The sequence below is a fragment of the Amycolatopsis azurea DSM 43854 genome, assembly GCF_001995215.1.
Taxonomy (GTDB): Bacteria; Actinomycetota; Actinomycetes; order Mycobacteriales; family Pseudonocardiaceae; genus Amycolatopsis; species Amycolatopsis azurea.
Map to the genome: position 1 here is coordinate 442,157 of NZ_MUXN01000024.1, position 54,595 is coordinate 496,751.

At 69.2% G+C, this 54,595-nt stretch carries 60 protein-coding genes (1 of these 60 only partly in view); 19 read left to right on the forward strand and 41 right to left on the reverse strand.

Annotated features, from left to right (window positions below; translation table 11 throughout):
* Positions 1 to 548, reverse strand: partial view of a ribosomal protection-like ABC-F family protein gene (gene abc-f, locus B0293_RS32300; protein ID WP_005150968.1) — the start only. 1,075 nt of this gene lie to the left of the window's left edge; the window shows 548 of its 1,623 coding nt (coding positions 1-548); its start codon is at positions 546 to 548; its stop codon lies off the left edge, out of view.
* Between the two features lie 281 nt (positions 549 to 829).
* On the opposite strand from abc-f, the gene B0293_RS32305 reads away from it, so the two are divergent.
* The 5 genes from B0293_RS32305 (at position 830) to B0293_RS32325 (ending at position 4,904) form a co-directional block, all read left to right on the forward strand.
* Positions 830 to 1,426, forward strand: a complete 597-nt coding sequence (locus B0293_RS32305) for an Rv1733c family protein (protein ID WP_005150964.1) — start codon at positions 830 to 832, stop codon at positions 1,424 to 1,426.
* A gap of 42 nt (positions 1,427 to 1,468) precedes the next feature.
* Complete coding sequence (locus B0293_RS32310; RefSeq protein WP_005150961.1) at positions 1,469 to 2,296, forward strand: M55 family metallopeptidase; 828 nt, start codon at positions 1,469 to 1,471, stop codon at positions 2,294 to 2,296.
* Positions 2,289 to 3,584: a M20/M25/M40 family metallo-hydrolase gene (locus B0293_RS32315; RefSeq protein WP_005150960.1), complete on the forward strand. Its 1,296-nt coding sequence runs from the start codon at positions 2,289 to 2,291 to the stop codon at positions 3,582 to 3,584. The genes B0293_RS32310 and B0293_RS32315 overlap by 8 nt, the downstream gene beginning before the upstream one ends.
* A gap of 152 nt (positions 3,585 to 3,736) precedes the next feature.
* Positions 3,737 to 4,261: a hypothetical protein gene (locus tag B0293_RS32320; RefSeq protein ID WP_245191822.1), complete on the forward strand. Its 525-nt coding sequence runs from the start codon at positions 3,737 to 3,739 to the stop codon at positions 4,259 to 4,261.
* Between the two features lie 16 nt (positions 4,262 to 4,277).
* Positions 4,278 to 4,904, forward strand: coding sequence for a maleylpyruvate isomerase family mycothiol-dependent enzyme (locus tag B0293_RS32325; RefSeq protein ID WP_005150956.1), 627 nt, complete (start codon positions 4,278 to 4,280; stop codon positions 4,902 to 4,904).
* Between the two features lie 7 nt (positions 4,905 to 4,911).
* On the opposite strand, the gene B0293_RS32330 is transcribed toward B0293_RS32325, so the two are convergent.
* Positions 4,912 to 6,126, reverse strand: a complete 1,215-nt coding sequence (locus B0293_RS32330; protein ID WP_005150954.1) for an MDR family MFS transporter — start codon at positions 6,124 to 6,126, stop codon at positions 4,912 to 4,914.
* Positions 6,123 to 7,400 (reverse strand): ATP-grasp domain-containing protein, encoded by a 1,278-nt coding sequence (locus B0293_RS32335; protein WP_039915535.1) that lies wholly within the window; start codon positions 7,398 to 7,400, stop codon positions 6,123 to 6,125. Before B0293_RS32335 ends, B0293_RS32330 begins: the two co-directional genes overlap by 4 nt.
* 198 nt (positions 7,401 to 7,598) lie before the next feature.
* On the opposite strand from B0293_RS32335, the gene ovoA reads away from it, so the two are divergent.
* A complete protein-coding gene (gene ovoA, locus B0293_RS32340; RefSeq protein ID WP_005150949.1) occupies positions 7,599 to 9,869 on the forward strand; it encodes a 5-histidylcysteine sulfoxide synthase in 2,271 nt (756 codons plus the stop codon).
* Positions 9,870 to 9,964: 95 nt separating this feature from the next.
* Here the strand turns inward: ovoA and B0293_RS32345 are convergent, their stop codons facing one another.
* Positions 9,965 to 10,804, reverse strand: a complete 840-nt coding sequence (locus B0293_RS32345; protein ID WP_005150948.1) for an oxidoreductase — start codon at positions 10,802 to 10,804, stop codon at positions 9,965 to 9,967.
* Between the two features lie 96 nt (positions 10,805 to 10,900).
* On the opposite strand from B0293_RS32345, the gene B0293_RS32350 reads away from it, so the two are divergent.
* A complete protein-coding gene (locus B0293_RS32350) occupies positions 10,901 to 11,803 on the forward strand; it encodes a LysR substrate-binding domain-containing protein (RefSeq protein ID WP_039915532.1) in 903 nt (300 codons plus the stop codon).
* Between the two features lie 70 nt (positions 11,804 to 11,873).
* A complete protein-coding gene (locus B0293_RS32355) occupies positions 11,874 to 12,947 on the forward strand; it encodes a GDSL-type esterase/lipase family protein (protein ID WP_005150944.1) in 1,074 nt (357 codons plus the stop codon).
* Here B0293_RS32355 and B0293_RS32360 read toward each other — a convergent pair.
* From B0293_RS32360 to B0293_RS32385, 6 genes are read right to left on the reverse strand one after another with little or no spacing between them, the layout of a single operon-like run.
* Positions 12,944 to 13,243, reverse strand: coding sequence for a hypothetical protein (locus B0293_RS32360; protein WP_005150941.1), 300 nt, complete (start codon positions 13,241 to 13,243; stop codon positions 12,944 to 12,946). The genes B0293_RS32355 and B0293_RS32360 overlap by 4 nt on opposite strands.
* The gene (locus B0293_RS32365; protein WP_005150938.1) at positions 13,230 to 13,457 is read right to left on the reverse strand and encodes a hypothetical protein; all 228 of its coding nucleotides are present in this window, start codon (positions 13,455 to 13,457) and stop codon (positions 13,230 to 13,232) included. Before B0293_RS32365 ends, B0293_RS32360 begins: the two co-directional genes overlap by 14 nt.
* A 46-nt stretch (positions 13,458 to 13,503) precedes the next feature.
* Complete coding sequence (locus tag B0293_RS32370) at positions 13,504 to 13,956, reverse strand: Lrp/AsnC family transcriptional regulator (RefSeq protein WP_005150936.1); 453 nt, start codon at positions 13,954 to 13,956, stop codon at positions 13,504 to 13,506.
* Positions 13,953 to 15,095, reverse strand: coding sequence for a M24 family metallopeptidase (locus B0293_RS32375; protein ID WP_005150934.1), 1,143 nt, complete (start codon positions 15,093 to 15,095; stop codon positions 13,953 to 13,955). Before B0293_RS32375 ends, B0293_RS32370 begins: the two co-directional genes overlap by 4 nt.
* 10 nt (positions 15,096 to 15,105) lie before the next feature.
* Entirely contained in the window at positions 15,106 to 16,356 is a 1,251-nt protein-coding gene (locus tag B0293_RS32380; RefSeq protein WP_005150931.1) for an MFS transporter, read from the reverse strand.
* Positions 16,353 to 16,931, reverse strand: a complete 579-nt coding sequence (locus B0293_RS32385; RefSeq protein WP_005150929.1) for an ArsR/SmtB family transcription factor — start codon at positions 16,929 to 16,931, stop codon at positions 16,353 to 16,355. Before B0293_RS32385 ends, B0293_RS32380 begins: the two co-directional genes overlap by 4 nt.
* 104 nt (positions 16,932 to 17,035) lie before the next feature.
* Here B0293_RS32385 and B0293_RS32390 point away from each other — a divergent pair, with 104 nt between their 5' ends.
* From B0293_RS32390 to B0293_RS32400, 3 genes are all read left to right on the forward strand, one after another.
* Positions 17,036 to 17,572 carry an NADPH-dependent FMN reductase gene (locus tag B0293_RS32390; protein ID WP_039915406.1) on the forward strand — a complete coding sequence of 179 codons (537 nt, stop codon included), beginning with the start codon at positions 17,036 to 17,038 and terminating at the stop codon, positions 17,570 to 17,572.
* Between the two features lie 76 nt (positions 17,573 to 17,648).
* The gene (locus tag B0293_RS32395) at positions 17,649 to 18,593 is read left to right on the forward strand and encodes a 5'-3' exonuclease (RefSeq protein ID WP_005150927.1); all 945 of its coding nucleotides are present in this window, start codon (positions 17,649 to 17,651) and stop codon (positions 18,591 to 18,593) included.
* The gene (locus tag B0293_RS32400) at positions 18,590 to 19,558 is read left to right on the forward strand and encodes a pirin family protein (RefSeq protein WP_005150924.1); all 969 of its coding nucleotides are present in this window, start codon (positions 18,590 to 18,592) and stop codon (positions 19,556 to 19,558) included. The genes B0293_RS32395 and B0293_RS32400 overlap by 4 nt, the downstream gene beginning before the upstream one ends.
* Here B0293_RS32400 and B0293_RS32405 read toward each other — a convergent pair.
* The 12 genes from B0293_RS32405 to B0293_RS32460 all read right to left on the reverse strand — a co-directional run bounded on the left by B0293_RS32405 (position 19,555) and on the right by B0293_RS32460 (position 31,595).
* On the reverse strand, positions 19,555 to 20,775 hold the full coding sequence (locus B0293_RS32405) for a GNAT family N-acetyltransferase (protein WP_005150923.1): 1,221 nt from the start codon (positions 20,773 to 20,775) through the stop codon (positions 19,555 to 19,557). The two genes, B0293_RS32400 and B0293_RS32405, sit on opposite strands and share 4 nt — an antisense overlap.
* Before the next feature lie 44 nt (positions 20,776 to 20,819).
* Positions 20,820 to 21,215 carry a DUF4333 domain-containing protein gene (locus B0293_RS32410; protein ID WP_077241438.1) on the reverse strand — a complete coding sequence of 132 codons (396 nt, stop codon included), beginning with the start codon at positions 21,213 to 21,215 and terminating at the stop codon, positions 20,820 to 20,822.
* Between the two features lie 35 nt (positions 21,216 to 21,250).
* A complete protein-coding gene (locus B0293_RS32415) occupies positions 21,251 to 22,450 on the reverse strand; it encodes a GNAT family N-acetyltransferase (protein ID WP_005150920.1) in 1,200 nt (399 codons plus the stop codon).
* A 41-nt stretch (positions 22,451 to 22,491) separates the two neighbouring features.
* On the reverse strand, positions 22,492 to 23,283 hold the full coding sequence (locus B0293_RS32420) for a DUF4333 domain-containing protein (protein WP_005150919.1): 792 nt from the start codon (positions 23,281 to 23,283) through the stop codon (positions 22,492 to 22,494).
* Between the two features lie 368 nt (positions 23,284 to 23,651).
* Complete coding sequence (locus tag B0293_RS32425; RefSeq protein ID WP_005150917.1) at positions 23,652 to 26,429, reverse strand: DEAD/DEAH box helicase; 2,778 nt, start codon at positions 26,427 to 26,429, stop codon at positions 23,652 to 23,654.
* 210 nt (positions 26,430 to 26,639) lie between these two features.
* The gene (locus B0293_RS32430; protein ID WP_005150913.1) at positions 26,640 to 27,515 is read right to left on the reverse strand and encodes a diacylglycerol/lipid kinase family protein; all 876 of its coding nucleotides are present in this window, start codon (positions 27,513 to 27,515) and stop codon (positions 26,640 to 26,642) included.
* 7 nt (positions 27,516 to 27,522) lie between these two features.
* Positions 27,523 to 28,491 carry a twin-arginine translocase subunit TatC gene (gene tatC / locus B0293_RS32435; RefSeq protein WP_005150911.1) on the reverse strand — a complete coding sequence of 323 codons (969 nt, stop codon included), beginning with the start codon at positions 28,489 to 28,491 and terminating at the stop codon, positions 27,523 to 27,525.
* A 110-nt stretch (positions 28,492 to 28,601) separates the two neighbouring features.
* Positions 28,602 to 28,943 carry a Sec-independent protein translocase subunit TatA gene (gene tatA, locus B0293_RS32440; protein ID WP_005150908.1) on the reverse strand — a complete coding sequence of 114 codons (342 nt, stop codon included), beginning with the start codon at positions 28,941 to 28,943 and terminating at the stop codon, positions 28,602 to 28,604.
* Between the two features lie 37 nt (positions 28,944 to 28,980).
* Positions 28,981 to 29,190 carry a bacteriophage holin gene (locus B0293_RS32445; RefSeq protein WP_005150907.1) on the reverse strand — a complete coding sequence of 70 codons (210 nt, stop codon included), beginning with the start codon at positions 29,188 to 29,190 and terminating at the stop codon, positions 28,981 to 28,983.
* Between the two features lie 9 nt (positions 29,191 to 29,199).
* Complete coding sequence (locus B0293_RS32450) at positions 29,200 to 30,177, reverse strand: helix-turn-helix transcriptional regulator (RefSeq protein ID WP_005150905.1); 978 nt, start codon at positions 30,175 to 30,177, stop codon at positions 29,200 to 29,202.
* On the reverse strand, positions 30,174 to 31,154 hold the full coding sequence (locus tag B0293_RS32455) for a helix-turn-helix transcriptional regulator (RefSeq protein WP_005150903.1): 981 nt from the start codon (positions 31,152 to 31,154) through the stop codon (positions 30,174 to 30,176). The genes B0293_RS32450 and B0293_RS32455 overlap by 4 nt, the downstream gene beginning before the upstream one ends.
* Before the next feature lie 9 nt (positions 31,155 to 31,163).
* Positions 31,164 to 31,595, reverse strand: a complete 432-nt coding sequence (locus B0293_RS32460; protein ID WP_005150901.1) for a winged helix-turn-helix transcriptional regulator — start codon at positions 31,593 to 31,595, stop codon at positions 31,164 to 31,166.
* Positions 31,596 to 31,699: 104 nt separating this feature from the next.
* On the opposite strand from B0293_RS32460, the gene B0293_RS32465 reads away from it, so the two are divergent.
* The 3 genes from B0293_RS32465 to B0293_RS32475 are packed head-to-tail and all read left to right on the forward strand — an operon-like array spanning position 31,700 to position 33,823.
* A complete protein-coding gene (locus B0293_RS32465; RefSeq protein ID WP_039915401.1) occupies positions 31,700 to 32,638 on the forward strand; it encodes an NADP-dependent oxidoreductase in 939 nt (312 codons plus the stop codon).
* Positions 32,639 to 32,675: 37 nt separating this feature from the next.
* Positions 32,676 to 33,128 carry an SRPBCC family protein gene (locus tag B0293_RS32470; protein ID WP_005150899.1) on the forward strand — a complete coding sequence of 151 codons (453 nt, stop codon included), beginning with the start codon at positions 32,676 to 32,678 and terminating at the stop codon, positions 33,126 to 33,128.
* On the forward strand, positions 33,125 to 33,823 hold the full coding sequence (locus B0293_RS32475; protein ID WP_005150898.1) for an SDR family oxidoreductase: 699 nt from the start codon (positions 33,125 to 33,127) through the stop codon (positions 33,821 to 33,823). The genes B0293_RS32470 and B0293_RS32475 overlap by 4 nt, the downstream gene beginning before the upstream one ends.
* On the opposite strand, the gene B0293_RS32480 is transcribed toward B0293_RS32475, so the two are convergent.
* The 9 genes from B0293_RS32480 to pafA all read right to left on the reverse strand — a co-directional run bounded on the left by B0293_RS32480 (position 33,820) and on the right by pafA (position 40,001).
* The gene (locus B0293_RS32480) at positions 33,820 to 34,683 is read right to left on the reverse strand and encodes a TIGR03620 family F420-dependent LLM class oxidoreductase (RefSeq protein ID WP_005150895.1); all 864 of its coding nucleotides are present in this window, start codon (positions 34,681 to 34,683) and stop codon (positions 33,820 to 33,822) included. The two genes, B0293_RS32475 and B0293_RS32480, sit on opposite strands and share 4 nt — an antisense overlap.
* A gap of 71 nt (positions 34,684 to 34,754) precedes the next feature.
* Positions 34,755 to 35,096, reverse strand: a complete 342-nt coding sequence (locus B0293_RS32485; protein WP_005150893.1) for an ArsR/SmtB family transcription factor — start codon at positions 35,094 to 35,096, stop codon at positions 34,755 to 34,757.
* Between the two features lie 12 nt (positions 35,097 to 35,108).
* A complete protein-coding gene (locus tag B0293_RS44920) occupies positions 35,109 to 35,435 on the reverse strand; it encodes a beta propeller repeat protein (RefSeq protein ID WP_005150892.1) in 327 nt (108 codons plus the stop codon).
* Positions 35,436 to 35,549: 114 nt separating this feature from the next.
* Complete coding sequence (locus B0293_RS44925; protein WP_005150891.1) at positions 35,550 to 36,152, reverse strand: WD40/YVTN/BNR-like repeat-containing protein; 603 nt, start codon at positions 36,150 to 36,152, stop codon at positions 35,550 to 35,552.
* Between the two features lie 76 nt (positions 36,153 to 36,228).
* Positions 36,229 to 36,789 (reverse strand): hypothetical protein, encoded by a 561-nt coding sequence (locus B0293_RS32495; RefSeq protein ID WP_245191821.1) that lies wholly within the window; start codon positions 36,787 to 36,789, stop codon positions 36,229 to 36,231.
* Positions 36,786 to 37,544, reverse strand: coding sequence for a hypothetical protein (locus B0293_RS32500; RefSeq protein ID WP_039915399.1), 759 nt, complete (start codon positions 37,542 to 37,544; stop codon positions 36,786 to 36,788). The genes B0293_RS32495 and B0293_RS32500 overlap by 4 nt, the downstream gene beginning before the upstream one ends.
* Before the next feature lie 24 nt (positions 37,545 to 37,568).
* Entirely contained in the window at positions 37,569 to 37,892 is a 324-nt protein-coding gene (locus tag B0293_RS32505) for a hypothetical protein (RefSeq protein WP_005150881.1), read from the reverse strand.
* A complete protein-coding gene (locus B0293_RS32510) occupies positions 37,892 to 38,485 on the reverse strand; it encodes a hypothetical protein (RefSeq protein WP_052014261.1) in 594 nt (197 codons plus the stop codon). The genes B0293_RS32505 and B0293_RS32510 overlap by 1 nt, the downstream gene beginning before the upstream one ends.
* A 157-nt stretch (positions 38,486 to 38,642) precedes the next feature.
* A complete protein-coding gene (gene pafA / locus B0293_RS32515; RefSeq protein ID WP_005150872.1) occupies positions 38,643 to 40,001 on the reverse strand; it encodes a Pup--protein ligase in 1,359 nt (452 codons plus the stop codon).
* Between the two features lie 147 nt (positions 40,002 to 40,148).
* On the opposite strand from pafA, the gene B0293_RS32520 reads away from it, so the two are divergent.
* Complete coding sequence (locus B0293_RS32520; RefSeq protein ID WP_005150871.1) at positions 40,149 to 41,627, forward strand: bifunctional phosphatase PAP2/diacylglycerol kinase family protein; 1,479 nt, start codon at positions 40,149 to 40,151, stop codon at positions 41,625 to 41,627.
* Here B0293_RS32520 and B0293_RS32525 read toward each other — a convergent pair.
* From B0293_RS32525 to dop, 5 genes are all read right to left on the reverse strand, one after another.
* The gene (locus B0293_RS32525) at positions 41,624 to 42,598 is read right to left on the reverse strand and encodes an ArsR/SmtB family transcription factor (RefSeq protein WP_005150870.1); all 975 of its coding nucleotides are present in this window, start codon (positions 42,596 to 42,598) and stop codon (positions 41,624 to 41,626) included. The two genes, B0293_RS32520 and B0293_RS32525, sit on opposite strands and share 4 nt — an antisense overlap.
* A 184-nt stretch (positions 42,599 to 42,782) precedes the next feature.
* Positions 42,783 to 43,544: a proteasome subunit alpha gene (gene prcA / locus B0293_RS32530; protein ID WP_005150868.1), complete on the reverse strand. Its 762-nt coding sequence runs from the start codon at positions 43,542 to 43,544 to the stop codon at positions 42,783 to 42,785.
* Positions 43,545 to 43,596: 52 nt separating this feature from the next.
* Positions 43,597 to 44,433 carry a proteasome subunit beta gene (gene prcB, locus B0293_RS32535; RefSeq protein ID WP_005150865.1) on the reverse strand — a complete coding sequence of 279 codons (837 nt, stop codon included), beginning with the start codon at positions 44,431 to 44,433 and terminating at the stop codon, positions 43,597 to 43,599.
* A gap of 72 nt (positions 44,434 to 44,505) precedes the next feature.
* Positions 44,506 to 44,700 (reverse strand): ubiquitin-like protein Pup, encoded by a 195-nt coding sequence (locus B0293_RS32540; protein ID WP_005150863.1) that lies wholly within the window; start codon positions 44,698 to 44,700, stop codon positions 44,506 to 44,508.
* A 97-nt stretch (positions 44,701 to 44,797) separates the two neighbouring features.
* Positions 44,798 to 46,300, reverse strand: coding sequence for a depupylase/deamidase Dop (gene dop / locus B0293_RS32545; RefSeq protein ID WP_005150861.1), 1,503 nt, complete (start codon positions 46,298 to 46,300; stop codon positions 44,798 to 44,800).
* A gap of 43 nt (positions 46,301 to 46,343) precedes the next feature.
* Between dop and B0293_RS32550 the strand changes: the two genes are divergently transcribed.
* Positions 46,344 to 46,874, forward strand: a complete 531-nt coding sequence (locus tag B0293_RS32550) for an NUDIX hydrolase (RefSeq protein ID WP_005150859.1) — start codon at positions 46,344 to 46,346, stop codon at positions 46,872 to 46,874.
* Here B0293_RS32550 and B0293_RS32555 read toward each other — a convergent pair.
* From B0293_RS32555 to B0293_RS32570, 4 genes are read right to left on the reverse strand one after another with little or no spacing between them, the layout of a single operon-like run.
* Positions 46,871 to 47,476, reverse strand: a complete 606-nt coding sequence (locus B0293_RS32555) for a hypothetical protein (RefSeq protein ID WP_005150854.1) — start codon at positions 47,474 to 47,476, stop codon at positions 46,871 to 46,873. The two genes, B0293_RS32550 and B0293_RS32555, sit on opposite strands and share 4 nt — an antisense overlap.
* A gap of 55 nt (positions 47,477 to 47,531) precedes the next feature.
* On the reverse strand, positions 47,532 to 48,479 hold the full coding sequence (locus B0293_RS32560; RefSeq protein WP_005150847.1) for an aldo/keto reductase: 948 nt from the start codon (positions 48,477 to 48,479) through the stop codon (positions 47,532 to 47,534).
* Positions 48,476 to 48,820, reverse strand: a complete 345-nt coding sequence (locus B0293_RS32565; protein WP_005150839.1) for a hypothetical protein — start codon at positions 48,818 to 48,820, stop codon at positions 48,476 to 48,478. The genes B0293_RS32560 and B0293_RS32565 overlap by 4 nt, the downstream gene beginning before the upstream one ends.
* Entirely contained in the window at positions 48,817 to 49,650 is an 834-nt protein-coding gene (locus B0293_RS32570; RefSeq protein ID WP_143254682.1) for a hypothetical protein, read from the reverse strand. Before B0293_RS32570 ends, B0293_RS32565 begins: the two co-directional genes overlap by 4 nt.
* 107 nt (positions 49,651 to 49,757) lie before the next feature.
* Here B0293_RS32570 and B0293_RS32575 point away from each other — a divergent pair, with 107 nt between their 5' ends.
* Positions 49,758 to 50,681 (forward strand): DMT family transporter, encoded by a 924-nt coding sequence (locus B0293_RS32575; RefSeq protein WP_005150836.1) that lies wholly within the window; start codon positions 49,758 to 49,760, stop codon positions 50,679 to 50,681.
* Positions 50,682 to 50,733: 52 nt separating this feature from the next.
* Here B0293_RS32575 and arc read toward each other — a convergent pair whose 3' ends face one another.
* Positions 50,734 to 52,536: a proteasome ATPase gene (arc, locus tag B0293_RS32580; RefSeq protein WP_005150834.1), complete on the reverse strand. Its 1,803-nt coding sequence runs from the start codon at positions 52,534 to 52,536 to the stop codon at positions 50,734 to 50,736.
* A 363-nt stretch (positions 52,537 to 52,899) separates the two neighbouring features.
* Between arc and B0293_RS32585 the strand changes: the two genes are divergently transcribed.
* Together B0293_RS32585 and B0293_RS43805 are read left to right on the forward strand one after the other, a co-directional pair.
* Positions 52,900 to 53,745 carry a hypothetical protein gene (locus B0293_RS32585; RefSeq protein WP_005150832.1) on the forward strand — a complete coding sequence of 282 codons (846 nt, stop codon included), beginning with the start codon at positions 52,900 to 52,902 and terminating at the stop codon, positions 53,743 to 53,745.
* Between the two features lie 10 nt (positions 53,746 to 53,755).
* Positions 53,756 to 54,205, forward strand: coding sequence for a hypothetical protein (locus B0293_RS43805; protein WP_005150830.1), 450 nt, complete (start codon positions 53,756 to 53,758; stop codon positions 54,203 to 54,205).
* Positions 54,206 to 54,595 lie beyond the last annotated feature (390 nt).

Sequence of the window (54,595 nt, forward strand, 5' to 3'; positions counted from 1 at the left end):
GGAGACGAGGCCAAAGTGGCCGCGAGCGCCAGCCGGGACCGCTGCCCGCCGGACAGGGCGCCCAGTTCGCGACCGCGATCGAGGCCAGGCTGCCCGAGTCCGTGCAGGGCGACTTCCACCCTGGCGTCGGCCTCGTAACCACCCCGGGCCTCGTAGGCGGTCAGGAGATCGCCGTAGACGGCCAGGTCTTCGGCGGTTTCCAGCGACGTCTCGGCCGCCCGCAACCGGGCTTCCAGCTCCCGGATGTCGGCCAGCGCGAGATCGATCGCGTCCCCGACCGTGGCGGTTTCGGGCAGCTCCAGCGTCTGCGCGAGATAGCCGACGCCGCCGGGCGCGGTGACGGTCACCGTGCCGTTGTCGGCCCGGTCGCGGCCGGCGATCAGCCTCAGCAGGGTGGACTTGCCCGAGCCGTTGTCACCGATCACGCCGGCCTTCTCCCCCGGTTTGGCGGTGAAGGAGACCAGGTCGAGGACGACATGGTCGTCGAAACGTTTGGTGACACCGGAGAGCACGAGTTGTGTTTCGGGATTTCGATGCGGGGTACGCATAGAGGCGTCCTCCTGATTCTCGCAAGGAAGAAGAACATGCGGAAGGACGCGGCCCGGCGGAGCGAAGGCTCTACGCCAGGGCCGCGTCGAAGGCGAGAATCACAGAGTGAAGAAAATCCCCATGCCGAAGACGGTAGCGGGAGTACGCGACCGGGCAAAACGAATTAAAGGTTGTGTACGGGTTCACAGAGTGGTCTGTGTCCCCATACCGCGACATCGGCGCTCCGGTGACCGAGAATCGACAGTGGAGGTTTTCGCGGTCTGAGGGAATGGGGTTCCTCGTGCACGGGTCCAGCGGTCCGATCGCCCGGTTCCGGCGACGGCTCTTCCCGGGTCACAACTCGCTGGCCCGCGGCTCCGACCGGTTCGAAGCCCTCCTCCTCAAACTCGTCATCCTCGCGGCGCTCCTCGCCATCCCGGTCGCGGCCGCCGTCGGCTCGGCCAACCACGGCAGGCAGGTCGCCGCGGCCGCCACCGACGCGGCCGGACGGCACGCCACCACCGCGTACCTGCTCAAGGCCGCGCCCGTCCGCATCGTCGACAGCGAGAGCGTCGGGACGGACGACTCCGCCACCGAGGCGGCCTGGACCGACTCGCGCGGCGCCCGGCACACCGGCGGCGTCTTCGCGACGCCGGGCAGCCCGGCCGGATCGCCCGTGCCGATCTGGATCGACGCCCGCGGTGATCTGACCGCCGCGCCGAGGACGGCGTCGACGGCGGTGTTCGATTCCGTGCTCGTCGGCCTTTGGCTTTGGTTCGCGGTGGTCGCCGCGCTCGTGCTGCTCCACCGGGTCGTCCGGCTGGTGCTGGACCGGCAGCGGGCCGCCGCCTGGGAGCGCGCTTGGGCGGTCTACCCGCGGTCCGGATCCTGGCCCTGATCCCGGGGGCGAGGACAAAGCGCCTCGGCTAGGGTGCCCGGCATGCGCATCATGATCTCGGCGGACATGGAGGGCGCCACCGGCGTCACCTGGACCGAGGACGTCATCCCGGGCACCGAACAGTGGCAGCGATTCCGGCGCCTGTTCACCGGCGACGTCAACGCCACCATCGCGGGCCTGTTCGACTCCGGTGCCACCGACGTACTGGTCAACGAGGCGCATTCGTCCCAGCGGAACCTCCTGCTCGAAGACCTCGACGGCCGCGCGCGCATGCTCACCGGCAGGCACAAGCCGCTCTCGATGATGCAGGGCATCGACACCGGCGTGGACGGGGTCGTCTTCCTCGGCTACCACGCCGGCGCCGGCTTCGACGGCGTCCTTTCCCACACCTACCTGGAGAACCAGATCACCGGCGTGTGGCTCGACGACGTCCCCGCCAGCGAAGGCAGGCTCAACGCCGCGATGGCCGCCGAGTACGGCGTCCCGGTGCTGGTCGTCTCCGGCGACGACAAGGCCTGCGACGACGCCCAGGACTACGCGCCGGAGGCCGAGCTGGTCACGGTCAAGGAGTGCGTCAGCCGCTACGCCGCGATCTGCCTGCCACCCGCCAGGACCGCCGAGCTGCTCTCCTCGGCCGCGGCGGACGCGATGAACCGGGCGGGCCGGGTCGAGCGGTTCACCACACCCCACCGGATCGAAGTCGAGTTCGACGCGAGTCATCTCGCGCAGGCCGCCGCGGTGATCCCCACGGTGGAACAGATCGGTGTGCGGCGGGTCGGTTTCGACGCGCCGGACATGACGGAAGCGATGAAGGCGTTCAAGATCGTCACGGCGATCGCGGCCGGGGCGGTGCAGGGTATCTATGGCTGAGCTGGATGTTGTCGAAGTCTGTTCGAGGCTGATCCGGTTCGACACCACGAACCGGGGCAACGGGGACTCCGAGGGCGAGCGCGAGGCCGCCGAGTACGTCGCCTCGCTGCTGTCCGGGCTCGGGATCGACTCGAAGATCATCGAGTCCGCGCCCCGGCGCGCGAACGTGATCGCCCGAGTGCCCGGCACGGATCCGAGCCTGCCCGCGCTGTTGGTGCAGGGACATCTCGACGTCGTCCCGGCCGACGCCGCCGACTGGTCGGTGGACCCGTTCTCCGGCGAGGTCCGCGACGGGTTCCTCTGGGGCCGGGGCGCGGTCGACATGAAGGACTTCATCGCGATGGTGCTCGCCGCCCTCGCCACCGGATTCCGGCCGAGGCGGGACATCGTCCTGGCGTTCGTGGCCGACGAGGAGGACAAGGGCGACTTCGGCGCGCACTGGCTCGCCGCGGCGCACCGGGACCTGTTCGACGGCTGCGCGGCCGCGATCAGCGAATCGGGCGCGTATACCTACCACGTCCCCGCCGCCGACGACCGGACCGTGCGGCTCTATCCGGTGGCGACGGCCGAACGCGGCACCGCACACCTGCGGCTCACCGCGAAGGGGCGGGCGGGGCACGGTTCGCGCCCCAACGACGAGAACGCGGTCACCCGGCTGGTCACCGCGCTCGGCAAGATCGCCTCGCATCGCTGGCCGGTCCAGTTGACCCCGACGGTCCAGGCTTTCCTCGAACGCACCGGCGAGGCGCTCGGCGTGCCGGTCGATCTGTCCGATGTGGACGGGACGATCGCGCGGCTCGGCCCCGCCGGGGCGCTGGTGGTGCCGACCGTCCGCAACAGCACCACCCCGACCATGCTCGACGCCGGGTACAAGGTGAACGTGATCCCCAGTTCGGCCGAGGCCCAGGTGGACGTCCGCGTGCTGCCCGATGCCGAGCCGGAACTGTTCGCCGAACTCGACGCGATGCTCGGCGAGGGCGTCACACGCGAGTTCGTCGCGCACCAGCCGCCGGTCCAGGCACCCGTCGATTCGCCGTGGTTCGACGCGATGGCGGACGCGCTGCGCTCGGAAGACCCCGAAGCCATCGTGGTTCCCTACTGCATGGGCGGCGGTACGGACGCGAAGGCGTTCAGTCCGCTCGGGATCGACTGCTACGGTTTCGCGCCACTGTGGCTGCCGGAAGGCTTCCCCTACCGCGCGATGGCGCACGGTGTCGACGAGCGGGTCCCGGTCGAGGGACTGCGGTTCGGCACCCGGGTGCTGCGGCACTTCCTGGAGAACTGCTGAGGCCTGCCGGTTTCGAGTGTCACGAAAGCCACGTTCGGGACGCTAGGTGTCGCGAACGTGGCTTTCGTGACACCTCCTCGCCTCCGGCCGCCCACGAGGACCGGCTGGGTTGTTTCATCCGAATTTCATGAACGCCGCTTAACGTCGGCGGCGTGAGAACTCTGACTTCGCGCGTCCGGGCGGGCGTGCTCCTGATCGGCCTCGGCACGACCCTCGCGGCGTGCCGGGGCGGACTTCCGGTGCTGTCGGCCGACCCTCCGCCCACGACGTCGACGTCGTACTCCGCTCCCCCGGTTCAGACCCACACCCTGACCGTCACGCCCCCGGCGCCTCCCTCGACGTCCGCGCGCGGCCTCGAACCCGCCGCGATCGACCGGGTCTTCCAGGTCTACATGAACGGGCTCGCCAATCACGACATGACCGCGTTGCGCAGCGGGACCTGCCCGCGACTGCGGGAGACCCTGCTCGGGTTCGAACTCCACGGGCATTACGTCGAGCGCTGGCAGATGCTGCCCTACTCCGTCCCACCCGGATACGAGTTCGTCACCGTGCAGGCCACGGTCACCCAGCGGAACGCTCGGACCGGCAAACTGGCGGGCGACGTCGTCTACTCCTGGTACGTCGAGCGGAACGAGGACACGAACTACTACGTTTGCGGCTGGCTCGACTACAAGTGATTCCAGGAGGCCACCGGTGAAATCAGTCGCGCGACTCGTCCGGGACGAGCGGACGGACTTCGCCGCGTTCCTGCGGACGCTCACGCCCGCGCAATGGGACGAGCCGACCTTGTGTCCGGAGTGGACGGTGCGAGACCTGGTCGTGCACGTCGTCGACTACGACGGCCTGCGCTTCCGTGACCTGATCGCCCAGGCCGTCCGCGGCGGGTTGCGGCTGGACCGGATGAACGCGCTCGGCATCGCGCGCGAGCCCGAGCGGACACCGGACGAGCTGGTCGAGAGGATCGAGGCCAACCTCGACCCACGCGGGCTGACAGCCGTGTTCGGCGGAAGGGTGGGACTGCTCGACAGCCTCGTCCATCAGCAGGACATCCGGCGTCCGCTGGGGCTCCCCCGCGACGTTCCGCCGGAGCGGCTGCGTCACGCCTTGGCTTTCGCGCGTCACGCCCGGGTGATCAAGGCCGACAAGCGCGCACACGGGCTCCGGCTCGCCCCGGTGGATCTCGACTGGTCGGCCGGGTCCGGCCCCGAACTCCGCGGTCCCGGCGAGGCGATCCTGATGGCGATCGCCGGCCGGAGCGTCGCTTTGGCCGAGCTTTCCGGACCCGGCGCGGCGATTCTCGCGTCCAGGCTGGACGGATGAAGCGCGGTCAGCCCACGGCCGCAACGGGAACGGCCGTGGCGGCCATCCGGCGACGGACCGCGTTGCCGAGCAACAGCTGTCCGACGGCCGCGGCCAGGCACAGTCCGAAGCAGACGGTCCACAACACGGGTGCGCCCAAGACCAGCAGCTGGGTGCCGCCGAGCGGGGCGACGAACGCGGCGAGGCCCGCCGCCGTGCCGTAGGCGCCGTTGTACCGGCCGCGCAGATGCGGCGGGGCGAGCTCGGCCACGATCGCGACGCCCACCGACTGGATCACGATCTCGCCGAGGGTCCAGAACACCGCACACGCCGCGTACGCCGGTGTCGTCGACGCGAAGGCCGTGGCCCCGAAACCCAAGCCCGTCAACAGGATCCCGAACGTGAGCACCCGCGACGGATCCCAACGGCCCAGTCGATGCCCCACCAGTGGCTGCACGACCACGATGACGATCCCGTTGACCGCCATCACCAGGCCGTACCCCGCCGGCGAAAGACCGTCCTCCCGCATCGCGAGCGGCAACGTGGCCAGGCTCTGCAGGAACACGAACGCGACCACCAGCGAGACCAGCATCAGCCCGGCCATGACCCGGTCGCGCAGGACGACGGTGAAGCCACCCCGTTCGCGGGGCCCGGCTCCGCCGCGGGTCTCCGGCACCGCGCGCCAGACCAGCAGGCCGAACAGCACACACGTCGCCGCGTCCACCCAGAACAGCGTCGTGAAGCCGGCCCTGGCCAACGTGCCGCCCAGCACCATGGCGACCGAGAACCCGAGGTTGATCGCCCACAGCAGCAGCCCGAACGCCCGCGTGCGGTCGGCGCCGGGCACCAGATCCGCCACGATCGACTGGGTGGCCGGACGGAACACGTCGAGCGCCAGCCCGAGCAGCAGCGCGGCGACCGCGATCAGTTCGAGGCTTTCGACGTAACCCAGCACCAGCATGATCGCACCGGTCGCGAGCATGCCTCCGGTCAGCGTGGCCCGCCTGCCGATGCGGTCGGCCAGCATGCCGCCGATCAGCTGGGAGAACACCTGCCCGATGCCGAGCAGCGCCAGCACGGTTCCCGCCGTGGCCACCGAAAGACCGCGATCGCTGGTCAGGTAGAGCGCCAGGAACGGCAGGACCATCGTGCCCAGCCGGTTGACGAGCGTGCCCGTCCACAGCACCCAGAAGGACTTGGGCAGCCCGCCCAGCCGGGTTCTCAGGAACCCTTGCGCCGTCATGATTCGAGCTCGTAGCAGCCCACGCCGTCGAGATACCGCAGCGTGCCGAGGTCGCGCAGGACGTACTCCTCGATCTCGTGCATGAACGTGACGACCACCGGGAACGTCGTGTCGTCCACGGTGCGGCGCAACGGCTTCCCCGGCTGCGTCAGGACGAACATCTCGTGAAAGCTCTCCAGCCGCTCGATCTCGTCGAGCACCGTGTACCGGCGGAGCGTGCCTTCGACCGGGGAGAGCAGCGCGGACCAGGCGTAGTGCCGCCGGATCCGGTAGTCCTCGCCCCACCGCTCGCGGAACCTCTCCGGACGCAGCACCGCGTCGGCCATCCAGTCCAGCTGGGACTCGCCGATCGCGAGGCGGGCCAGATGCGGCAGGTCGCCGCCCGAAAGGCGCGACCCCACCTCGATCAGCCGTGGTCCCCGCGGCGTCAGCTTGATCTCGACGTGCGCCGCGCCGTGCCGGATGCCCACCGCGTCGAGCACCGCGAAGGCGTACTCCACCAGTTCGTCGTGACCTGGCGCCCGCCGCGGCACGATCCGGCAGGCGCCGAGCAGGTCGGACACCCCGTTGACGGCGAAGCGGGAGGTCTGCCAGATGTCGCACACCTGATGCAGGCCGTCCATGCTCACCGTGTTGACCATGTACTCGGTGCCGGCGAGATACTCCTGCGCGATGACGGTGTCGTTGTCCTCGGAGAACACGTTCTGGCGGCCGGTGATCGCCCGCAGCGCCGCCACCGACTGCTCCGGAGTGTCGCAAAAGGACACACCGTCGCCGCCCGCGCTGCGGTTCGGTTTGACGACGATCCGCCCGCCCGTCTTCCGATGCCACGCGGCGAGTTCGGCTTCGTCCGCGGTCAGCAGTTGCCGGGCGCCTTCGAGTCCCGCGGCGGCCACGGCTTCGCCCATGGCGGACTTGTCCCGCCTGGCCAGGGAGAGCGCGGTGCCGTTCGTCGGCACCCCCAGCGCCTCGCTGAGTTCGTCGGTGAACGCGACGGCGTATTCGCCGCCGGCCACGACCGCGACCGGCCGGTGTGCGGCCAGTGCGTCCAGCGTCTTCCCGAGATCGCCGTCGTGGACGATGTTCTCGCGGTAGTTGCTCATGGTCGGCGAGGACTTCCGGTACTGACCTGGCGCGTCGGGGGCGCTCTGCACGCGCACGCACTCCGCACCCAGCGCCAGGAACGTCGGCGCGATGTGGCGGGCGGTCTGCGGCAACCCGTGGTCAGCCGTTTCGTAGGTGTCCACGAGCACGACACAGGGCTTCGTCGACAAGGGTTCACCTCTCAACCGATGGATCGGAACACCGACGGTCGCATCCGCCGCGATCACCGGCATCTCCGCGCTTGCGCTCTCGCGGCGGACATCTTCAGACGAGCGATTCACGGCACGAAAGGAGAGGAAATGACCTTTTCGAAGATGCGACGGTTTCCGGCACCCGCCCCCAGTGCCCCAGAACTGAAGTGAGGTCACATGACGTCGACGGTCACCATGGAACCTTGGGAGAGAAACGCGGTAAAGCACGCCGACGAACGGCTGAACGGAGCCCGCGATCCTCAGTGGTGGTACACCGGGGTCCGCCCCGAACCCGGCCGCTGCCCCGGGGTTGCCGAATCCGGGGAGATCCGGTCCTTGCCGTTGCCCGACCTCTCCGTCTGCAGCCGCGAAGAGGTGCTGGACTACTTCGACAACGCGTGGACACTGCACGAGGTGCTGTTCGCCGGGCTGAAAGGCGCGGAGGCGTTCTACCGTCCGCCGGACCACAACCTGCGGCACCCGATGGTCTTCTACTACGGCCACACGACCGCGCTTTACGTCAACAAGCTCCGGGTCTCCGGGCTGCTGGACGCGCCGATCGACGCCTACCTCGAACACGTCCTGGAAATGGGCGTCGACGAGAACTCGTGGGACGACATGTCGAAGAACGACATGGTCTGGCCGTCGGTTTCGGAGGTGAAGGACTACCGCGCCGAGGTGTACCGGACGGTCGTCGGCATCATCGAGACCACGCCGTTCGCCCCGGACCTCGGGCGCCCGGTCACGATGGACGACCAGGCCTGGGCACTCCTGCTGGCCATCGAGCACGACCGTATCCACTTGGAGACCAGTTCGGTGCTGATCCGCGAGATGCGGTCGAACCTGGTCGAACGGCCGGCCGCGTGGCCCGCTCCGTCGCCGCTGCGCCGCACCACCGAGACCGGTAAGCCCGAACCCGGTTCCGTGCCCGCCAACGGCACCGTCACCGTGCCTGGGCGCACGGCGCGGCTGGGCAAGCCGCTGTCCTTCCCGTCCTATGGCTGGGACAGCGCGTACGGCTCACGCCGCCGGGAACTGCCGGACTTCGAAGCGGCCCGATGTCTGGTGAGCAACGGCGAATTCCATGCCTTCGTCGCCGACGGCGGCTACCGGCGGCCGGAGCTGTGGTCGGCGGAAGGCGAGGCCTGGCGCCGCTTCCGCAACACCAAATGGCCGCGGTTCTGGGTGCCGACCGGACCGACCGGGCTCCACGCGTTCCGGCTCCGCACGCTGTTCGACGAGATCGACATGCCGTGGGACTGGCCGGTGGTGGTGAACTTCCACGAGGCCAAGGCCTTCGCCGCCTGGCGGTCCGAAAAGGAGGGGCGGGACTACCGGCTGCCGACCGAAGCGGAGTACTTCCTGCTGCGCGATCTTCCGGAACGTCCGGGTGTCGCGGACGACGTCGTCATGCGGCTCGACGGCGCGCAACTGCGCGAGGAAGGCATCAACCTCGGCCTCGCCTGGGGTTCTGAGGGCCCTGTCGACCACTCGCCGACGACGTCGCAGGGTCTGCACGACGCCGGCGGCAACCTCTGGGCGTGGAGCGAAGACACCTTCAACCCGCTCGAAGGCTTCACCCCGCATCCTTACTACGAGGATTTCTCGGTGCCGAGTTTCGGCGGCCAGCATGCGCTGATCCTCGGGGGCGCCTACATCAGCAGCGGCGAACTGGGCAGTATCTGGGCGCGGCACTTCTACCGGCCGCACTTCCTGCAGCAGGCGGGAATCCGGCTGGTCGTCGCGCCGGAGTCCACTGTGGACGGAGCCGCTCGCGCGGAGCTCGACCGGGCGCTGCTCGGCCAGTACGGCACGGCAGAGCAGGCCTTCGGCGGAACCGGACATCCACTGGCCGCGACCGCGGGGCATCCGGACCGGCTGGCCAGGAGGTTCGTCGAGGCCGCCGACGAGGCCGGGATCGAGCTGCGCCGGGTCGCCGACCTCGCCACCGCGACGGGCGGACTGGCGTTCTCGCTGGCCGGGCGGCCGATCGAGGTCGTCGGCCTGGACGACCGGCCGATGTTCGTCGCGGCGGCCGACCGGCTGGCCGAAGGCTGGGACGTCGGTTACCAGGTGCCGGGACGCGGGGAACTGCACGCGCGGCGACCGTCGATCGCGCCGGGCGGCAGCGTGTCCTTCACTCTCGCCGAGTCCGGCAGGCCACCCGCCGCGCTGGGCACCTTCGACGGCGTCGTCGTGGCGGACGCCTTCGACCGGCTCGGCGGCGTGGCGGGGCATCTGCGCCCGCTCGTCGGCTCGGAGAACTTCCTGCGTGCCGGAGGATTGCTGCTCGTGGCGCTCCCCCGGGCGTCGGCGGCCGAGCTCGCGAACGTCCTCGGCGAGGCGTTCGAGCAGCTGTCGGAAAGCACGGAACCGAGCTTGACCGGGGTCGACGGCCGCCGGTACGAGATCACGGACCTGGAGGTCTCCATCTGGCGCAAACGCTGACCCCACGTGGCCAGCGCACCGAAGGCGACGTTCACCAGTCCGTGAAGGCCTCCTTGAGGGACCCTGGGTCCCTCAAGGAGGCCTTCACGGACAGCTCAGAGGGCGGTGGAGCGGCTCAAGGACTCCCAAGCGGCCAGCTCCGCCGCCCTTGCTTCGTGCGAACCCCGGATTCCGTCGACGGCGTCGTCCCCGAGGGCGAGCCGCAGCGGCGGGTTGTCGCTGTCGAGCGCCTTCAGGATCGCGGCCGCCGCCTTCGCCGGATCGCCGGGCTGGGAACCGTCCATCCCCTCGACGAAATCCCGGATGGCACCCGTGGATTCCCGGTAGGCGTCGATCACCCGCGAGCGCTGCAACCGGCTGCCGCCGAACTCGGTCCGGAAAGCGCCGGGCTCCACGATCAGCACCTTCACACCGAAAGGCGCGACCTCGGCGGCGAGGGCTTCCGACATCGCTTCCAAGGCGAACTTCGCCGAGCAGTAGGCCCCGAATCCGGGCGGGCTCTGCTGTCCACCCATCGAACTCATCTGCACGATCGCCCCGCTGCCCTGCTCTCGAAGGTGCGGCAGGACGGCCTTCGTCACCTCGACGGCACCGAAGAACATCACGTCCATCAGCGACCGCAGGTCGGACATGCTCAGTTCCTCGACCGCGCCGACCGAGCCGTGACCGGCGTTGTTGACCACGACGTCGATCCGGCCGAACTCGGCGAGAGTGGCCTGGACGGCGGCCTCGACCTGAGCGGGGTCGGTGACGTCGAGCGCCGCGGTGCGCACCCGGCCCTGTCCGAGTTCCTCCAATTCGGAGAGGGTTTCCGGACGGCGAGCCGTGGCCATCACGCGATCACCGGCGTCGAGCGCGGCCAGGACGAGGTGCCTGCCGAACCCGGACGAGCAGCCGGTGATCAGCCAGACGCGGCCCTCGGTTTCCTTCGTCATTCCTGTTTCCTCCAGTGAAGTTCCTGCCACCCATCCTGTGGAGATCGCGCTTTGCCCGCCAACACCGGCTTCCTGGTGCGGCTACAGTCAGAGCCTGTGACCCCTGAGCTACGGCAGCTGCGCTACTTCGTCGCCGTCGCCGAGGACGCGAGCTTCACCAAGGCCGCGCGCCGCCTGCACATCGCCCAGCAGTCGCTCTCCCAGCAGATCACCGTCCTGGAACGGGTTCTCGGCGCGCGCCTGCTGCGGCGCGACAGCCGCGGGACGCGGCTCACCGAGATCGGTGCGCTGTTCCTGCCGGAGGCCCGCGCCGTCCTGGCGCGCAACGACGAGGCGCTTTCGGCACTGGACCGGGCGGTGCGCGGCGAGATCGGCACCCTCCACCTCGGTTTCCTCACCACCACGGCCAACTACTTGCTCCCGCCGGTGGTGCGCGCGGTCCGCGACCGTCTGCCCGACCTCACCCTGACCACCGACGACACCCAGATCGCGCCGCTCGTCGCCGGGCTCACCGACGGGCGCTACGACCTGATCTTCACGCGGCCTCCGCTGGTCGACGGCTTCGAGACCCGCACGCTGATCACCGAGGAGGTCTGCGCCGTCGTGCCGGAGGGACACCGGCTCGCCACCGAGGCCGGTGTGAAGCTGGCGGACCTGGCCGACGAGCCATGGGTGCTCACGCCGCGCAGTTCGTGGGAGCCCTGGCATCGGCACTACGACGACGAATTCGAGGCGGCCGGGTTCACCCCGCGCGTCGTCCAGCGGGCGGCGACCGTGCAGGGTCTGCTCGGCCTGGTCGCCGCCGGCATCGGCGTCACGAGATTGGCGCGGTCTTCGCACAGCCTGCGGCGAAGCGGTGTGGTGTTCGTGCCCCTGGTGGGCGAAACCGCCCGGACCGTGGTCGCCTGGGTGCCGGGGAACGACAAGCCCGCGTTGCCCGGCGTTCTCGACATCGTGTCGGAGCTGGCGGCCGGAACCGACCTGACGGAAGCGGGCTGACCTGGCATCGCCACCGTCACACCACCATGATCACCCGGTCGGGCACCGGCTTCCGTAGAATCCGGTGACGATGCGACGTTTCCGGTGGTGGTGGGGTGCTCTCGCGCTCACGTTCGTGGTGGTTCTCGTCGGGTTCATTGCCTTTACCGGGTCGGAAAGCCGCCCAGGGCAGCCGTCCCCGCGCCAAGGCCCGCCGGGAACGGGGCCGCTGACGGTCGTCTCCATCGGCGACAGCACGGTTTCCGGTGAGGGCGCGGGCAACTACACGCCCACGACCAACGGGCAGGGCGGCAACTGGTGTCACCGCTCCCCCAACGCCTTCGTCGAGCAGATCAAGATCCCGGACGTCACCGCGCGGGTGAATCTCGCGTGTTCGGGTGCGCCGTCGGAACAGATCGCTCTCGGCGAGGCGAAACAGTGGACCGAGCCGTCGCAGGCTCAGCAGCTGGCGAACCTGATCAAGGACCACCGGGTCGCCGCGGTGGTGATCGCGGTCGGCGCGAACGACGAGCCGAAGTTCTCCGCTCAGGTCAGCGAGTGCTTCAAGGCGTGGTTCTCGCCGCAGAACCCGCCGTGCAGCGAGGAGCTCCGCAAGACCTGGAAGTCCAAAGTGGACGCCATGGTGCCGAAGGTGACCAACGCGGTCGCCGACGTCAAGAAGGTGCTGGCACAGGCCGGTTATGTCCCGGCGGACTACCAGCTCGTGCTGATGTCGTACGCCTCGCCCGTAGGGCCCCAGATCCCGGAGACGCTGCGCAGCCTCAACGGCTGCCCGTTCCGCACGGAGGATCTGACGTGGATGCGCCGCGACGGCGTCTCCGTCCTGTCGGACGGGCTCAAGCAGGCGTCGAGGGCGACCAGCGCGCGGTTCCTCGACCTCTCGCGGGCGGGAGCGGGCCGCGAGGCGTGCAGCAGCGACCCGGCGAACGAGTGGTTCAGCAGGCTGACGCTGCAGCTGAGCGACCTCGGCCAGGTGGACCGCGCGAGCCACGCGTTGCAGGAATCGTTCCACCCCAACGCGAACGGCCACGCGCAGATCGCGAACTGCCTCAACGAATTCCTCGCCGCCCGCGGCGGCAACGCCTCGTGCCTCTCCGGGGCCGACGGCAAACTGCACGCCGCACCCGAGGTCGTCGCGCGCTAGAGATCCAGGGCGGCGCGCAAGGCGATGTCGATGCGCTCCTGGACCTCTTGGTCGATCTCCGCGATCTTCTCGTCGAACCACGGCCGGTACAGGCGCGTGAGGTTCAGCGTGGAGACCCAGTACCGCGCGTCGACGGCGACACCGAGGATGTCCTGTGGATCACGGTCCAGCAGTTCGGTGCCGAGCAGCCACGGCCGCTCGGACTCGTTCACCCCGTCCGAGGACAGCAGGACGACGGTGCGCTGCCGTGCCGGTTCGGTCGGGGGGTGGTACGTCCAGACTTCACCCCTGTGCACGCAGATCCTTCTCCGCGGCGGTCAGCTCGGCCTCGTCCGATTCGGCGGACGGTGCGGCCGGAGCGCGCTGCGGCGTGTATCCGGTGCGGACGGCTTCCCTGCGGGCCGCTTTGGACAACCACGACGAGACCGAGATCCCGTGTGCCTTGGCGGCCCGCTCGGCGAACTCGAGCGCACCACTGTCGAGTGAGAGAGTGACCTTACGTGTTGCCATACCTTTTATCGTACCAGCGCCGCGCAAGCCCACCCGTTTTCCGGTTTCACAAGGTGGGCGAGCGCCCCTCGAACGGCGTCGACAGCACCACCGTGGTCCGGGTCGAGACCTTGGCGGACTCCCGGATGCGGCGGAGCAGGTCCTCCAGGCCGAGCGGCGAAGCCACCCGGACCAGGAGGATGTACGACTCGTCCCCGGCGACCGAGTAGCAGGACTCGATCTCCTTGATGTGCTCCAGACGCTGCGGATAGTCGTCCGGCGCGGCGGGGTCGTTCGGGGTCAGCGAGATCAGCGCGGTGAGCGGGAGGCCGATCTGCTCGCCGTCGAGCCGCGCGGTGTACCCGAGGATCACCCCGCGTTGCTCCAGGCGCCGGACCCGCTGGTGGACCGCCGAAACCGAAAGCCCGACCCGTTCCGCCAGATCGGTGAAGCTGCGCCGTCCGTCCGCGGCCAGCTCCTGCACGATGGACTGGTCGAGCGGCTCCAGGGAACCGGTCATGCGTCGAGCACGATCAGGTCGTGCGGACGCTGGTTGACCGACTCGACGCCGTCCTCCGTGACCACGACGATGTCCTCGATGCGGGCGCCCCAGCGGCCCGGCTGGTAGATGCCGGGCTCGACGCTGAAGGCCATGCCCGGCTCCAGCGGCAGCGCGTTGCCCTTGATGATGTACGGCTCTTCGTGCACGTCGAGGCCGATGCCGTGGCCGGTGCGGTGGATGAAGAACTCGCCGTAACCCGCCTCGGCGATGATGTCGCGCGCGGCGGCGTCGATCGACTCGGCGGTGGCACCGGGACGGACGGCCTCGACGGCGGCGCGCTGGGCGCGCTGCAGGACCGCGTACGTCTCGGCGACGTCGGCGTCACGAGGCTCGCCGACCGCGTAGGTGCGGGTGGAGTCGGAGTTGTAGCCCTCGGCGATCGGACCGCCGATGTCGACCACGACGACGTCGCCGCGTTCGATGACGCGCTCGGAGACGTCGTGGTGCGGGCTGGCGCCGTTGGGGCCCGAGCCGACGATCACGAAGTCGGCGTGGGTGTGGCCCTCTTCGACGATCGCGGCGGTGATGTCCGCGCCGACCTCGGCCTCGGTGCGGCCGGGGCGCAGCCATTCGTGCACGCGGGCGTGCACGCGGTCGATGGCCGCACCCGCGTCGCGCAGCGCCTGGATCTCGGCCGCGTCCTTGCGCATCCGCAGTTCACGCACGATCGGCCCGGCCAGCGTCTGCTCGGCGTCACCGAGCGCGCCGCGGAAGGCGAGGACGTGCAGGGCCGGGGTGAAGTCGCTGACCGCGACCCGGCCGGGCTTGCCCAGCCTGTCGGCGACCAGTTCGTAGGCGTCGTCCCCGTCGACCCAGGTGACGATCTCGATGCCCAGTTCGTCCGCCGGGACGTCCGCGTAGCCGGGTGCCTCCAGCTTCGGCAGCACGAGCGCCGGGACACCGTCGGCCGGGATCACCAGCGTGGTCAGCCGTTCGAAGGAACCCCCGGCCTGGCCGATGAGGTAGCGCAGGTCCGAGCCGGGTGCGATCAGCAGGGCGTCGGTGTCGGCGGCGGCCGCGGCGGCGCGGGCCCGGTCGAGGCGGGCGCGGAGGCTGGCGGCGTCGGGGGCTGGGTTGTGAAGGGAACGGCGCGACATGATGGCGAGCCTAGTCGGTCCGTGCCCCTTCGCTCACCAGCCGGTCACCCCCGATCGGGGCGGGATCGTCGAGCCCGCGCCAGACCCGGAAGACCGCCGGGAAAGTGCTGGCGATGAGGTACAGGCCCCCGAAAGCCGCGAGCGCCCCGACGAGCCCGACGCCGTCGAGCAGCAGCCCGGCCGCCATCGAGCCGAGCGGCATCGCGGCGAGCACCCCGCCCACGAGGAGACTGAGCACGCGGCCCCGGACGGCTTCCGGAACCCGCTCGTAGACCACCGGAAGCAGGATCGGGTTGAGCGCGCCCGCCCCAATCCCCGCGACCACCAGCCCGGCGAGCAGGACGGCCGGCGCCGGTTCGAGCGCGAGCAGGGCGAATCTCGGCGCGCCTTCGATGCCGACGGCGACGAGGATCGCCGTCCGCCGCGAGAGCCGGTGACCGGCCCAGCCGTAGAGCGCCGAGCCGATCAGCGCGCCGACCGCGACGGCGGTGATCATCGCGCCGATGAGCGCGGTGCTGTGCAGGACCTGGTCGCCGTACGCCGGGTAAAGGACGCCGAGAAGTCCGAAGTCGAGGCTGTTGGTGAGCATCAGCATGCCCACGATCGCGCGCAACAAGCCGTCACGCTTGATGTACCCGAGCCCTTCGCGCAGTTCCTTGAGGTATCCGCCCGACGACGGTCTCGGCGGACCGGCCGCCGACGGGATCAGCATGAACACCAGCGCGGAGGACAGCAGCAACGCGCCCGCGTCGACGTACAGCACCTGCATCGGGCCGATCAGCGCGATGAGCGCGCCGGCGGCGGGGCCGCCGACCATGCGGCCGGTCCTCATCGCCGCTTCGACGGCGCTCGCCGCCCGGCTCATGCGGACTCCGCCGAGCTCGGCGACTCCGGGGAGCAGCACCTGCTTCGCCGTGTCGGCGGGACCGCGGGACACGCCCATCACGAACGACAGCGCGATCAACCCGGGAAGGCTGAGCCCTGTCGTGTGCATCGCGAGCGGGATCAGCAGGACCGTCACGGTGGTCAGCAGGTCCGCGCCGACGCTGGCGCGGCGGGTGCCGACCCGGTCGACGATCGGCCCGCCCAGCATCGCGGCGACCATCAGGCCGAGCACTTCGGCCGCGGTGACGAGACCGGTCTTGGTCCCGCTGCCGGTGCTCTGCAGGACGAACCAGGGAATCGCGAGCAGCGTCATCATCACCCCGGCCGAGGAGATCCCCGAAGCCACGACCAGAGCCCCCAGCGGCATCCGGCTCATGGCGTCTCCGGCCGGGATTTCCTCGGGAAGGCCGCCCAGTGCACCCGGACGGGGGTATCGCCTTCCTCGACCGGACGGCGATAGCGCTTGATCACGTCGAGGATCTCGTCGCTCAGCGCGGCCGCCTCGTCGGGCGTCAGCGACAGGGACGAGTCGTGGAAGGAGACCTTGTCGATCCACTCGTCCGACCAGTCCCGCATCTCGGCGACGAACTGCGCCTCGGCCGCGTGGCGTTGGTCGACCATCGTGTGGGCGTACGTGCTGAACGGCCCCGCGAGATCGGGATCCCTGATGAAGTCCTGGCCCTGGAGCTGATCCCCGTCGTGCACGGCCTTCCACCACCGGTCTCGCCGGTTGCCGCGCTCGGGATCCTCGGTGACCAGGCCGTATTCGGCCAGCTGGCGCAGATGCCAGCTGGTGGTCCCGGAACTCTCCCCCAGCCGTTTCCCCAGTCCGGACGCCGTCGCCGGACCGTCCTCCCGCAACAGCTCCAAGATCCTGACCCGCAGTGGATGCGACAGCGCTCGCAGCAGGCGTCCGTCGATCCGCGCGAGATACCTCTCGCTCTTCCCCATACCGGCGATCCTACATTGCAAAGAGTTCTCTGCAATCGAATTCAGCCAGGAAAACGGTTCTGGAGTTTGACCTCTACTTAAGTTCAGGTTCTACGGTCTGTGCCATGACAACCGACACGCCTTACCAGCTGGCAGTGGTGATCAGCAGCGTCCGCGAAGGCCGCTTCGCACCCGTCGTCGCGAACTGGTTCCTCGAACGTGCGAAACAGCGCGAAGACGTCACCCTGTCCGTCATCGACCTCGCCGAAGCCCCTGATGGCCTCTCTTCCGGCGTCTCCGCCGCCGACGCCGTCGTCGTGATCGTCCCCGAGTACAACCACAGCTACCCCGGCCCGCTCAAGGCCGCGCTCGACGCCACCGGCCGCGAGTGGCACGGAAAGCCGGTCGCCTTCGTCTCCTACGGCGGGATCTCCGGCGGCCTGCGCGCGGTCGAGCACCTGCGCCCGGTCTTCGCCGAACTCCACGCCGCCACGATCCGCGAGACCGTGAGCTTCCCCTACGCCTGGAACCACTTCGGCCCGGACGGCGAGCACGACGACTTCGAGGGAGCCTCCGTCGCGGCCACCACTCTGCTGAACCAATTGGGCTGGTGGGCCAACGCGCTGCGCGACGCACGCCGGGTGCGGCCTTACGCCGCCTGACCGATGTCCGTGGAGGACCCGGCTGGGGGTCGGGTCCTTCACGGACATCCGGGCTCGGACATGGCAGGCTGTCCGCGTGACCGGACCACTCGCTCTCCTCGATTCCGCGAGCCTCTACTTCCGCTCGTTCTACGCACTGCCCGAGTCGATGACCGCCCCGGACGGGACTCCGGTCAACGCCGTACGCGGGTTCACCGACACCGTCGCGCGGATCCTCGTCGACCGGCGACCCTCCCGGCTCGTGGCGTGCCTGGACGCGGACTGGCGGCCGAAGTTCCGCACCGACCTGCTGCCCAGCTACAAGGCGCACCGGGTGGCCGAAGAGGTCCCGGACGGCGGCGACGTCGAAGAGGTGCCGGACACGCTGACCCCGCAGGTCCCGATCATCCTCGAACTGCTGGAGGCCTTCGGGCTCGCGACGGCCGAGGCGGCCGGGTACGAGGCCGACGACGTCATCGGCGCGCTCGCGATCCGCGAACAGAAGTCGCCGGTCGAGGTCATCACCGGTGACCGCGACCTGTTCCAGCTGGTCCGCCACGAGCCGACGCCGACGGTGGTCATCTACGTCGGCAAGGGCTGGAACAAGGCCGAGATCCTCGGCCCGGACGAGCTCGCCGAGAAGTACGGGATCCCGGCCGCGAACGCCGGCCCCGGATACGCCGACATGGCCGCGCTGCGCGGAGACCCGTCGGACGGGCTGCCCGGCGTCGCCGGGATCGGCGAGAAGACCGCGGCGAAGCTGATCACCCAGTTCGGCTCGCTCCAGGAGCTGATCGAGGCGGCCGACGCCGGTGACTCTCGGGTGCCGCTCAAGACCCGGCTGCGGCTGACCGACGCCGCCGACTACCTCGCAGTCGCGCCGACCGTCGTGCGGGTCGCGGCCGACGCGCCGGTCGAACAGTCCCGCCCGGACACCGTCCCGTCCGAACCCGCCGACCCGGACAAGGTCGCGGAACTGGCGGAGCGCTGGAATCTCGGTCGTTCGGTGGAGCGTCTGCTGGCCGCGCTCCCCAAGTCATGAGCAACACCGAGGCCGATCCGGCCGAACTGCTGTGCCGGGACCGTCCCGGCGACGGCGTCACCGTGCTGACCCCGCGCGACGTCCCGCTCGGCGGGCCGCGCGCGATCCGGGTCCGCCGGACACTTCCGCAACGGCGGCGCTCCCTGATCGGCGCGTGGTGTTTCGCCGACCACTACGGGCCGCAGGACGTGTCGGAGTCCGGCGGGATGGACGTCGCGCCCCATCCGCACACCGGGTTGCAGACCGCGAGCTGGCTGTTCAGCGGCGAGATCGAACACCGCGACAGCATCGGCACCCACGCCATGGTCCGGCCGGGGGAACTCAACCTGATGACCGCCGGGCACGGCATCGCGCATTCGGAAGTGTCCACACCGGACACCGCGACGCTGCACGGCGTCCAGCTCTGGATCGCGCTGCCGGACGAACACCGTGACACCGCACGGGATTTCCGGCACTACGCGCCTCCGCTGCTCCGGCTCCCCGGAGCCACCGCGCGGGTCTTCCTCGGCACCCTCGCCGGGACCACCTCACCGGTCCCGGCGTTCACTCCCCTGCTGGGCGCCGAACTCACCGTCGAGCCCGGGGCGACCTTGGCCCTCGACGTCGATCCCGCCTTCGAACACGGTGTCCTCCAAGACCTCGGCTCCGTCACCGTCGCCGGAACCGCGCTCGGCACCGGCGAACTCGCGTACCTCGCGCCCGGCGCCGGACGGCTGGAGCTGACGAACGACGGCGGCGAGCCGGCGCGCGTGCTCCTGCTCGGCGGGACGCCGTTCACCGAAGAACTCGTCATGTGGTGGAACTTCGTGGGCCGCAGCCACGACGAGATCGCCGAGTACCGGGAGGCGTGGCAGGCCCAGGCGGACCGGTTCGGCTCCGTGGAGGGCTATCAGGGCACGACGGCGTGGTTGCCCGCACCCGCGTTGCCGCAGGTACGGATCAAACCGCGCCGCAATCCGGCCTAGAAGAACGTCCCGCACCAAGCGGCCCGCGCGGTGTGGAACAACGCGTCGGCACGGTCGACCGCCCCTTCGTCCAGGACCTCGATCCGGCCCGCCACCACCAGATCTCTGAAGAAGCCCTGTCCGAAGTAGAGGGACGCCAGCTCCGCGACGTCCAGCCGTAGTTCCGCCTCGGCGGTCGTGCGTTCCACACCGCCGGGGCCGACGAGGTAGCGGCCGTTGTTGTCGGGGAGCTGCTTGTCGAGCACTTCGAGCACCACGGGTTCGGCGGTGCCGTAGGTGCGCGCCCGCAGCGCGGTGAGCACGTCGACGAGCCGGACCCACAGCTCGTCGATGATCTCGGTGGTGTTCACCGCACGCGGGTCGGTGAGCAGGGCGGCGATCGGCTCGTCCAGCGGGCGGCCCCGTCCGGCGACGCCCGAGACCAGATCGACCGACAGCAGGAAACGCCACAACCCCGCCCAGGCCTCCGGTGTCCCGGCGTGGAGCTCCCGGATCTCGAGGATCGCGCCACGCTCCGGCGCCGTCCGGTCGCGCGTGTCGATGGTCTGGTAGACGACGAAGCCGTCGTCTCCATCCGGTCCACTGTGGATGGCGACGCGATAGCCGCCGTCCCCGGTCACCAGCCGGTCGAAGAAGCCCGGCCACCATTGCGCGGGCCGGGCGGCGAACCCGGGCCGTGTTCCCTCGAACCTGTTGTACAGCGCCGGAACACGCTCGACGGCTTCGGCGGGAGTGACGAACCTGACCACCCCGTCGCGCCCCACGCCGTCACGGACCTGGGCGCGAGGACGTTCGACGAAGACGCCCCTGTCGAAAGTGGCGGCACCGTACCCGTAGCGGCCGTAGATCACGCCTTCCGAGGCGTGCAGCGCGGCCAGCGGCACGCCACGCGCGGCGAAGTCCTCCAGCTGGGCGGACATCATCGTGGTGAGAATCCCGCGACGGGTCCAGTCGGCGCGGACGGCGACACCGTCGACGGCCGCGGTGACCAGCTTCCGCCCGCCCGGGACGGTGAGCTCGATGTCGAAGGAGCTGCTGATCCCCACCGGGGTGTCGTGGTCGTCGAACGCGGCGAACTTCCCTGCGGCGGGCCAGGACGGCGCCATCTTGGCCCAGTCCTCGTCCGAAATCGGCTTGGCGTGCAAAGCCTGTTCCAGGACTTCGAGGCAGGCCCGCTGTTCGCCTTCGGCCACGGCGCGCACGTGGAATTCGCTCATGACAGGAGATCCTGCCGTCCATCCCCGGCGAACCCAACCGGTTTTCAGGCGGGCGCGCCGACCTCGTACCGGCCGTCTTCACCGGTCACGGTGATCGTGACGGTCTTGCCCTCCCCGGCGACCTGGACGGTGCAGGTGAACGTGCTGCCGTCCTTCACCGTCTGGTTCGCCGGGCAGAGCACGTCGCCGACCTCGGTCACCTGGTAGGTCTCGGTGAGGATCTTCCGCACGTCCGCCTGCATGGTCCGGGGATCGAAGACTCTGCCGGGGGCGCTGGAGGGCGAGCCGCCGGAAGACGACGTGCTCGACGAGGCACCTGTCGTCGGCGTGGCCGTGACGGTCTTCGTCGCCGGGGCGGGCGCCGGGTTGTCCGAACACGCCGCCAGCCCCGCGAAAGCGGCACAGCACAGAACGACCGTCGCGACGGCTCGCCTGCTCAAGCTTCTCCACCCCCACCGAATGTGATCATCCAACGTCAGAAGAAGGTACCGCACCAGGGGTTCACTCGCGTGCCGAACAGCAGGTCCGCCCGCAGCAAAGCGGCTTCGCCGGTGGCTCGGACGCGTCCCGCGGCCGCGAGATCCGACGCGCGCCAAGCGCCGAGGTACAGCATCGACAAGGTGTCGACGCCGAGTTCGAGATCCGCCGGGTCCGTGGTGCGGGCCGCACCGTCCGCGGAAAGGCGGTAGCGGCCGGAGTTGTGCTCCAGGAAGGGATCGGTGACCTCGATGACGACCGGCTCGCCCTGGTACGTGCGGGCGTCGAGCATCGTGGCGACGTCGACCAGCCGGAGCCAACCCTCGTCCTGGACCTTCTCCACGGTCACGTGCCGAGGGTCGGTGAACAGCAACTCGACCGGTTCGTCGAGGGGGCGTTTCTCGGCGGTGATGCGGTCGACCAGGTCCACGGACAGCAGGTACCGCCACAGCCCCGCGAACGCGTCGGAACCCGAGTGGTGGAAGGACTGGATCTTCAACACCGCAGGGGCGCCGAACTTGGTCCTTTCGACGGTGTAGGTGACATAGCCGTCGATGCCGTCCGGACCGCGGTGCACGGCTGTCGCGACCGGCGTGGTCGCCCGGCGCACCTCCCGTTCGTAGCCCGGCCACAGATGCGGGCTCCGCGCGATCATGCCGGGCCGGATACGCGGAAGGGCGTCGAAGAGCGACGGCCATTGCTCGATGGTGCTTTCCAGATCCAGCAAGGAGATCTCCCCGCCCACCGGGACCTCGGGGCGGAACCGGGCACGCTGCCTGTCGACCTCGAACGACTTGGCCCGGGCGCCGATGCCATAACCGAACCTGCCGTAGATGGTGCCCTCGGAGGCGTGCAGCATAGCCGCCGGCACGCCACGGGCGGCGAAATCCTCGAACTGAGCGCGCATCAGACCGGTCAGCACGCCACGCCGGGTCCGGTCGCCACGGACTCCGACCAGGCTGACCGCGGCGAGCGGCGTGGTGCCGCCACCGGGCAGCGTCACTTCCGAATCGAAGGAGCGGGCGGTGCCGATCAGCTCCGGATCGAAAGCACCGAACGCTCGGTCCGGCTGCCTCGACCCGGAAATGGCCGACCATTCCTCGTCGGTCATCTCCTTGATGTGCAGGGCACGTCTGAACAGGTCGGTCGCGGCCCGTTCCTCGTCGGACCGCAGCAGCCGCACAGAGAAGTCGCTCATGGGACGATCATGCAGGATCGACCGTCCCCGGCGCCCGCCGTTTACTTGGTGACGGCGGGTGGCGAGACCTCGTAGTTGCCGGTGTCACCCTTCACGGTGATCGGCACCTCCTGCGGCTTGCCCTCGATCGTCGCGGTGCAGGTGAACTTCACCCCGTCCTTGACCTCCTGGCCCGAGGGGCAGGTGACCGCGCTGATCTCCTTGATCCCGTAGGTCTCGGTGAGCAGCTTCTGCACGTCGGTCTGCATCTGGGTGTTGTTGAACACCTGGGTGTTGAACCACCCCGGCGTCACGAACCCGAGAACGCCGACCGCGGCGATGATCACCACGAGCGCGCCGATCCCGATGAACAGGCCCTTCTTGGACTTCGGCTTGTCCTGCGCCTCGCCCTGGGTGCCCGGGAACTGGCTCTGGCCGTAGTCGTACTGGCCCGGCTGCTGCTGCGGCTGGCCGTACTGCGGCTGTTGCTGCGGGCCGCTCTGCGGGTAGCCGGGCTGCTGCTGGGGTCCGCTCTGCGGATAACCCGGCTGCTGCCCGTACTGCGGCGGCTGCTGACCCCACTGAGGCTGCTGTTGCTGCGTCTGGGAGGGGTCGTAGCCGGGCTGCTGCTGCGGATAGCCCGGCTGCTGCTGGGACGGGTCGTACGGCGCGGGCTGCTGGCCCCACTGAGGCTGTTGCTGCTGCGTCTGTGACGGGTCCGGCTGCTGGCCCCACTGGGGTTGCTGCTGCGGACCGCTCGGCGGTTGAGCGCCTCCCGGCTGTTGCCCGTAGCCCGGCTGCTGCCCCCACTGGGGCTGCTGCTGCGGGTCGTTGCCGCCATACGGCGTGCTCATCGTTCGCCTCCGCCTGTTCCGCCGTCGTCACCGGCCCACCAACCTTGGCCGTCGTGGGCGATCCAACCACAGGTCCGCGCCCCTGCCCACTGTTCCCGGGTGGTGTCGGCGCAACTCGATCCGCCGGTCGGCCCAATGCCTCGTGAGTGGTAAGTCGCGTTCTAACGATACTTACCACTCACGACCACCTGCACCGAAGCGGCGCTGGCTCGTGATTGCCGACGGCGGTGTCGCGAAAGCCACTTTCGCGACGTTGAAGGTTGCGAAAGTGGCTTTCGCAACGCGTCCTCTCCTCCGGACAGCGCTGGGTCACGTGCGTCGTGAGTGGTAAGTCGCGTTCTAACCCCACTTACCACTCACGAGACCCGCTACGCGCCTCCCGCCGCCACGACCCCGCGCCGCAGTGCCTTCACCGCGTCCGAAGCGGCGGCGCCGACCGGATCCGCCTTCCCGAGGACGTCACGGATCTGGTCCAGCAGGTCGATGACCTGCCGCGACCAGCGCACGAAGTCGCCCGCGGACAGCTCCTGCCCGTTCGCCTCGGCGGCGGTGAGGACCTTCTCCAGCGATTCGCCGCGCGCCCAGCGATAGACGGGCCAGGCGAACCCGGCATCGGGCTCACGGGTGCGGTCCAGCTTGTGCCGACGCTCGTCCTCGGTGAGTTCCATCCACAGCCGCGTGGTCGCCTGCCAGGCATCGACCACCTTGCCCGCGGGCAGGCGAGGCTCCCCCGCGGTGTCGCGGCGGGCCTCGAAGACCAGCGTCGAGACGACGGCCGCGAGTTCGGCGGGCGACAGGCCCTTCCAGAGGTCGTGCCGGATGCATTCGGCGGCGAGCAGGTCGGACTCGCTGTAGAGGCGGGTGAGCCGCTTGCCGTGCTCGGTGACGCGGTCCTCGCCGTCGCCCTTGGATTCGGGGCCGAGGTAACCGCGCTCGCCGAGCAGCCTCAGGATGCGGTCGAAGGCGCGCGCGAGCGAGTGCGTCGTCGCGGCGACCTTGCGCTCCAGTTGCTCGGTCTCCGCCGAGAGACGCTGGTAGCGCTCGACCCAGCGCAGGTTCGCCTCGCGTTCGGCCAGACCGTGGCACGGATGCGCGCGCAGCGCCCGTCGCAGCGCGGCCAGCTCACCGTCCTCATTGGCCCCGGCGCGGCGCTTTTGCCTGCCGGGCAAGGAGATTCCCGCGTTGCGCAGACTGGAGGCGATGTCGCGACGGGTCTTGGGCGAGCGCAGCTCGATGTGCTTCGGCAGCTTGATGTTCCCCAGCGCCTCCACCGGCGAAGGGAAGTCCGCCACCGAGAGTGGTCCGGACCAGCGGTCCTCGGTGACGACCACGGGCCGCGGTTCGCGGATCGGGTCGAGCCCCGGATCGACGACGACCGCGAGCCCCGCGCGCCGGCCCGCGGGCACGGCGATGACGTCACCCTTGCGCAGCTTCTCCAGCGACTCGGCCGTACCCGCCCGGCGGGCGGAGGTGTTCTGCCGCGAAAGCGCCTTCTCCCTGGCGGAGATCTTCGCGCGGAGCTCGACGTACTCCAGCATCTCGTCGAAGTCGCCGGTGATGGCGGTGGTGTAGCCCCGCAGGGCTTCCTTGTTCCGCTCGATCCGCCGCGCCGTCCCGACCACCGATCGGTCGGCCTGGAACTGCGCGAACGACTGTTCCAGCAGGTCGCGGGCCGCCTCGGCACCGACCTGCGCGACCAGGTTCACCGCCATGTTGTAGCCGGGCCGGAAGGACGACCGCAGCGGGTACGTCCGGGTCGAGGCCAGGCCGCCGACCTGCTTCGGGTCGATCCCCGGCTGCCAGGCGACGACGGCGTGGCCTTCGACGTCGATCCCGCGCCGCCCGGCACGCCCGGTGAGCTGCGTGTACTCCCCCGGCGTCAGGTCGACGTGCGCCTCGCCGTTGTACTTGACCAGCCGTTCCAGGACGACGGTGCGCGCGGGCATGTTGATGCCGAGCGCGAGCGTCTCGGTCGCGAAGACGACCTTCACCAGGCCCTGGACGAACAGCTCCTCGACGGTCTCCTTGAACGCCGGGAGCAGTCCCGCGTGGTGTCCGGCGATGCCGCGTTCGAGCGCCTCGCGCCATTCCCAGTAGCCGAGGACGCCGAGGTCGCCTTCGGGCAGGTCCTTGGTGCGCTCGGCGACGATGCGGCGGACCTTCTCGACCTCCTCGGGACCGTTGAGCCGCAGCCCGGACCGGACGCACTGGCCGACAGCGGCGTCGCAGCCGGCGCGGGAGAAGATGAACACGATCGCGGGAAGCAGCCCGGCGTTGTCCAGGCGCTCGACCGTGTCGGTGCGCGACGGAGGCCGGAACCGCGGCATCCGCGACGGTGCCCCGCGACGCCCCCTCGGCCCGCGCATCCCTGCCGGGGCGAACCCCCTGCCGACCTCCTCGGTGCGGCGCAGCAGGCTGGGATTGATCCGCAGCTCGCTGCCGGGAGCGTGTTCCTCCTGGCCCGCGAACAGATCCATCAGCCGGTTGCCGACCAGCATGTGCTGCCACAGCGGCACGGGACGGTGCTCGTCGACGACGACGGTGGTGTCGCCGCGGACCTCGACGAGCCATTCGCCGAACTCCTCGGCGTTGCTCACCGTGGCCGACAGTCCGACGACCCGCACGTGCTCGGGCAGGTGGAGGATGACCTCTTCCCAGACGGCGCCGCGGAACCGGTCGGCGAGGTAGTGGACCTCGTCCATCACCACGTACGCGAGCTCTCCGATGGTCGAGGACCCGGCGTAGAGCATGTTGCGCAGGACCTCGGTGGTCATGACCACGACCTGCGCGTTGCCGTTGATCGAGGTGTCACCGGTCAGCAGGCCGACGGCGTCCGTGCCGTAGCGGCCGACGAGGTCGGCGTACTTCTGGTTCGACAACGCCTTGATGGGTGTCGTGTAGAAGCACTTGCGGCCTTCGGCGAGGGCGAGGTGCACCGCGAACTCACCGACCACGGTCTTCCCGGCGCCGGTGGGCGCGCAGACGAGCACGCCGTGCCCGTCTTCGAGCGCCTCGCAGCCGCGGACCTGGAAGTCGTCGAATTCGAACGACGACTCCGCCGCGAAGCGGGTCAGCTGAGGGTACTGAGCGCGGCGCTGGGAGGCTGCGTAAGCCTCGGCCGGGGTCTGGGGAGGGCTATTGACCACTTCGTCAGGGTTCCATACCCCACCGACAGTTCGCACTCGGTGTGACGATCTCGGGAACGTCCGGCGTGGTGCTCGTGAGTGGTGAGGACGGTTCTAACCGTCCTCACCACTCACGACGTTTGACCGCTCGGTGCCATACTCGGGAAAGGGTCCTTCACGCGCCGCCGACGTGACTGCTGGTGCTTGCGGGCGAGGAAGGACGAGACAGCCTCAGCCGACGACGGTGAGCGCGCCGGGGACGCAGGTGATGTCGATCGGCAGTCCGCCCAGCGGCTCGCCGTCGGCGTAGACCGGCAGATCGCTGCCCGCCAGATGGAGCCGGCTCGCCTTCAGGGTTCGGACCGCCGGATGGTCGACGTGCGCTCCCGAGCGGACACCCGGCAGCATCCGCAGCAGGTCGCGACGGGTCGCGGCGCCCACGACGGTGATGTCGAACCGGCCGTCCTCCGGATCTGCTCCTGGGCAGATCCGCATGCCACCGCCGTAGAACGGGGTGTTGCCGACGGCGATCATGGTGGCGTCGAGTTCGAGGGTCTCGACGTCGGTGCGGAGCACCACCGGACGCGGCCGGAACGCGGCGAGCTCGGCCAGGATCGCGAGGTCGTAGCGACGCGGGCCGCGAGGCCAGGTCAGCCGGTTGGCGCGTTCGGTGACGAGCGCGTCGAAGCCCGAACACAGCACGGTGGCGAACCATTCGCCACCGGCCCGACCGAGATCGACACGCCGCCGCTTGCCTTCCGCGATCCGCCGGGCGGCGAGATCGACGGCCGCGTGCGGATTCTCCGGGATCCCGAGCGCCCTGGCGAAGTCGTTGCCGGTGCCCGCGGGGACGAGCCCGAGCGCGACGCCGGTTTCGGCGCAGAACTGGACGCCTTGATGCGCCGCGCCGTCACCGCCGAGGACGACGAGGACGTCCAGGCCTTCCGCCCGCGAGTCGGTCATCAGCGCGCGGGACTCTTCGACGGTGTCGGCCACGAGGACGTCGAGCCGGTCCACGACGGGCCGCAGCCGCGCCGCGACCGACTCCATCAGCCGTCCCGCGCTCCCGTTACCGGAGGCGGGGTGGACGGCCAGTGCCGCGTGCATCCCGGGATCAGGTGACGTCGTCGGTGTTGGGCCGCTTGCCACCGGCGGTGGTCGAGGGCTCGTCCTCGATCGTGCTCGGCGTGTAGTCGAACGGCGCGGCCTCGTCGTCGTCGAGCTTGTCCCAGCCCTCGTCCTCGCGCACCTTGTCGAGCTTCCGGTCGTGGAAACGCGCGATCTGGATCGACAGCTCCAGCAGCACGATCAGCGCGGCGGACAGGCCGAGCATGGAGAACGGGTCCGAACCGGGCGTCGCGAAGGCCGCGAAGACGAACACGATCATGATCAGGCCGCGACGCCACTTCTTCAGCGTCTGGTACTTGAGGACGCCGACGCGGTTCAGCATCACCACGAGCAGCGGAAGCTCGAAACTGACGCCGAAGATCAACAGCAGTGAAAGGATGAAGGAGACGTACTTGTCCGCGGTCAACGCGGTGATGAACTGATCGCCACCGAAGTTCATCAGCAGTTCGAGAGCGTGCGGCACGAGGAGGTAGGCCAGCACGGCACCTCCGGCGAAGAGCACCGACGCGAACGCGACAAACGTCAGCGCGTACTTCCGCTCCTTGGAGTACAGACCGGGGGCGACGAACGCCCAGATCTGGTACAGCCACAACGGCGAAAACAGGACGGCACCGCCGGCGAGACCGACCTTCAACTGCGTCATGAACGCTTCGAAGGGCACGGTCTGCAACAGCTTGCACCCACCGGTGGGGCCGTCGAACCGGCGTTCGGCGGGCACCGCGCAGTAGGGGTCGGTCAGCAGCTTGCCCAGCGACGGGATCGGGCCGATCGTCGTCTGGAACCAGATGAAGCCGATGATTCCGCCCGCGACGAGAGCGAGCAGCGCGAAACCCAGCCGGCGCCGGAACTCGTAGATGTGCTCGATGAGCGTCATCGTGCCGTCGGGATTGGTCCGACGGCTGCGCTTGTGCCGCTTGGTGCCGCGGCGTTCCTCACCGGAGGCGGAATCCGCCACTGGACAGTCCGTTCTCGTCAGGGTCCACCATGAGCGCGCCGTGACTTCGGCGCGCTCATCCGCGAACAGGCTCCGCTTGCCTGGCTAGAAGCTGCTTGCTAAAAGATCGCTCAGCTGGCGTTCTTCTGCGCCTGCTCCGCCGGAGCGGGCATGGCGGCCTGCTGCTTCTTGAGCTCGTCGAGCTGACGCTGGAGGTCGGCGACCTGCTTGTCCTGCGCGGACGCGGCAGGAGCGGCGGGAGCGGGCGTGGTGGCCTGCGGCAGCTGCTTGGTCTCGACCTCTTCGGTCTCGGCGGCCTTGTCCTTGTCCCCGGCCATGTCCTTGGTCTCGGCCTTGAAGATCTTCATGGACTTGCCGATGGACCGCGCGGCGTCCGGAAGCCTCTTGGCGCCGAACAGCAGAACAACGACGAGCACCAGGATGATGATGTGCCACGGCTGCAGCGCGTTCATCGTTTGCGGCCTCCTTCTCGAGTCTCTTGGTGTGATGTTACCGGTCTTCGAGCCCACGTCGTTGCGCGATCGCCACGCGCAGCGCGGCCGACCGAGCACGAAGCAGCCCTGTCCGTTTTCGGGTGTTCGTAGCCACCATGCTCATCGTATGGGTGAGCACGCGCAAGACTCTGCGTAATTTGATGAGCAAAACGAAGAGCAGGATCAGCCCGGCGACGGCGAGCGCGATGCTCGGCAGGTACGACACGGCGTCACCCTACTGCTCGTAGGTTGACGTTAGGTGACGAGCCCGGGCCAGCGCGTCGGCCGCTCGTCGACGAACCGCCTCGGCGAGTGTGGCGGGGCTCTCCACCTGCGCGTCCCCGCCCAGACCGAGGACGAGCCGGACCATCCACGACTCGTCGGCGTAGCGCATCCGGATCCGCAGCCGCCCGCCGTCGAGCTCGTCCAGTTCCTCGCAGGGGTAGTACTCGGCTACCCAGCGTGCGTCGGGGTCGAGGGCGAGGACGGCTTCCTGCTGATCGGGACGGGGCCGGAAAACACCATCGGAAATGTCAGTCGGCTGGGCGTGCGCCGGCGGGACGGCGGGTTCGTCGAGCACGGTGAGCTCGTCGATGCGGTCGAGCCGGAACAGCCGGACACCTTCGGCGCGGCGGCACCACGCTTCGAGGTAGCCGACCGTCTGGACGATGAGCAACCGCATCGGATCGACGGTGCGCTCGGTGATCTCGTCCTTCGACGCCGTGTAGTACCGGATCCGCAACGCGCGCTTCGCGGTCAGAGCGGCCCGGACGGCTTCGCGGGTACCGGCGGTCTTCTTGCCTTCCCGCACTCCCCCGCCGACGACGATCCCCGACGGCTGGGCCTGGCCCGCGGCCGCCTCGATCTTCGCGATGGCGCGGCGGACCGCGTCGGCGTCGACCACGCCGGGCGTCTCGGCCAGGGCCCGCAGCGCGACGAGCATGGCCGTCGCCTCGCCGCCCGTGAGCCGCAGCGGACGGTTCATGCCGGCGTCGTGCGTGACGACGATCGTGTCGCCCTCGAAGGAGAGGTCGATCAGGTCACCGGGACCGTAGCCGGGCAGTCCGCACATCCACAGCAGTTCGAGGTCCTTGCGCAGCTGCTTGGGCGTGACGTCGAAATCGTGGGCGGCGTCGGTGATCTTGATACCGGGCCGGGCGAGCAGGTACGGCACGAGCGCGAGCAGGCGCGGCATCCGTCCGGTGGCGCTCATCGGGCACCGCCCGCGTGCGCGACGGCTTCGAGGCGGCTGAAGACCGACTTCGCGAGGATTTCGGGTTCGAGGACGAGCACGTCCGGGCCGTGAGCCGCGAGCCAGTCGGCCGCGGATTCGGGGTAGTACAGCTCGATCTCCACGAGGTCGCCTTCTTCTCCCCCGGCCTCACCGCGACCGACCACCCGGCCGCGGCGGCGGACCCCGGCGGCCCGGCCGTCGGCGACCCAGACGCTGGCGATGGTCGCCGCGGACGGGTCCTCGCTGCTGCTGGCGGAGACCATCTGCAGCAGGTTGACCCCTTCCGGGCGCTCGACGACGCCGGTCTTCCCGAAGGCGTCGACCTTCCCGGTCACGCGCGAAAGCCGGAAACAGCGGGAAGCGCCACGGTCCCTGTCATGCCCGACGACGTACCAGCGCCCCTTCCAGGACACCACGCCCCACGGTTCGAGGGTGCGAATCTTGCGCTCGGCCGAGCCGCTGCGGCGGTATTCGAAGCGCACCGCCTGCCCGGCCTGGACGGCGGCGAGCAACGGGCCGAACGCCGGTTCGGCGCGGACACGCGGTTCGACGACCGTCGGGGCGTGGTCGTCGACCTCGACTCCGGCGGCGCGAAGCTTCACCAGCGCGCCTTGGGCCTCCCCCGTCAGTTCCGGGGAATCCCAGAGCCGGACGGCGAGCCCGACCGCGGTCGCCTCGTCGGGCGCGAGGTCGATTTCGCCGAGTTCGTAGTCGCGGCGCGCGATGCGGTAGCCGTCGATCGCGTCGAACGCGGAGTTGCGGCCGGTCTCCAAAGGGATGCCGAGTTCGCGCAGTTCGGTCTTGTCGCGCTCGAACATGCGGAAGTAGGCCTCGTCGCTGGCCGCGTCGGCGTACCCGGGCACGATGCCCCGGATCCGTTCGGCGGTGAGGTACTGCCGGGTGGACAGCAGGGCCAGGACCAGGTTGACCAATCGTTCGGCGCGTGCGGTGGACACCCGCTTACCCTAGCCCGCGCCGTCCGACCCGATGGTGAGAGCCGCCGATCGCGCGTCGTAACGATCCCTGGCGGACTCGACCTCGTCGAACCGGGTCTCGGCCCAGTCCTTGATCCCGGCCAGCAACTGACGGAGGCTCCGGCCGAGCTCGGTCAGTTCGTAGTCGACGCGGACCGGCACACATGCCGTGACGGTCCGGGTCAGCAGGCCGTCCCGTTCCAGGGTCCGCAGGGTCTGCGTGAGCATCTTCTGGCTGACGCCGGCGATCCGGCGCGAGAGGTCGCTGTAGCGCTGGGGCCCGTCTCCGAGCGCGACGAGGATCAGGCTGACCCACTTGCCCGAGACCTCGTCGAGCAGCTTCCGGGCCGGGCAGGCGGCGAGGTAGGCGTCGTAGGCCCGTTTCTCCTCTTCTCGGCGTTCCTGTGCCGTGCGCGTGACCACGGTTCGCGTACCTCCGCGTGGGTTGGGCACCTCGAGGTGCGTACTTCCCGACGGAGAGTAACTCCCCATACGTTCGCCGGGGAACGACACCTTGGAGGGGAACGATGCGCGCAGTGGTGGTCCGCCGGTTCGGCGGACCTGAGGTCCTGGAGTTCACGGAGCAGCCGATGCCTGTGCCGGGGATCGGCCAGGTCCGGGTGAAGGTGGCTGCGGCTGCGGTCAATCCGGTCGACGCCGCGACCAGGTCGGGTTTCCTGACCGAGGCGGGGATCATCCCGCCGCGTGAGGTGCTCGGGATCGGCTGGGACGTGGCCGGGACCGTCGACGCGGTGGGCGACGGCGTCACCGGGTTCGCCGCGGGCGACGTCGTGATCGGCTTGCGGGACCGGCCGTCGGCCGCTCTCGGCACCTACGCCGAGTTCGTCGTCCTCGACGCCTCCGCGATCGCCGCCGCCCCGCGGACGGCATCCCTCGCGGAGGCCGCGACCCTGCCGCTGAACGGTCTCACCGCGGCGCAGGCGCTCGATCTGCTCGACCTCCCACCGGGAGCGACCGTCCTGGTGACCGGCGCGGCGGGCGCCGTCGGCGGCTACGCGGTCGCTTTGGCCAAGGCGCGCGGCTTCCGTGTGGTGGCGACCGCCGGTTCCGCCGACGAAGCCTTGGTCCGGGGTTTCGGCGCGGAGGTTTTCGTGCCACGTGGCGACTTCTTGGGCGACCGTGTGCGGGCGGTGGTCCCCGGCGGTGTGGACGCGGCGCTCGACACGGCCCTGCTCGGGCTCGAAGCCTTGGACGCCGTCGCGAACCGGGGCCGGTTCGTGGTGTTCGCGGCCGGCGCAGCGCCGATTCCCTTGCGCGGCATCAGGGTCGAGCACGTCTGGATCCGCGCGGACGGTGCCGCTTTGGCCCGGCTGGCGACCTTGGCCGACGAAGGCGTCCTCGCACTCCGCGTCGCGGACACCATGCCGTTGAGCGAGGTGGTCAAGGCACACGAGCGCTTGACGGAGGGCGGACTACGCGGGCGACTGGTGCTCACCAAAGAATAAGTTGACGCTTAATTAAGCCCACGGTTATCTTCACGTCATGGACAACGACGTGACCCGGCTCGAACTCCGGCGCGAGTACCCGGACCCCATCGAGGACGTCTGGTCGGCACTCACCGAATCCGACCGCACGGCCCGCTGGATCGGCACTTGGACCGGCGAAGCCGGGGTCGGCAAGACGATCATGCTGCTGATGACGGCGGAGAAGGAGTCCGAACCGGGCCCCGCCGTCATCGTCGAATGCGATCCGCCGAAGCGGCTGGTGGTGGACCTGGGCGTGACGGATCAGCCCGCGTGGCGGGTGGAACTGACCCTGACACCGCGAGGTGACGGCACGGTGCTCGACTTCGTGCACCATCTGCCCAAGACCGACTGGGACACCTCGGACATCCTCAAGGGCTGGCACTTCTATCTCGATCGACTGGGCGCCGCCCTCGTCGGCGAACCGGTGCCCGAGTGGGAGACCTACACGCCGCCTACTTTGGAGGCATGAACGATCGAGTACTGCTGATCACCGGCGCCTCCCGCGGCCTCGGCGAGGCCACCGCACGCCGGGCCGCGGCCGCCGGGTTCCGGCTGGCGTTGCTCTCCCGCGACCGCGAGGCGCTACTCCCCCTCGTCGCCGAATTCGGCGAGGACCGCGCCCTCGCGCTCGCGGTGGACGTCACCGACTGGGAGTCGCTGTCCACCGCCGTCGAGACGGTGAAGAAGACTTTCGGCGGCCTCGACGCGGTGTTCGCCAACGCGGGCCAAAGCGTCGTGGTCTCGTTCTTCGGCGACGGCGGCGCGGACCCGGAACAGTGGCGGGACATGGTGCTGACGAACGTCTACGGCACCGCCATCACCGCGCGGGCGACCCTGCCGTCACTGGCGGAATCGAAGGGACACCTCGTGCTCACCGGTTCGGTCGCCGGGCGCTACCACCGGCCGGGAAACCTCTACTCGGCGACGAAATGGGCGGTGACCGGCCTGGCGGGATCCATCCGCGAGGAGGCCATCGGCACCGGCGTCCGGGTCACCGTCGTGCAGCCGGGGCTGGTCGACACCTCGATGATCCCCGAGGACTCGAAGTCCAAGCCGAAACTGGAGCCCGACGACATCGCGAGGGCGGTGCTCTACGCGCTGGAGCAGCCGCCCTCGGTCGACGTCAACGAGATCGTGGTCCGGCCGACCGGCCAGGTCCGCTAGCGCGGCAGCAGCGACTCGGCCAGCCGCCGCCAGTGCGGCATGGCCGACTCGCCGGGCTCGACGCCGATGACCTGAACCCCGACGTGGTCGGCGCCGGCGTCGAGATGCCCGCGCAGTTTCCCGGTGATGGTGTCGAGATCGCCCCAGAACACGAGATCGTCCACGATCCGGTCGCTCCCGCGGCCGCCGTCGATGTCGGCGTCGGTGTAGCCGAGGCGGAGGAACTTGGCGACGTTGTACTTCGACGTCAGGTACCCGTGCAGGTGCTCTCGGGCGATCTCGCGCGCCTTGCCCGGGTCGGTTTCGAACAGCACGGCGTGCTCGACACCGAGGAAGGCCTTCTCCCCCAGTACTTCTCTCGCCTGGGCGGTGTGCGACACCGTCACGTGATACGTGTGCGCGCCTTCGGACCGGTCGCGGGCCAGTTCGAGCATCTTCGGCCCGTATGCGGCCAGCAGCCGCCGCATCGGCGCGGCGGGCAGCGGGTTCGCGCTGGTGACCGCGTCGAATTCGTCGAGGTAGTCACTCATCGCTTCCAGTGGCTTCACACCGGCCTGCGCGCCGCCGAACCCCAGTCCCAGCACATGCCGGTCCGGATAGGCGTCGGCCAGCAGGACCGCCGCGCCGCGGGTCCAGCGCGCACCGCGGGATCCGATCCGCGCGATCCCGTTGACCACGGCGATGCGCTCGGTGGACGCGAGCAGGAATCCGGCGTGGGTCAGCGCCTCCCGACCGTCCCGCTCCGGGATCCAGATCGCGGGCCAGCCGAGTTCTTCCAGCTCCCGCACCGAATCCCGCAGCATGCTCGCGGGCTGGTCCTCGAAGTCGAACGTCCAGATCCCGAAACGCCCCAGTTCCATCTGTCTCTCCTCAGCTCGAGTACAACATATCGAACTATCGCAGATTCTCGATATGTTATTCCCGGCCGAGCTCAGATGGAGCGTCCCAGCAGGTCGACGAGTTGCGCGATCCGCTGTTCGTCACGCCGGTAGTGCGTCCACTTCCCCACCCGGGTGGACCGGACGAGCCCGGCGCGCTGGAGCAACGCCATGTACGCCGACACCGTGGACTGCGCGAGTCCCAGCTTCTCCTGGAGATGGCTGACGCAGACGCCGACCTCGTTCTGGTCGGCGATGGCCCGCTCCGGCGGGAAATGCCGGTCCGGTTCGCGCAGCCAGCCGAGCACCTGGAGCCGGATCGGGTTGGCGAGCGCCTTCAGCACCTCGACCAGATGCTCGGCGGTCTCCGGAACGGGTTGCGCGTGTGTGGTCATGGTCCTTCGAGCTTAAACCCCGCTGAGCCGGGCAGCCCTGCCCTTGGCTCCGCTCGCCCAGCACGCGCCGCGGGCGCAGTCGACCGAGTCCAGGGATCCGGTGTCGAACGACTTCCAGTGCCGTCCGCCGTCCGGGCTCAGGTCGCTCCCGCCGGGACCGACGGCGATGACCGTGTTCCCCAGCCACGCCAGCCCGGACCGGTAGCCGACCGGGGCCTCCGGCGGCGTCCGCCAGGTGCGCCCCTTGTCCGCGCTCAGCGCGACCGCCGGTCCGGCCGCGTTCGGCGCCGCGTAATCGCCACCGATGGCCACGCCGTGCCGCGGGTCCCGGAACGTCACCGAGAAGACCCCGCTGGAGGCGCCACTCGGCAGCGGGGTGTCGGCGGCTTCCCAGGTCTTCCCGCCGTCACCGGAGTGCAGGACGCGTGCGCGGGACCCACCGCCGGTGGCGATCTAGGCGTCTCGCGGACCCGCCGTGGTGAGGCACTGGCCGCTGGCGGCGAACCCGAACTCGCCGTCGAGCGCGGGGACCATTCCCTCGGCGGGCACGGCCGTCCAGGTGCGGCCGCCGTCCGAAGTGGACTGCAACCGGAACTTGCCCTCCACCGGATCGCTCATCGCGAGACCGCGCCGGTGGTCGAAGAACGCGACACAGTCGTAGAACGCGGCGGGGTCACTGTTCTGGAAGGACAGTCGCCAGCTCTTGCCGCCGTCGTCGGTGCGATAGATCCGGGACGCGTCGCCGGGCCCGATGGACAGGGCGACCGCGTGCTCGGCGTCGAAGGCCTCGATGTCGCGGAAGTCCAGCGCCTCGGTGCCTGCCGGGGCGACGGGCTTCCAGGTGCGGCCACGATCGGTGGTCCGCAGGATGGTGCCTTTACTACCGCTGACCCACGCCGTACGGGAATCCACCGCGGAGAGCCCGCGCAACTGCGCGTCCGTGCCCGTCGGGGTCTCCGTCCACGCGGGATCGGGACATTCCGGCGCGGCGTGCGCGACGCCGGTGAACGCCAGCGGGACAACCGCTCCCAGCACGACCAGCAACGCACGGCGCATCGGCGTACCTCTCCCTCGGTCGAAGAATCGCGCCGGTCACCCTAGCGTGGCCGACGGCGACCTGGCGAGGCTCGAGTCAGCCGGACTCCTGCGCGAGATGCTTCTGCACCCTCTCGACAGTTGGGAAGAACAACCTGTGGGAGACAACAAGGTTGACGATCGTCAAGATCATCGCGAGTACAGGTAGCAGCGTGTACATCACGATGCCGGGCGTCACTTCGATGCGATCCTGCGGGTTGTACCGCCCGGACGAAGCCACCCCGGGCACGTAGAAGAACAAGAAAGCTGCCATCGCGAAAATCGCACCCGCACACAACCCCGCCTCGACTCCCCGCAGGAGGATGGCGCCTTTCGTTTCGACACTGCCGGTTCTCACGAGCGTCCGTGCGATCAGCATGGCGATTCCCGACAACAGCAACGCACCGGCCGCGAAAGTGGCCATCCCCATGGTCAGGACGTTGGCGCCATCGGTCGAGGTCGGAAGAACTCGCCCCGCGATCTGGATGACGACCACCATGAGCAGGCCGATCGCGCCCGTTCCGCCCCCGAGGCTGGTGGCGATTTCGCGGATGGTTCCTATCATCCCGGTCGGGAGGCGACGATAGGGTTCCGTCGGCCACGCGCTCGAGTAGGTCACGTTTGCCGCTTCCAGTCAGTCGAGTGCGACATCGATTCCGTGTTGGTCCTTGGCCACGTGACACCAAGGGAATCCACTTTGTCCTGAATCGCGGTCTGCTCCACTCGGATGCTGTTGGTGAGCGAATCCACCGCGCTGATAGTGGTGAAAATCGACGCGATGCCGGCGCCGATCATCCCGACCAGAATCGCGACCGCGGCCGGAATGCCGACAACACTGATCGCACTGAGGACGGCAACGACGGCAGCGATGGCCAAGGCCGCGAAGGTTCCATATATCTGGGTCCAGAAGCTGTCGAGACCGTTGGCGAGGTTGACCAGCGAGTTCCGGATCTGAAGCCCCAGATCCTTGAGCGAGTTCAACCCCGCGATCTGAGCGGGTACCGTAGCCTTGTACGTCTCGGCGGCCCTGCCGCTCCATTCGATGTTCGTCTTGAGCTTGTCCAAGGATACCGAACCGGCGACATCCCCGGTGCTTTTGCCAATCCGGTCCGACCATTCAGCAGCCACCTGCCTCAGCTTGGCAGGGTCACCTTTGTCATTGATGAACCGGATGATCGAGTCCCAGAACTCGGTCAACTTCCCGTTCAGCGCGTTCATTCCCCGACGGACAGGTTCGATGAGATCCGAGAGGATGTCCGGCACCCAGCTCATCACGTCATTCACTTTGTCGAACAGCTCACGGATCTTGTCTTCGATTTCACGAAGCTTTTCCATCGACTGATCGATGACCGGATTCGCTCCAGCGGCAGTCATGGTGGATTCCCCTCGGATGTGTCGCTAGCCGCGGCCGGCGCGATCGATGTCGGCCGCGCGCTGGTCCTCGTCGTGGGCGTACCGATCGGCCGCAGCGCGCAAGGAGGTGGACAGTGCGCGGAAGTTGTCTCCCGCCTGGTCGATCATGTCCTGGATGAGCGCGCGGGCCTGGTTGTACTGCTTGTCGAGACCCTTCGCCGCCGCATACGACATGACGTCTCGTGGGGTCAGGCCGAGCGGATCGATCGCCGCGCGAGGAGGGGCGAGAGCGTCCGCGGCGGCGTCCCACAGGTCCGCGTCCGAAGTCAGCGCGTCCAGCGCCAGCGTGATGTCGTGAGCGTCAGCCATTACGCCTGCTCCCTGTTGCTCGACGGTTCGAGACCAACCCGGCGCGCCATCCGGTGCGGGTCGACGAGCAGTCCCATGATCTCGGCGATCGCGGGACCTTCGGGACCGTCAGCCAGGCCAGGTGGAGTAGCTGCCTCGCGAAGCTGCCGGAGCACGTCGAGGATCTCGCTCTCGATCTCGCCTTTGCGGACCTGCGCCACCCACGACAGGTCGATCTCCACGGCGATGACCTGTCCGTTCGCCACGGTGCCGTGGACATGACCGCCGCGACTCTCGGCGGTGATGCGGCGGTCGACGACCGCCGCGGCCCGCTCGGTGAACTGCGCCAGCTCGGCGGTCGCGGCCTCCACGAGCCGAAGCATGTCCTGAGTACCAAGGGGCGACTCGTCAGACGTGGACGCGGGCGTCGCGCCGAAGGTCGGCATCGGGGGCGGGTTTCGGGCGACGTCGTCCATTTGCCGCCCCAAGGCGGCGATGGTGGCGGCATTCGCGGCCGATGTCACCGCGCTGTGCAGTCCACGCGGGTCGACTGACTGTTTCCACTCCGGCGAGAGGAGCACGGAGAGAACGTCGGCCTCCGGCGACACGATCACGGTGACGACCTCGGTGGATCGTCGTCCCGTTCCAGTTCTTCCTCGAAAGCCCACCGCTCGTCGTCCATCCTCGCCCTCCCCGGCTCAGAACCTACAGCGATCCACACGGTACATGGAGTGACGATCGCGTGTCGGCCGGTTCTGAGCCGGGTGTAGGTCAGAGCGAGGAAATGAGCCTTTCGACCCGTTCGTCCACCGAGCGGAACGGGTCCTTGCACAGCACGGTCCGCTGCGCCTGGTCGTTCAGCTTGAGGTGCACCCAGTCGACGGTGAAGTCACGCCCGGCGGCCTGCGCGGCGGCGATGAAGTCACCGCGCAGCTTCGCCCGCGTGGTCTGGGGTGGGGTGTCCTTGGCCAGTTCGATCTCGCCGTCGTCGGTCACCCGGCGCACGAGGCCCTTGCGCTGCAGCAGGTCGAAGATGCCGCGGCCGCGCCGGATGTCGTGGTAGGCCAGGTCGAGCTGGGCGATCCGCGGGCTCGACAGGTCGAGGTCGTGCTTGGCGCGGTAACGCTCGACCAACCGGTGCTTGATCGCCCAGTCGATCTCGGTGTCGATCTTGCTGAAGTCCTGCTGCTCCACCGCCTCCAGGGCCCGGCCCCAGAGCTCGACGACGCGCTCGGACTGCGGCGACGAGCCGGTCTCCTTGACGTGCTGGACGGCGCGGGCGTGGTACTCGCGCTGGATGTCCAGCGCGGACGCCTCGCGACCGCCGGCGAGCCGCACCTGGCGACGGCCGGTGAGATCGTGGCTGATCTCGCGGATGGCCCTTATCGGGTTGTCCAGGGTGAAGTCACGGAACTGGACGCCTGCCTCGATCATCTCCAGCACCAGGTTCGCCGACCCGACCTTGAGCATCGTGGTCGGTTCGGCCATGTTCGAGTCGCCGACGATCACGTGCAGGCGCCGGTAGCGCTCCGCGTCGGCGTGCGGCTCGTCGCGGGTGTTGATGATCGGCCGCGAGCGCGTGGTGGCGCTGGAGACGCCTTCCCAGATGTGTTCCGCCCGCTGGGACAGGCAGTACACCGCGCCACGCGGCGTCTGCAGCACCTTTCCCGCGCCGCAGATCAGCTGCCGGGTCACCAGGAACGGCAGCAGCACGTCGGCGATCCGTGAGAACTCCCCGGCACGGGTGACGAGGTAGTTCTCGTGGCAGCCGTAGGAGTTGCCCGCCGAGTCGGTGTTGTTCTTGAACAGGAAGATGTCGCCGCCGATGCCCTCGTCCGCCAGCCGCCGCTCGGCGTCGACCAGGAGGTCCTCGAGGATCCGCTCCCCGGCCTTGTCATGCGTGACGAGCTGGACGAGGTCGTCGCATTCCGCCGTCGCGTACTCCGGGTGGGAGCCCACGTCGAGGTAGAGCCGCGAGCCGTTCGACAGGAAGACGTTCGAGGAACGCCCCCAGGACACGACACGCCGAAACAGGTAACGCGCCACTTCGTCCGGGGAGAGCCTGCGTTGCCCGTGAAAGGTGCACGTCACCCCGAACTCGGTCTCGATGCCAAAGATCCGCCGCTGCATCCCACCAGAGTAGGCGGTGAGACCCCACTGAAGGTGCGCCGTTCGGGCGGCGACACGCGGTCGGTACGTTGCATTCGGTGAAAGGTGTGCGGGATGTCCCGATCGGGTATCACGCACATGACGTCCCGGCCCGGAAGTGGGGAACCCGTGTTAAAGCAGCTCAAGCGCCCTTTCCGCAAGGTCGGGCGGACCGACAGACGGTTGATGGCACGAAGCGCGGCGCTGCCGAGGACCAGGGCCGACGACGTGATCACGTCGCTCTCCAAAAGTGCCGACAAATCCAAGCTCTGGTGGTGTGTCGCGGTCGCGCTCGCGGCGAAGAAGGGCCCGACACGCCGAGGCGCGCTCCGCGGCGTGGCCGCCATCGCCGGGGCGAGTGCCGCGGCGAACCTGATCGGCAAGCCGCTGTTCCCCCGCCGCCGTCCCGCGGCCGAGGAGGTCCCGCTGCACCGGCGTCTCGTCCGGCGTCCGACCTCGTCGTCGTTCCCGTCCGGACACTCGGCGTCGGCGGCCGCCTTCGTGACGGCCGTCGCGATGGAGTCGCCCAAGGCGGGCGCGGCCCTCGTGCCGCTGGCCGCCGCCGTCGCCTACTCCCGGGTCCACACCGGCGTCCACTGGCCCAGTGACGTCGGCGTCGGGATCGGCATCGGCGTCGGCGCGGGCCTGCTGACGCGGCACTGGTGGCCGCTGAACCCCGACGTCCCCGGACGCACCGCGCACACCGCCGACGCACCCGAGATGCGCGACGGCGAGGACATGCTCGTCCTGGTCAACCCGCATTCGGGGATCGACGGCCAGGATCCGACCGAGGAAGCCCGCTTCGCCTGGCCCAAGGCCACCATCCTGTACCCGGACGCGAAGCGGGACCTGCGCGAACAGCTCTGCGACGAGATCGCCGCCCGCGACAACACGGTGCGCGCGCTCGGCGTGGCCGGTGGGGACGGGACGGTCGCCGCGGTGGCCGCCGTCGCGGCCGACCACGACCTGCCGCTCGCGCTCATCCCGGCCGGCACCCTCAACCACTTCGCCCGCGACGTCGGCATGCGCTCGATGCCCGACGCGGACGCCGCCACCGAAGCGGGCAACGCCGTCGGTGTCGACCTCGGCGAGGTCGAGATCAACGACGACGATGACCACCGCTACTTCGTCAACACCGCCAGCCTCGGCGGCTACCCGGAAATGGTGCGGATAAGGGAGAAGCTGCAGAAGCGGCATCCGAAGTGGCCGTCCGCGGCGATCGCGCTCGCCCGCACCCTCCGGCGCGCCAAACCGCTGGAAGTGACCCTCAACGGCAAGAACACCAGTATCTGGCTGCTGTTCGTCGGCAACGGCACCTACTCGCCCAAGGGATTCGCGCCCTCGCACCGCCCGGCGCTCGACACCGGCCTCCTCGACGTCCGCTACCTGCGGGCCGACCTGCCCTACTCGCGGGCGCGGTTCATCCTCGCGACGATCACGAACAGCCTCAACGCCAGCCACGTCTACCAGGAACTCGACGTCCCGGAACTCCATGTCCGGCTGCTCAACGGCAACCGGCGCGTCGCCACCGACGGCGAGGTCGGACCGCTCGGCAACGACTTCCTGTTCCGGTCGCGGTCCAGCGCGCTGACCATCTACCGGCTCTAGGTTCCCAGCAGGGCGCTGCCCAGTGGTGTCAGCGAGTGCAGCACGGCGTTGCGGTCGCGTTCGGTGGTGATCAGCCCGGCGCGCCGCAACACGGTCGTGTGTTTGCTGGCCGCCGACGGCGTCACGCCCAGTCTGGCGGCGACTTCCGACGTGCTGCACCCGGCCGCGAGGACCGCGAGCGTCGCCGCCCGGGTCGGCCCGAGCAGGTCGGCCAGGGCGGCGTCCGGGGTTCTTCGGAGGTCGGAGCCGTCCCCGGTCGCCGGTGTGGCCTGCCGTGCCGCCGGATACAGCAGCCGGACCGGCGCCTCTCCTTCCGCCGGGACGATCACCGGGCACACCGCGAAGTACGTCGGCGAGAGCGTCAGCCCCGCGCCACCCGCGCCACAGGAACCGATGATCCCGTCGCCGATCTCCAGCACCGGGCACACCCAGCGCACCAGTGGCCGCAGGCTCGTCATCACCGCGTCGACGCCGTCGTGCAGCAACAGCCGCGCCCGCATCCCTCGGTCCGCGTCGACCTGGGCCCGTGCCGGTTCCCATACTGGAGCCAGAGACAGTTCGAAGTAGTCCTGCAGCGCCTGGACGAGCTTCGGGAGCCCGGCGGTGTCCCCGTCCGGCAGGCTCGCCGCCCAGGCGGGCAGCTCACGGTTGACCGGGAAGTCCTGCAACGCCGTCTTCAGGCACACCGGGTCGGTCCGGGCGATCTCGTCGAGCCCCGCCGCCAAACCGCCTTCTTCGGTGTGCGGCACGAGAAACGCCGGGATCGGCGCGTACGGCCGGCACAGCCACAGCAGTACCGAGGCCGACTCCGCCAGCCCGAGCCGGACCCGGTGACGCCACCGGTTGAACAACGCCGTGCCGGCGTCACTCCGCTGAAGGATCTGCAAGCTAGAAACCAGCTCGGTCAAGGGATCGGCTTCGGGCGCGAGTCGGACGCGCGTCAGGTCCTGCAACGTCAGCTCGATGCGCACGGATGTCCTCGCCTTGATCGAAGTCGTAGCCGTGTGATCGCGAGCCGCGACATTCCGTTACGTCCTGATGACGGTATTCGACCGAATCCCACTGTCGTGTCCACTGTGTACAGCGGCCGACACCGTGAAGGCCCCCTTCCTTGCGTCTGACGCAGGGAAGGGGGCCTTCACGGTGTAGAGAGGCTCAGTCCTTCTTGGACTCACCTTCGGGCTTGTCGCCCTTGGCGTCGTCCTTCTCCGGCTCCTCCGGCTCCGCGGGCAGCAGCGCGTCCAGCGCCGCACCGGCGACCCGGCGGAACTTGCGGCCACGCCGCTCCCGCTCCAGGACGGCGACTTCCAGCTTCACCGGGTCCGAGTCACCGTTGGCGGGTGCCGGGGTGTTGTCGCGCAACGCCTTCACCGCGACACCGAGCGCGACCTCCAGCTCCATGTCCGGCTCGAAGCTCTCCTTCAGCTTCGTGGTGAGCGTGTCGGCCTGACCGCCCATCACGACGAACTTCGGCTCGTCGAAGATCGAGCCGTCGTAGGTCAACCGGTACAGCTGGTCCTCGGCGGCCGTCGCGCCGACCTCCGCGACGCAGACCTCGACCTCGAACGGCTTCAGCTGCTCGGTGAAGATGCTGCCCAGCGTCGCGGCGTACGCGTTCGCCAGCGCACGCGCGCTGACGTCCCGCCGGTCGTACTGGTAGCCCTTCAGGTCCGCGTGCCGGATCCCGGCGACGCGGAGGTTTTCGAACTCGCTGTACCGGCCCACGGCCGCGAAACCGATCCGGTCGTAGATCTCAGAGACCTTGTGCAACGTCGCCGAAGGGTTCTCGGCCACGAACAGCACGCCACCGCGGTACTTGAGCACGACCACGCTCCGGCCACGCGCGATGCCCTTGCGCGCGATCTCGGAACGCTCCCGCATCAACTGCTCGGGAGAGGCGTACAACGGCATCGTCACTGTGGTGCTCCGCTCTTTCTGGCTCTCATCGGAAAGGGACAGGGAGGACTGACTAGCGCCCGCGCTCGGCTCGTGCGGCGACGACCGCCTCGGCCACCGCGGTAGTCTGCTCGAGCGGCAACGCCACCGCACCCTGCTCCGCGGTGACCGTCACGATCGTCGGGAAGATCCGGCGCACCAGATCCGGTCCGCCGGTCGCGGTGTCATCGTCCGCCGCGTCGTACAACGCCTCCACCGCCGTCCGGATCGCGGCTTCGGCGTCCGCGTCCGGGTCGTACAGCTTCTTCAGCGAACCCTTCGCGAACAGCGAACCCGAGCCGATGGCGTGGTAACCGGCGCTCTCCTCGTAGCGCCCGCCCGTCGCGTCGTACGAGACGATCCGGCCCGCGTGCTTCGCGTCCTCCGCGTCGAGGTCGTATCCGACGAACAGCGGCAGCACGGCCAGCCCCGCCATCGCCATCTCGAGGTTGGACTTCACCAGTCCCGCGAGCTTGTTCGTCTTGCCGTCGAGCGAGAGCGAAACACCCTCGATCTTCTCGTAGTGCGCCAGTTCGACCGCGTACAGCCGCACCATCTCGATCGCCAGCCCGGCCGAGCCCGCGATGCCCACCGCCGAGTACTCGTCGGCGACGTGGACCTTCTCCATGTCCCGCGAAGCGATCAGATTGCCCGACGTCGCCCGCCGGTCACCGGCGATCAGCACCCCGCCCGCGAACTTGACCGCGACGATCGTCGTCCCGTGCGGAACGTCCAGTCCGCCCGACCCGGCCGCGACACGCCGCTCCGGGAGCAGCTCGGGCGCCTGCGCCCGAAGGAAGTCCGAGAACGACGAGGTCGCCGACGAGAAGTACGCGGCGGGCAGCGCCGACTTACCCGAGGTGTGTTCCATACGTGCTCAAAGTTCCAATCTGTGTGATCCGCCGGCTCCGCACAGGCGGCCGCGAGGGCCGCCGCGAGACGGTTACTCGCCGCCCTTTTGCACGTACGCGCGCACGAAGTCCTCGGCGTTCTCCTCGAGTACGTCGTCGATCTCGTCGAGGATCGTGTCGACGTCCTCACCGAGCTTCTCGCGCCGTTCCTGGCCCGCCGGACCGCCGCCCTCGAACTCTTCGTCCGAGTCGCCTCCGCCGTGCTTTTCGATCTTTTCCTGAGCCATCTCGCCTCCCGGTGTGGCCGATGTTTCCTAGCCTACCCAGCGGTCCCGACATTCCGTGGGATCCGTGATCGCTTAACCCCGATGAAAGGAAATCCCGCTAGTCCGAACCGGTGAGCGCCTCCACCAGCTCCTCGGCGGTCGCGGAGTCGTCCAGCAACTTCCCCACGTGGGCCTTCGTGCCCCGCAACGGCTCCAACGTCGGGATCCGCACCAGCGATTCCCTGCCGACGTCGAAGATGACCGAATCCCAGGACGCCGCGGCGATGGAGCTGGCGTACTTCTCCAGCGTGCGGCCCCGGAAGTAGGCCCTGGTGTCGGAAGGCGGGGTCGTGATCGCCTCCAGCACCTCCTCCTCGGACACCAGGCGCTTCATCGAGCCCCTGGTGACGAGCCTGTTGTACAGGCCCTTGTCCAGCCGGACATCCGAGTACTGCAGGTCGACCAGCCGCAACCGCGGCGCGCCCCAGGCCAGCTGGTCCCGAGCGCGGTAGCCCTCGAGCAACCGCAGCTTCGCCGGCCAGTCCAGCCTGTCCGCGCATTCCTGGGGGTCCCGCGCCAGCGCGTCCAGGATCTCGCCCCAGACCCGCAGGACCTCCTTGGAGGCCTCGTCCGCGCCGGTGCGCTCCAGGTTCGCCGACGCGATCTCGTGGTAGGCGAACTGGAGGTCCAGCCCGGTGTACTTCCGCCCGTTGGCCAGCGACACCTTCGCCTTCAGCGTGGGGTCGTGGCTGATCTGGTGCACCGCGCGCACCGGCTCGTCGAGTTTCAGGTCGTCGAACCGGATGCCCGCCTCGATCAGGTCCAGCACCAGCGCCGTCGTCCCGACCTTGAGGTACGTCGAGTACTCGGCGAGGTTGGCGTCGCCGATGATGACGTGCAGGCGCCGGTACTTGTCCGCGTCGGCGTGCGGTTCGTCGCGCGTGTTGATGATGCCGCGTTTGAGCGTCGTCTCCAGGCCGACCTCGACCTCGATGTAGTCGGAGCGCTGCGAGAGCTGGAAGCCCGCTTCCTCGCTCTGCTGACCGACACCGACGCGACCCGAACCGGTGACCACCTGACGGGACACGAAGAACGGCGTCAGCCCCGCGATCACCGCGGTGAACGGCGTCGAGCGCTGCATCAGGTAGTTCTCGTGCGTGCCGTAGCTCGCGCCCTTGCCGTCGACGTTGTTCTTGTACAGCTGCAACGGGGGCTGGCCGGGGACGGTGGCGGCCTTGCGCGCCGCCTCCTCCATGACCCGCTCCCCCGCCTTGTCCCAGATGACCGCGTCGCGCGCGTTCGTCACCTCGGGCGCCGAGTACTCCGGGTGAGCGTGGTCGACGTACAGCCGCGCCCCGTTGGTCAGGATCACGTTCGCCGCGCCGAGGTCCTCGACGTCCGGGTCGTGGCCGGGGCCGCTCGGGCCGGTCAGGTCGAACCCACGCGCGTCGCGCAAGGGCGATTCCACCTCGTAGTCCCACCGCGCCCGCCTCGCCCGCGGGATGTCCGCCGCGGCCGCGTAGGCCAGCACGACCTGAGTCGAGGTAAGTACCGGGTTCGCCGTCGCGTCGCCCGGCACCGCGATGCCGTACTCGACTTCGGTTCCCATGATCCGCCGCATACCCACCACCCTACGGGGTCGGAGGCGTGCGACGATGCCCCCCATGTCAGGCAGTGACGAACTCGTTGCGCTCTATGACCTCGACGGAACCGTGGTGGGAGCGGCCACCCGTTCCCGGGTCCGCGCCGAGGGCCTCTGGCACGCGGCGGGCGTGGTGTTGGTCCGTTCGGGTGATGGAGAGCGCGTCTACGTGCATCTCCGTACGGCCACCAAGGACGTCTATCCCTCCACATGGGACTGCTGGGCGGGCGGCATCGTCGCGGCGGGCGAGACTCCGGAGGAATGCGCCCGCCGGGAACTGGCTGAAGAACTGGGTGTTCACGGAGTGGAACTGCGGCCGCTCTTCACCCACATCACCGACGACGAGACGATCCGGGCCCACAACTTCGCCTTCGAAGCGCGGTGGGACGGCCCCTTCGTCCATCAGCGGTCCGAAGTGGTCGAAGGACGATGGCTGACGCTGCGCGAGTTGCGTTCGTGGCTCGACGATCCGGAGAGCCGGTTCATCCCTGATGGACGTCTGGGCGCGCTGGAGTGGTTCCGGCGGGAGGACGCCCGCCAGGACACGGTCTAGGCCGAACGGAGGCGCTGCGCGACGATCGGCAGCAGCCGCTTCGCCGCGTCCGTCGCCCGAGCCTCGGTTCCGGCGGTCACGCTGAGGGCGGAGACGAGTTTCCCCTTGGCGAGCAACACGGTGCACGTCGTTCCTTGGCACCAGGCGCGCTGGGCTTCGACGCCGGTCTGCTTCGTCAGCGTGACCTTCTTGCCGTCGCAGTCCGCCTGGGCGACGACGTCCGCGGCGTCACGGTCGGTGTACTCGGTGACCTGATGCTCCAGTGTCGAACCGCTCGGGTACGACCACGCCGTCGAACGGCTCGTGCCGCGGGTCAAGCCGGTCAGACAGCCGGACACCTTGCTCTCACCCGGGACGACCTCTTCCTCCGCGACGTCCTCGTCGGTCAGCAACGCGGCGGAAACCGCGGCGGGGACGCGAGCCTGGGTCGACGGCGGCGGGACCGGAGCGGCCTGCGGCTTCACCGAAGGTTGCGCGGGTTCGACCGTGGGCGTCGGTGTCGGGTCGTCGTAGTAGGTGTCGAGGTCGTTGGGCCGGTCGGCGCATCCCGACAGACCGAACAGCGCGACCGTCGCCACCGCGAGCACCTGCCGATGACGCACCCTCGAGCCTCCCCGGTGTCCCGCCTGATGTTTGCCGCGAGACTAGTCCAGCCCCTCAGTGCCAGCCGAGGCAGGACCTGTGCCGCCAGTAGGCGACCGGTTCTTCGGCGAGCGCGGCCAGCTCCGAGAGCTCTTCGGCGGTCAGCTTCGCCTTCGCGGCAACGAGATTCTTCGCGAGCTGCGCGGTGCTCGACGGGCCGATGACCGCGACCGGCCGCCAGTCCTGCGCCAGGACGGCCGCGATCGCCACCGCGTCCGGTCCCGCCCCGTGCTCCCGCGCGATCCGCGCGAGCACCGCGGGCGGCTCGACCACCAGCCGTCCGTTCGCGACGGTTTCCTTGACCAGCACCTGTTTCCCGGCGGCACGCGCCTCCGCGAGCGCCGGGCCGACGGAGGGTTCGAGCAGATTCCACGTCGACTGCACGGCACTGAACACCGGTGTCCCGGCCACTTCCAGCTCGAACGCCCGGCGGATCGCGTCGGCCTGCGCCGGGCCGGACGTGGAGAAACCGACCGGGACACCGTCGGCGGCGAGTTCGGCCAGCGCCCCGATCAGCCGCTCGTCGGTGAACAGTGGACTGTCCACAGTGAGCGAGTGGACCTGGTAGAGCGAGACGGCTTTCCCCAGCAGGTCAACGGTTTCCGCCCACTGCCCGGCGAACCTCGCCGCGGTGTGCTCCTTGACCTCGTGCACGTCCGCGTCGAGCTTCCACTCGCCCACGTAGCGGTAGCCCCATTTGCTCGACACCGTCACGTCGCGGTGGGCGCGATCGGCGAGCCAGCCGGCGAGGAACTCCTCCGACGAACCATACGAACGGGCGACATCGATCCACCGGACGCCCGCGCGGTACGCGTCGTCCAGCACGTCGTAGGTCGCCGCGCGCATGGCCTCGAACTCGCGTCCGGGCGGGAGCGCGTCGGCCCGGCCGAGGTTGATGTACGCGGGCCTGCCGAGCGCCGCGAGGCCGACGGCGATCCGGTCGCCGATCTCCGAGTCCGTCACCGGGCTCCTTCGTTCTTGTGGCGGAGGATCGCGAGCCACTGGCTCGAGTTCTGCGCCTGCCGGTGGAGCTTTTCGAGGCGGGCCGCCGGAGCCCGAACGTAACCCTTGCCGAACACCGGCGCGATCTGACGGAGGCTGGCGCCCTCCTCCCTGGCGGCGAGCAGTGCCCAGTCGGACGCGTCGGCGCAGGCCGCGGAGGCGCGCCTCAACTCGCCCAGCAGCTCGATGAGCTCGGGCGCGCTCAGCTCTCCCGCTTGGACGGCGGCCGCCGTCGTTTCCAGCCACGCCAGGACATCGGCTTCGGTGATCGGCGCGCGCGGGCGCCCGGAGGATTCGCTCACAGCCTCGAAGTATAGGGCGTTATACGCTCGCCGACCGTGAGCACCACGCCGGGAACCTGCTCGCCGATGTCCGGGACCTCCGTCGCCAGCCGCTCCACCGACCGCCTTACCGCGCCGAACGGATCCTGGTCCAGGCCGGCGTCGACGAGCAGATCAAGCAGCGCCTTACTCCGCCTGCCCGAGGCGACGACGTCCCCCTCGACGGAAATCTCCACCGAGCCGAGCCAGCCGTAAGCCACCACCAGCGGACGCCGGATCGAGGAAATGGTCGCGCGGACGATCTCGACGGTTTCGGTCCACATATCGGGATCTTCGTCGTGGAAGCACGCACGCCAGGCGACAGCGGGATCGTCGGTGTCCTTGACGGCTTCCGGATCCAGGGGGTCGAACCTTCCCGTCCCGTTCGCGAACTTCCCGTCCGGCAGGACGCGCAACGCCCAGTGTTCACTGGCGCGTTCGTGCGCCGAAATCCGCAACTCGCGTCCCGGGGCGGGCTTCATCCGCCGCGGAAGGCCGGGATGCACCGGCCCGTCCGGGATCTCGGGTCCTCGCGCGGGCAGGAACTCGGGATCGCCCATCGCCTCGGCGGCGAATCCGGCCGGGAAGATCAGTCCCTCGGTCAGGGCACGCAGGTCGTTCCGCCCGACCAGCCAGGCCGCCGGATCGGACGACGCGGCGAGCTCGTCGGCCCATGCGTCAGTCGCACCTGTGACCGCAAGCGCCCCGCCGCGGTCCAGTTCGACCTCCCACTGCGCGCTTCCCGCCAGGCCCAGCGCGGACAGCGGCGCCACCGGCGCGGCCGCCATGCGCCGCTCGATTCTCGTCCCCATGCACGGAACCTACTGGAGGCGTCGGACACATCGTCCGAAAACCGCTGGAGCGCCAAAGCGATTCCGGATTCACTGGGCTCGAAGTCGAGAACTTGAGAGAAGGACAATTGGGACGTTTCGGTATCGCGATCCGATTCGCGGCGCTCGCGATCGTATGGGGTGCGAGCTTTCTGTTCATCAAAATCGGTCTCACCGGTTTGTCGCCTGCCCAGGTGGCGCTTTCCCGCGTCTGTCTCGGCGCGGTGGCGCTGATCGCCATCGCCGCCTGGCGCCGCAAGCCACTCCCCCGCGATCCGGCCGTCTGGGGCCATCTCGCGGTCGTTTCCGTCCTCCTGTGCGTGATCCCGTTCCTGCTGTTCTCCTGGGCCGAGCAGTACATCTCCTCCGGGCTGGCCAGCATCTTCAACGCGACGACGCCGCTGATCACCATGCTCATCGCCGCGGCCGCCCTGCCGTCCGAGCGGTTCACGAAGGCCCGCACGACCGGTCTGGTCCTCGGATTCCTCGGCGTGCTGACCATCGTCGGGGTGTGGCAAGGGATCGACATCTCCCACGAGCTGACCGCACAGCTGGCCTGCCTCGGCGCGACGACCTGCTATGGGATCTCGTTCGTCTACGTGCGGCGGTTCATCTCCTGGCGGAACCTCGACGCGCCGACGATCGCGCTCGGGCAGGTCTGCTGCGGCTCCGTCGTGATGCTGCTGCTCGCGCCGTTCATCGCGACGACGCCGGTGCACCTCGACACCTCGATCGTCCTCAGCATGATCGCGCTCGGGGCGCTGGGCACCGGCCTCGCGTACGCCTGGAACGCGTCGATCATCGCGGCGTGGGGCGCGTCGAACGCGTCGGCGGTGACCTACCTCACACCCGTGGTCGGCGTGCTGCTCGGCGTCCTGGTCCTCGACGAGCCGTTGGCGTGGAACCAGCCCGTCGGCGCGCTGCTCGTCGTACTCGGGATCCTGGCCGCGCACGGGCGCCTGAGCCCGCGCAAGAAGGCCGAAGAAGCCGTCGCCGTGAAAACACCCGCGTAAACGAAGGGGCCCTTCGCCGCATGGCCTGCGGCGAAGGGCCCCTTCGGCTTGCTTACAGGTACTGACCGGTGTTCGTGGCGGTGTCTATGGCCCGCCCCGAGTCCTGGTTCTTGCCGGTGACGAGCGTGCGGATGTAGACGATCCGCTCGCCCTTCTTGCCGGAGATCCGGGCCCAGTCGTCCGGGTTGGTGGTGTTGGGCAGGTCCTCGTTCTCCGCGAACTCGTCGACGATCGCGTCCAGCAGGTGCTGCACGCGCAGGCCGGGCTGCTTGGTCTCCAGCACCGACTTGATCGCCGACTTCTTCGCCCGGTCCACGATGTTCTGGATCATCGCGCCCGAGTTGAAGTCACGGAAGTACAGGACCTCCTTGTCACCATTGGCGTAGGTGACCTCGAGGAACCGGTTCTCGTCCGTCTCCTCGTACATCCGCTCGACCGTGTGCTGGATCATCGCGTCGAACGTCGCCCGGACATCGCCGCCGAACTCGGCGAGGTCGTCCGAATGGATCGGCAGACCGTCGGACAGGTACTTGGAGAAGATGTCCTTCGCGCCTTCGGCGTCCGGACGCTCGATCTTGATCTTGACGTCGAGCCGGCCCGGCCGCAGGATCGCCGGGTCGATCATGTCCTCGCGGTTGGAGGCGCCGATGACGATGACGTTCTCCAGGCCCTCGACACCGTCGATCTCCGAAAGCAGCTGCGGGACGATCGTGGTCTCCACATCGGAGGACACGCCCGAACCGCGGGTGCGGAAGATCGAGTCCATCTCGTCGAAGAACACGATCACCGGGGTGCCTTCGGAGGCCTTTTCCCGAGCCCGCTGGAAGATCAGGCGGATGTGCCGCTCGGTCTCCCCGACGAACTTGTTCAGCAGCTCCGGCCCCTTGATGTTCAGGAAGTAGGACTTCCCGTCCGCCGCGTCGCCGCGTGCTTCCGCGACCTTCTTGGCGAGCGAGTTGGCCACCGCCTTCGCGATGAGGGTCTTACCGCAGCCAGGAGGCCCGTAGAGCAGCACGCCCTTGGGCGGGCGCAGCTGGTACTCCTGGTAGAGATCCGCGTGCAGGAACGGAAGCTCGACGGCGTCTCGGATCTGCTCGATCTGCCGGGTGAGGCCACCGATGTCCTCGTAGCGGACGTCGGGCACCTCCTCCAGCACGAGATCCTCGACCTCCGCCTTCGGCACGCGCTCGTAGGCGTAACCGGCCTTCGAGTCCACCAGCAGGGAATCACCCGGCTTGAGGGGCTGTTCGGCCAGCGGATCGGAGAGCAGGACGACCCGCTCCTCGTCCGCGTGCCCGACCACCAGCGCACGGGGGCTGCCGCCCTCGACGTCCGGTGCCAGCACCTCGCGCAGCGCGCAGACCTCGCCGATCCGCTCGAAGTCACCGCCTTCGACGACGGTGAGCGCCTCGTTGAGCCGCAACGCCTGTCCGCGCTGCAGCGACGAGACCTCGACCGCGGGTGAGACCGAAACCCGCATCTTGCGGCCCGCGGTGAACACGTCCACCGTGTTGTCCTCGTACGCGGTGACGAACACGCCGTAACCGCTCGGAGGCTGGGCCAGCCTGTCGACCTCCTCTCGCAACGCGAGCAACTGGCCACGCGCCTCGCGGAGCGTCTCGACCAGTTTCGTGTTGCGTTCCGTGAGTTGGCTCACTCGTTCCGACGCCTCGGCGAGTCGCTGCTCCAGCACTCGGTTCTGACGTGGGGAATCGGTGAGCTTCCGGCGCAGCAGAGCCACTTCCTCCTCGAGGAAGCGAATTTGTCGTGCCTGCTCGTCGGACGTGGTTCCAGCTCCGGTCGTTTCTGAAGGGTCGGCCTCCTCGCGCCGACCTCCGGGAAGGTCATGATGCATCGGGCACCTCCTCGGAGTGCTTTTCATTCCACGGTACCGGCGATCACCGACAATAAAAGGCCTTTCCGCATCACAAGATCGGCGCGTCGCGTTCCGGACGGCCTGACAGCACGTACCTTCGTGCCGCGCAAGGGGCCATCCCGGTGCCGGGTCCGGCACTCTACTGGTCACATTCCGTCCACCTACCCTGACCTGCGGCGGGATACCCGGCTCCGTCCGGGTGCAAACGGGATTCCGGTATCAGTTCGGCCCTAATCGAGCGGCGATCCGGCTCGGTGGCTAGCATCGGGCCGACGTTCGCCGGGGAGGCGGACCGGCAGGTCGTGTTGAGCATTTTCGCAGAACAGCTAGGGGGCAACAGCCATGACTTACCCGCCGCAGCAGCCCGGCGGCTACGGACAGGATCCGTACGGCCAGCAGGGCGGGTACCCGCAGAGCGGTCCCCAGCCGCAACAGGGATACCCCGGTGGCGGCCAGTACGGCCAGCAGCCCGGTCAGTACGGACAGGACCCGTACGGCCAGCAACAGGGCGGCTACCCGCAGAGCGGGCCTCAGCCCCAGCAGGGATACCCGGGTGCCACGCAGCAGTTCGGCCAGGCGGACCCGTACGGGCAGCAGCAAGGCGGCTACAACGCCTACCCGCAGGAAGGCGGGTTCGGCGGCGAGCCGCCCAAGAAAAAGAAGACCGGCCTGATCGTCGGCATCGCGATCGGTGCGGTCGTGCTGGTCGGTGGCGGTGTCACCGCGCTGGTCATCGCGCTGAACTCGGGTGACGACAACCCGACCGCGGCGCCGCCCGCCAGTTCCAGCAGCGCCGCTCCGACGGGTTCCGCTTCGTCGTCCTCGAAGCCGTCCACCTCGTCGACCCGGAGCAAGTCCAGTTCGCCGTCCACCTCGTCGACCCCCAAGGGCTCAGGACCGGCCCCGCTGGGCAAGGCGTCGCCGGAGGAGGTCTCCGACGCGGTGTTCAACGCCTACAACTCGCACGACGGCAAGACCGTCGCGCAGTCGGCCTGCCGCAGCGTGAACACCAAGGACGACATCTCGATCGCCAAGGACCTCAAGCTCGTGAAGGCCGGGGAACTGGCGACCAGCGGGGACACGGCGAAGCTCCCGATCACGGCCACCACGGAAGGCAAGACCGAGACCGGAACCCTCAACTTCAAGAAGGAATCCGACCTCTGGTGCTTCACCGGCGCGAAGCGCTGATCCGGCACCGGTGTCCAGCAGGCTGATCGCCGTTCTCGCCGGATGCGGCGCGGTCGTGGTCGGTGTCGTGGTGGGGCTGCTGCTGGTGGCCCCGTCCGGCTCCGAACCGGCCGCGCCGGATTCGGCGACACCCACGTCGTGGCCGAGTTCGTCCCGTCCGGTCCCGGTGGATCCGAACGTGGCGGCGGTCGAGGTGGTCGGCAAGGCGATCGCCGCGGCCATCGTCAATCACGACGCGACGGCGTTCGGCAAGCTCACCTGCGTCCAGCAGTCGTCGGCCGATCTGGCCGCGCTCAAACGGAAGTGGGAGGCGGCGGGCAAGGTGTCCGCGACCGTCCCGGATCCGCCGACCGTCGGCGGGGACTCCGCGACGGTGACCGTGCACGTCGAGGGTGCGGGCGGCCAGAAGGACACACCCTTTCCCTTGAAGAAGCGCGACGGCAAGTGGTGCGTGCCGTGATGTCCGTCGAGCGCTGACGAAAACTCGCCGAAGGGGCGTCTGTCCGCTTGCAACTTGCGTTGTGCGCGGGTTGGTCAGACGGCGGCCTCGGCGAGTGTCATATGCCTACCCGGTCCGTGAAGGCCCGCTTGCCTACCCTGAAGGTAGTGAAGGAGGCCTTCACGGACTCGGTGATCGCCATGTCCACCCGAGACGCGGCAGCCGTCACGATGGCCGCGTGTGAAGGACCCCTTCCCTCGGCTCAGCCGAGGAAACTCGACCTTCACATCCCTGAGGGGTAAGGCGGAGTGGCGTTTCAGTCGCTCGCCCACACGCTGACCTTGGACGGCGCGAAAGCCACTTTTGAGACATTGAGCGTCGCGAAAGTGGGGCGGTCTCAACTGGTTGTTG

Coding starts and splice junctions, on each gene's coding strand:
- B0293_RS32310 (WP_005150961.1), top strand. CDS start 1,469: ATGCGCATCATGATCTCGGCGGACATGGAGGGCGCCACCGGCGTCACC.
- B0293_RS32315 (WP_005150960.1), top strand. CDS start 2,289: ATGGCTGAGCTGGATGTTGTCGAAGTCTGTTCGAGGCTGATCCGGTTC.
- B0293_RS32330 (WP_005150954.1), bottom strand. CDS start 6,126: ATGACGGCGCAAGGGTTCCTGAGAACCCGGCTGGGCGGGCTGCCCAAG.
- ovoA (WP_005150949.1), top strand. CDS start 7,599: ATGACGTCGACGGTCACCATGGAACCTTGGGAGAGAAACGCGGTAAAG.
- B0293_RS32345 (WP_005150948.1), bottom strand. CDS start 10,804: ATGACGAAGGAAACCGAGGGCCGCGTCTGGCTGATCACCGGCTGCTCG.
- B0293_RS32355 (WP_005150944.1), top strand. CDS start 11,874: ATGCGACGTTTCCGGTGGTGGTGGGGTGCTCTCGCGCTCACGTTCGTG.
- B0293_RS32365 (WP_005150938.1), bottom strand. CDS start 13,457: ATGGCAACACGTAAGGTCACTCTCTCACTCGACAGTGGTGCGCTCGAG.
- B0293_RS32370 (WP_005150936.1), bottom strand. CDS start 13,956: ATGACCGGTTCCCTGGAGCCGCTCGACCAGTCCATCGTGCAGGAGCTG.
- B0293_RS32375 (WP_005150934.1), bottom strand. CDS start 15,095: ATGTCGCGCCGTTCCCTTCACAACCCAGCCCCCGACGCCGCCAGCCTC.
- B0293_RS32380 (WP_005150931.1), bottom strand. CDS start 16,356: ATGAGCCGGATGCCGCTGGGGGCTCTGGTCGTGGCTTCGGGGATCTCC.
- B0293_RS32385 (WP_005150929.1), bottom strand. CDS start 16,931: ATGGGGAAGAGCGAGAGGTATCTCGCGCGGATCGACGGACGCCTGCTG.
- B0293_RS32390 (WP_039915406.1), top strand. CDS start 17,036: ATGACAACCGACACGCCTTACCAGCTGGCAGTGGTGATCAGCAGCGTC.
- B0293_RS32400 (WP_005150924.1), top strand. CDS start 18,590: ATGAGCAACACCGAGGCCGATCCGGCCGAACTGCTGTGCCGGGACCGT.
- B0293_RS32405 (WP_005150923.1), bottom strand. CDS start 20,775: ATGAGCGAATTCCACGTGCGCGCCGTGGCCGAAGGCGAACAGCGGGCC.
- B0293_RS32415 (WP_005150920.1), bottom strand. CDS start 22,450: ATGAGCGACTTCTCTGTGCGGCTGCTGCGGTCCGACGAGGAACGGGCC.
- B0293_RS32420 (WP_005150919.1), bottom strand. CDS start 23,283: ATGAGCACGCCGTATGGCGGCAACGACCCGCAGCAGCAGCCCCAGTGG.
- B0293_RS32430 (WP_005150913.1), bottom strand. CDS start 27,515: ATGCACGCGGCACTGGCCGTCCACCCCGCCTCCGGTAACGGGAGCGCG.
- tatA (WP_005150908.1), bottom strand. CDS start 28,943: ATGAACGCGCTGCAGCCGTGGCACATCATCATCCTGGTGCTCGTCGTT.
- B0293_RS32450 (WP_005150905.1), bottom strand. CDS start 30,177: ATGAGCGCCACCGGACGGATGCCGCGCCTGCTCGCGCTCGTGCCGTAC.
- B0293_RS32465 (WP_039915401.1), top strand. CDS start 31,700: ATGCGCGCAGTGGTGGTCCGCCGGTTCGGCGGACCTGAGGTCCTGGAG.
- B0293_RS32470 (WP_005150899.1), top strand. CDS start 32,676: ATGGACAACGACGTGACCCGGCTCGAACTCCGGCGCGAGTACCCGGAC.
- B0293_RS32475 (WP_005150898.1), top strand. CDS start 33,125: ATGAACGATCGAGTACTGCTGATCACCGGCGCCTCCCGCGGCCTCGGC.
- B0293_RS32480 (WP_005150895.1), bottom strand. CDS start 34,683: ATGGAACTGGGGCGTTTCGGGATCTGGACGTTCGACTTCGAGGACCAG.
- B0293_RS32485 (WP_005150893.1), bottom strand. CDS start 35,096: ATGACCACACACGCGCAACCCGTTCCGGAGACCGCCGAGCATCTGGTC.
- B0293_RS44925 (WP_005150891.1), bottom strand. CDS start 36,152: ATGCGCCGTGCGTTGCTGGTCGTGCTGGGAGCGGTTGTCCCGCTGGCG.
- B0293_RS32500 (WP_039915399.1), bottom strand. CDS start 37,544: ATGACTGCCGCTGGAGCGAATCCGGTCATCGATCAGTCGATGGAAAAG.
- B0293_RS32505 (WP_005150881.1), bottom strand. CDS start 37,892: ATGGCTGACGCTCACGACATCACGCTGGCGCTGGACGCGCTGACTTCG.
- pafA (WP_005150872.1), bottom strand. CDS start 40,001: ATGCAGCGGCGGATCTTTGGCATCGAGACCGAGTTCGGGGTGACGTGC.
- prcB (WP_005150865.1), bottom strand. CDS start 44,433: ATGGAACACACCTCGGGTAAGTCGGCGCTGCCCGCCGCGTACTTCTCG.
- B0293_RS32540 (WP_005150863.1), bottom strand. CDS start 44,700: ATGGCTCAGGAAAAGATCGAAAAGCACGGCGGAGGCGACTCGGACGAA.
- dop (WP_005150861.1), bottom strand. CDS start 46,300: ATGCGGCGGATCATGGGAACCGAAGTCGAGTACGGCATCGCGGTGCCG.
- B0293_RS32550 (WP_005150859.1), top strand. CDS start 46,344: ATGTCAGGCAGTGACGAACTCGTTGCGCTCTATGACCTCGACGGAACC.
- B0293_RS32570 (WP_143254682.1), bottom strand. CDS start 49,650: ATGGGGACGAGAATCGAGCGGCGCATGGCGGCCGCGCCGGTGGCGCCG.
- arc (WP_005150834.1), bottom strand. CDS start 52,536: ATGCATCATGACCTTCCCGGAGGTCGGCGCGAGGAGGCCGACCCTTCA.
- B0293_RS32585 (WP_005150832.1), top strand. CDS start 52,900: ATGACTTACCCGCCGCAGCAGCCCGGCGGCTACGGACAGGATCCGTAC.